The 56227-nt window shown below is 57.8% G+C and carries 52 protein-coding genes, 2 tRNA genes and 1 pseudogene (1 of these 55 running past the window's edge); 19 read left to right on the top strand and 36 right to left on the bottom strand.

The window, feature by feature from the left end; translation table 11 throughout:
• The 3 genes from AB7M25_RS28785 to rffA form a co-directional block, all read left to right on the top strand.
• Nucleotides 1-287, top strand: the 3' portion of a protein-coding gene (locus tag AB7M25_RS28785; RefSeq protein WP_240629032.1) for a GtrA family protein. The gene continues 106 nt to the left of window position 1, outside the view; only the last 287 of its 393 coding nucleotides appear in the window; its start codon lies beyond the left edge, outside the window; its stop codon occupies nucleotides 285-287.
• Between the two features lie 68 nt (nucleotides 288-355).
• Entirely contained in the window at nucleotides 356-1150 is a 795-nt protein-coding gene (locus AB7M25_RS28780; RefSeq protein ID WP_429388002.1) for a class I SAM-dependent methyltransferase, read from the top strand.
• 75 nt (nucleotides 1151-1225) lie between these two features.
• Nucleotides 1226-2371: a dTDP-4-amino-4,6-dideoxygalactose transaminase gene (gene rffA / locus AB7M25_RS28775; protein WP_429388000.1), complete on the top strand. Its 1146-nt coding sequence runs from the start codon at nucleotides 1226-1228 to the stop codon at nucleotides 2369-2371.
• Nucleotides 2372-2980: 609 nt separating this feature from the next.
• On the opposite strand, the gene AB7M25_RS28770 is transcribed toward rffA, so the two are convergent.
• The 7 genes and pseudogenes from AB7M25_RS28770 to AB7M25_RS28740 form a co-directional block, all read right to left on the bottom strand.
• Nucleotides 2981-3793, bottom strand: a complete 813-nt coding sequence (locus AB7M25_RS28770; protein ID WP_454238291.1) for a hypothetical protein — start codon at nucleotides 3791-3793, stop codon at nucleotides 2981-2983.
• A 12-nt stretch (nucleotides 3794-3805) separates the two neighbouring features.
• Complete coding sequence (locus AB7M25_RS28765) at nucleotides 3806-5632, bottom strand: hypothetical protein (protein WP_454238290.1); 1827 nt, start codon at nucleotides 5630-5632, stop codon at nucleotides 3806-3808.
• Nucleotides 5633-6132: 500 nt separating this feature from the next.
• Nucleotides 6133-6408, bottom strand: coding sequence for a hypothetical protein (locus AB7M25_RS28760; RefSeq protein WP_454238289.1), 276 nt, complete (start codon nucleotides 6406-6408; stop codon nucleotides 6133-6135).
• Nucleotides 6405-7386: pseudogene (locus AB7M25_RS28755) on the bottom strand (integrase domain-containing protein). The gene AB7M25_RS28760 and the pseudogene AB7M25_RS28755 overlap by 4 nt, the downstream one beginning before the upstream one ends.
• A gap of 372 nt (nucleotides 7387-7758) precedes the next feature.
• Entirely contained in the window at nucleotides 7759-8514 is a 756-nt protein-coding gene (locus AB7M25_RS28750; protein WP_454238288.1) for a hypothetical protein, read from the bottom strand.
• 924 nt (nucleotides 8515-9438) lie between these two features.
• Entirely contained in the window at nucleotides 9439-10818 is a 1380-nt protein-coding gene (locus AB7M25_RS28745; RefSeq protein WP_454238287.1) for a purine-cytosine permease family protein, read from the bottom strand.
• 661 nt (nucleotides 10819-11479) lie between these two features.
• Nucleotides 11480-12259: an Abi-alpha family protein gene (locus AB7M25_RS28740; RefSeq protein ID WP_454238286.1), complete on the bottom strand. Its 780-nt coding sequence runs from the start codon at nucleotides 12257-12259 to the stop codon at nucleotides 11480-11482.
• A 253-nt stretch (nucleotides 12260-12512) separates the two neighbouring features.
• Between AB7M25_RS28740 and AB7M25_RS28735 the strand changes: the two genes are divergently transcribed.
• The 3 genes from AB7M25_RS28735 to AB7M25_RS28725 all read left to right on the top strand — a co-directional run bounded on the left by AB7M25_RS28735 (nucleotide 12513) and on the right by AB7M25_RS28725 (nucleotide 16667).
• The gene (locus AB7M25_RS28735; protein WP_454238285.1) at nucleotides 12513-14774 is read left to right on the top strand and encodes a KAP family P-loop NTPase fold protein; all 2262 of its coding nucleotides are present in this window, start codon (nucleotides 12513-12515) and stop codon (nucleotides 14772-14774) included.
• Nucleotides 14775-15583: 809 nt separating this feature from the next.
• Entirely contained in the window at nucleotides 15584-16450 is an 867-nt protein-coding gene (locus tag AB7M25_RS28730; protein WP_454238284.1) for an SDH family Clp fold serine proteinase, read from the top strand.
• A 19-nt stretch (nucleotides 16451-16469) separates the two neighbouring features.
• Nucleotides 16470-16667: a hypothetical protein gene (locus AB7M25_RS28725; protein ID WP_407515086.1), complete on the top strand. Its 198-nt coding sequence runs from the start codon at nucleotides 16470-16472 to the stop codon at nucleotides 16665-16667.
• 277 nt (nucleotides 16668-16944) lie between these two features.
• Here AB7M25_RS28725 and AB7M25_RS28720 read toward each other — a convergent pair.
• The 7 genes from AB7M25_RS28720 to AB7M25_RS28690 all read right to left on the bottom strand — a co-directional run bounded on the left by AB7M25_RS28720 (nucleotide 16945) and on the right by AB7M25_RS28690 (nucleotide 22466).
• Nucleotides 16945-17020: transfer RNA gene (locus AB7M25_RS28720), tRNA-Thr, on the bottom strand.
• A gap of 78 nt (nucleotides 17021-17098) precedes the next feature.
• A complete protein-coding gene (locus tag AB7M25_RS28715; protein ID WP_429387998.1) occupies nucleotides 17099-17923 on the bottom strand; it encodes an FkbM family methyltransferase in 825 nt (274 codons plus the stop codon).
• Between the two features lie 342 nt (nucleotides 17924-18265).
• The gene (locus AB7M25_RS28710; protein WP_429561461.1) at nucleotides 18266-19495 is read right to left on the bottom strand and encodes a methyltransferase; all 1230 of its coding nucleotides are present in this window, start codon (nucleotides 19493-19495) and stop codon (nucleotides 18266-18268) included.
• Nucleotides 19476-20165 (bottom strand): ABC transporter permease, encoded by a 690-nt coding sequence (locus AB7M25_RS28705; protein WP_007972788.1) that lies wholly within the window; start codon nucleotides 20163-20165, stop codon nucleotides 19476-19478. The genes AB7M25_RS28710 and AB7M25_RS28705 overlap by 20 nt, the downstream gene beginning before the upstream one ends.
• On the bottom strand, nucleotides 20162-20857 hold the full coding sequence (locus AB7M25_RS28700) for an ABC transporter permease (protein WP_057712425.1): 696 nt from the start codon (nucleotides 20855-20857) through the stop codon (nucleotides 20162-20164). Before AB7M25_RS28700 ends, AB7M25_RS28705 begins: the two co-directional genes overlap by 4 nt.
• 72 nt (nucleotides 20858-20929) lie before the next feature.
• A complete protein-coding gene (locus AB7M25_RS28695) occupies nucleotides 20930-21679 on the bottom strand; it encodes an ABC transporter substrate-binding protein (RefSeq protein WP_102700258.1) in 750 nt (249 codons plus the stop codon).
• 13 nt (nucleotides 21680-21692) lie between these two features.
• A complete protein-coding gene (locus AB7M25_RS28690) occupies nucleotides 21693-22466 on the bottom strand; it encodes an ABC transporter ATP-binding protein (protein WP_007972784.1) in 774 nt (257 codons plus the stop codon).
• A gap of 564 nt (nucleotides 22467-23030) precedes the next feature.
• On the opposite strand from AB7M25_RS28690, the gene gabP reads away from it, so the two are divergent.
• Entirely contained in the window at nucleotides 23031-24422 is a 1392-nt protein-coding gene (gabP, locus tag AB7M25_RS28685; RefSeq protein ID WP_008046522.1) for a GABA permease, read from the top strand.
• Nucleotides 24423-24499: 77 nt separating this feature from the next.
• Here the strand turns inward: gabP and vapC are convergent, their stop codons facing one another.
• The 6 genes from vapC to AB7M25_RS28655 form a co-directional block, all read right to left on the bottom strand.
• On the bottom strand, nucleotides 24500-24907 hold the full coding sequence (gene vapC, locus AB7M25_RS28680; protein WP_429518434.1) for a type II toxin-antitoxin system tRNA(fMet)-specific endonuclease VapC: 408 nt from the start codon (nucleotides 24905-24907) through the stop codon (nucleotides 24500-24502).
• A complete protein-coding gene (gene vapB, locus AB7M25_RS28675; protein WP_116580835.1) occupies nucleotides 24907-25137 on the bottom strand; it encodes a type II toxin-antitoxin system VapB family antitoxin in 231 nt (76 codons plus the stop codon). Before vapB ends, vapC begins: the two co-directional genes overlap by 1 nt.
• Before the next feature lie 171 nt (nucleotides 25138-25308).
• Complete coding sequence (locus AB7M25_RS28670; RefSeq protein WP_428610048.1) at nucleotides 25309-25764, bottom strand: hypothetical protein; 456 nt, start codon at nucleotides 25762-25764, stop codon at nucleotides 25309-25311.
• Between the two features lie 6 nt (nucleotides 25765-25770).
• Entirely contained in the window at nucleotides 25771-26193 is a 423-nt protein-coding gene (locus AB7M25_RS28665; protein ID WP_454238283.1) for a hypothetical protein, read from the bottom strand.
• Between the two features lie 36 nt (nucleotides 26194-26229).
• A complete protein-coding gene (locus AB7M25_RS28660) occupies nucleotides 26230-27204 on the bottom strand; it encodes an alpha/beta hydrolase family protein (protein ID WP_454238282.1) in 975 nt (324 codons plus the stop codon).
• 68 nt (nucleotides 27205-27272) lie between these two features.
• Entirely contained in the window at nucleotides 27273-28331 is a 1059-nt protein-coding gene (locus AB7M25_RS28655; RefSeq protein WP_454238281.1) for a PDDEXK nuclease domain-containing protein, read from the bottom strand.
• Nucleotides 28332-28585: 254 nt separating this feature from the next.
• On the opposite strand from AB7M25_RS28655, the gene AB7M25_RS28650 reads away from it, so the two are divergent.
• Nucleotides 28586-29035 (top strand): hypothetical protein, encoded by a 450-nt coding sequence (locus AB7M25_RS28650; RefSeq protein ID WP_104451164.1) that lies wholly within the window; start codon nucleotides 28586-28588, stop codon nucleotides 29033-29035.
• A gap of 82 nt (nucleotides 29036-29117) precedes the next feature.
• Here AB7M25_RS28650 and AB7M25_RS28645 read toward each other — a convergent pair whose 3' ends face one another.
• From AB7M25_RS28645 to AB7M25_RS28620, 6 genes are all read right to left on the bottom strand, one after another.
• Complete coding sequence (locus AB7M25_RS28645) at nucleotides 29118-30842, bottom strand: beta strand repeat-containing protein (protein WP_454238384.1); 1725 nt, start codon at nucleotides 30840-30842, stop codon at nucleotides 29118-29120.
• Nucleotides 30843-31965: 1123 nt separating this feature from the next.
• Nucleotides 31966-32041 (bottom strand) — tRNA-Phe (locus tag AB7M25_RS28640).
• A 103-nt stretch (nucleotides 32042-32144) separates the two neighbouring features.
• Nucleotides 32145-32417 (bottom strand): oxidative damage protection protein, encoded by a 273-nt coding sequence (locus AB7M25_RS28635; RefSeq protein WP_007972770.1) that lies wholly within the window; start codon nucleotides 32415-32417, stop codon nucleotides 32145-32147.
• Nucleotides 32414-33481, bottom strand: coding sequence for an A/G-specific adenine glycosylase (gene mutY / locus AB7M25_RS28630; protein ID WP_116580828.1), 1068 nt, complete (start codon nucleotides 33479-33481; stop codon nucleotides 32414-32416). Before mutY ends, AB7M25_RS28635 begins: the two co-directional genes overlap by 4 nt.
• The gene (locus tag AB7M25_RS28625; RefSeq protein ID WP_454238280.1) at nucleotides 33478-35709 is read right to left on the bottom strand and encodes an AsmA family protein; all 2232 of its coding nucleotides are present in this window, start codon (nucleotides 35707-35709) and stop codon (nucleotides 33478-33480) included. Before AB7M25_RS28625 ends, mutY begins: the two co-directional genes overlap by 4 nt.
• 77 nt (nucleotides 35710-35786) lie before the next feature.
• A complete protein-coding gene (locus AB7M25_RS28620) occupies nucleotides 35787-36191 on the bottom strand; it encodes an acetyl-CoA sensor PanZ family protein (RefSeq protein ID WP_429387940.1) in 405 nt (134 codons plus the stop codon).
• A 225-nt stretch (nucleotides 36192-36416) separates the two neighbouring features.
• Here AB7M25_RS28620 and AB7M25_RS28615 point away from each other — a divergent pair, with 225 nt between their 5' ends.
• The 7 genes from AB7M25_RS28615 to AB7M25_RS28585 all read left to right on the top strand — a co-directional run bounded on the left by AB7M25_RS28615 (nucleotide 36417) and on the right by AB7M25_RS28585 (nucleotide 42185).
• Nucleotides 36417-38081: an OFA family MFS transporter gene (locus AB7M25_RS28615; protein WP_429387938.1), complete on the top strand. Its 1665-nt coding sequence runs from the start codon at nucleotides 36417-36419 to the stop codon at nucleotides 38079-38081.
• 220 nt (nucleotides 38082-38301) lie between these two features.
• Nucleotides 38302-38895: an imidazoleglycerol-phosphate dehydratase HisB gene (gene hisB, locus AB7M25_RS28610; RefSeq protein ID WP_003186751.1), complete on the top strand. Its 594-nt coding sequence runs from the start codon at nucleotides 38302-38304 to the stop codon at nucleotides 38893-38895.
• Complete coding sequence (hisH, locus tag AB7M25_RS28605) at nucleotides 38895-39533, top strand: imidazole glycerol phosphate synthase subunit HisH (protein ID WP_007972757.1); 639 nt, start codon at nucleotides 38895-38897, stop codon at nucleotides 39531-39533. Before hisB ends, hisH begins: the two co-directional genes overlap by 1 nt.
• Nucleotides 39534-39791, top strand: coding sequence for a DUF2164 domain-containing protein (locus AB7M25_RS28600; RefSeq protein WP_007989200.1), 258 nt, complete (start codon nucleotides 39534-39536; stop codon nucleotides 39789-39791).
• A 42-nt stretch (nucleotides 39792-39833) separates the two neighbouring features.
• Nucleotides 39834-40571 carry a 1-(5-phosphoribosyl)-5-[(5-phosphoribosylamino)methylideneamino]imidazole-4-carboxamide isomerase gene (gene hisA, locus AB7M25_RS28595; RefSeq protein WP_007972753.1) on the top strand — a complete coding sequence of 246 codons (738 nt, stop codon included), beginning with the start codon at nucleotides 39834-39836 and terminating at the stop codon, nucleotides 40569-40571.
• A gap of 9 nt (nucleotides 40572-40580) precedes the next feature.
• On the top strand, nucleotides 40581-41351 hold the full coding sequence (hisF, locus tag AB7M25_RS28590) for an imidazole glycerol phosphate synthase subunit HisF (protein ID WP_007972752.1): 771 nt from the start codon (nucleotides 40581-40583) through the stop codon (nucleotides 41349-41351).
• Between the two features lie 78 nt (nucleotides 41352-41429).
• Nucleotides 41430-42185, top strand: coding sequence for a substrate-binding periplasmic protein (locus AB7M25_RS28585; RefSeq protein ID WP_454238279.1), 756 nt, complete (start codon nucleotides 41430-41432; stop codon nucleotides 42183-42185).
• A gap of 120 nt (nucleotides 42186-42305) precedes the next feature.
• Here AB7M25_RS28585 and AB7M25_RS28580 read toward each other — a convergent pair whose 3' ends face one another.
• The 4 genes from AB7M25_RS28580 to gpmI form a co-directional block, all read right to left on the bottom strand.
• Complete coding sequence (locus tag AB7M25_RS28580; protein WP_454238278.1) at nucleotides 42306-43082, bottom strand: divergent polysaccharide deacetylase family protein; 777 nt, start codon at nucleotides 43080-43082, stop codon at nucleotides 42306-42308.
• A gap of 2 nt (nucleotides 43083-43084) precedes the next feature.
• The gene (locus AB7M25_RS28575) at nucleotides 43085-44401 is read right to left on the bottom strand and encodes a S41 family peptidase (protein WP_007972748.1); all 1317 of its coding nucleotides are present in this window, start codon (nucleotides 44399-44401) and stop codon (nucleotides 43085-43087) included.
• A gap of 31 nt (nucleotides 44402-44432) precedes the next feature.
• Nucleotides 44433-45728, bottom strand: a complete 1296-nt coding sequence (locus AB7M25_RS28570) for a murein hydrolase activator EnvC family protein (RefSeq protein ID WP_429518444.1) — start codon at nucleotides 45726-45728, stop codon at nucleotides 44433-44435.
• Between the two features lie 252 nt (nucleotides 45729-45980).
• Nucleotides 45981-47510 (bottom strand): 2,3-bisphosphoglycerate-independent phosphoglycerate mutase, encoded by a 1530-nt coding sequence (gene gpmI, locus AB7M25_RS28565; RefSeq protein WP_429387929.1) that lies wholly within the window; start codon nucleotides 47508-47510, stop codon nucleotides 45981-45983.
• Nucleotides 47511-47663: 153 nt separating this feature from the next.
• On the opposite strand from gpmI, the gene AB7M25_RS28560 reads away from it, so the two are divergent.
• Genes AB7M25_RS28560 through secB form a run of 3 tightly spaced genes read left to right on the top strand, consistent with a single transcriptional unit; the run spans nucleotide 47664 to nucleotide 48875 of the window.
• Nucleotides 47664-48077 carry a rhodanese-like domain-containing protein gene (locus AB7M25_RS28560; RefSeq protein ID WP_007972742.1) on the top strand — a complete coding sequence of 138 codons (414 nt, stop codon included), beginning with the start codon at nucleotides 47664-47666 and terminating at the stop codon, nucleotides 48075-48077.
• 1 nt (nucleotide 48078) lies between these two features.
• Nucleotides 48079-48333 (top strand): glutaredoxin 3, encoded by a 255-nt coding sequence (gene grxC / locus AB7M25_RS28555; RefSeq protein ID WP_007972741.1) that lies wholly within the window; start codon nucleotides 48079-48081, stop codon nucleotides 48331-48333.
• Between the two features lie 56 nt (nucleotides 48334-48389).
• Nucleotides 48390-48875, top strand: coding sequence for a protein-export chaperone SecB (secB, locus tag AB7M25_RS28550; RefSeq protein WP_015093084.1), 486 nt, complete (start codon nucleotides 48390-48392; stop codon nucleotides 48873-48875).
• 132 nt (nucleotides 48876-49007) lie between these two features.
• On the opposite strand, the gene AB7M25_RS28545 is transcribed toward secB, so the two are convergent.
• Nucleotides 49008-49463, bottom strand: coding sequence for a tRNA (cytidine(34)-2'-O)-methyltransferase (locus tag AB7M25_RS28545; RefSeq protein WP_429387927.1), 456 nt, complete (start codon nucleotides 49461-49463; stop codon nucleotides 49008-49010).
• Here AB7M25_RS28545 and AB7M25_RS28540 point away from each other — a divergent pair.
• Nucleotides 49462-49902 carry a hypothetical protein gene (locus tag AB7M25_RS28540; protein WP_429518446.1) on the top strand — a complete coding sequence of 147 codons (441 nt, stop codon included), beginning with the start codon at nucleotides 49462-49464 and terminating at the stop codon, nucleotides 49900-49902. The genes AB7M25_RS28545 and AB7M25_RS28540 overlap by 2 nt on opposite strands.
• Nucleotides 49903-50449: 547 nt before the next feature.
• On the opposite strand, the gene ntrC is transcribed toward AB7M25_RS28540, so the two are convergent.
• The 5 genes from ntrC to glnA form a co-directional block, all read right to left on the bottom strand.
• A complete protein-coding gene (ntrC, locus tag AB7M25_RS28535) occupies nucleotides 50450-51886 on the bottom strand; it encodes a nitrogen regulation protein NR(I) (protein WP_116264156.1) in 1437 nt (478 codons plus the stop codon).
• Complete coding sequence (glnL, locus tag AB7M25_RS28530; RefSeq protein ID WP_429387924.1) at nucleotides 51883-52968, bottom strand: nitrogen regulation protein NR(II); 1086 nt, start codon at nucleotides 52966-52968, stop codon at nucleotides 51883-51885. Before glnL ends, ntrC begins: the two co-directional genes overlap by 4 nt.
• 230 nt (nucleotides 52969-53198) lie before the next feature.
• A complete protein-coding gene (locus AB7M25_RS28525; protein ID WP_429561690.1) occupies nucleotides 53199-53819 on the bottom strand; it encodes a DUF4124 domain-containing protein in 621 nt (206 codons plus the stop codon).
• The gene (locus AB7M25_RS28520) at nucleotides 53816-54331 is read right to left on the bottom strand and encodes a DUF4124 domain-containing protein (protein ID WP_429387922.1); all 516 of its coding nucleotides are present in this window, start codon (nucleotides 54329-54331) and stop codon (nucleotides 53816-53818) included. Before AB7M25_RS28520 ends, AB7M25_RS28525 begins: the two co-directional genes overlap by 4 nt.
• A gap of 296 nt (nucleotides 54332-54627) precedes the next feature.
• Nucleotides 54628-56034, bottom strand: coding sequence for a glutamate--ammonia ligase (glnA, locus tag AB7M25_RS28515; RefSeq protein ID WP_007970634.1), 1407 nt, complete (start codon nucleotides 56032-56034; stop codon nucleotides 54628-54630).
• Nucleotides 56035-56227: the final 193 nt, after the last annotated feature.

Below are 56227 nucleotides of genomic sequence, written 5' to 3'. Positions count from 1 at the left end.
CCATGAGCTTCCTGTACGTGCTTGGCATCTGCATCAGCTTCCTGGGCAACCGCAACTGGGCGTTCGAACATCGCGGCAACGTCGTGGGGACGGCCTGGCGCTTCGGCCTGGCGCACGCAGCCGGCTATGTGCTCAACCTGGCCTTGCTGACGGTGTTCGTCGACAAGCTGGGATATCCTCATCAGTGGGTCCAGGCCGCTGCCATTTTCGTTGTAGGAGGTTTCTTGTTCGTCCTCTTCAAGCTATTCGTCTTTCGTCATAACCAACCGGATGGGAATCAGGCGTGAGGATCTGTTCTGAATGCGAGACGCCGTACGCCTCGGAGCAATGGACATGCGTCCAGTGTGGACATCAGGTGGCTCGAAAGAACGGTTTTGCCGCGTTTGCGCCAGAGCTCGAGGACAAGCAGGAGGGCTTCAAGGCCGACTTCTACGAGACCTACGCGCATCTTGAAAGCGACCATTTCTGGTTCCGGGCGCGTGGCAGGTTGATTACATGGGCGCTGACGAAATATGCGCCGCGCATGCGTTCATTTCTGGAAATCGGGTGCGGTACCGGCTTCATTCTGAGTCGGGTCGCCGTGGCGTTTCCGAAGGCCAGGTTGCTTGGCAGCGAGATGTTCTCGACCGGGCTGAAGTTTGCCTCCTCTCGCTTGCCTGGTGCCGAGTTCGTGCAGATGGATGCACGCGATATCCCTTACATCGACGAGTTCGAAGCGATTGGCGCGTTCGATGTCATCGAGCACATCGAGGCGGATACCGTGGTGCTCCAGCAGATGTACCGTGCCCTGAAGCCCGGGGGAATCATGCTCTTGACCGTGCCCCAGCATCAGTGGCTGTGGAGCCAGGTGGATGAATATTCCTGCCACGTGCGGCGCTACGATGCCGCCGACCTGCATCGCAAGGTGGAGGAGGCGGGGTTTTCCGTCGTGCGCAGCACATCGTTCGTCTCGTTACTGCTGCCGGCAATGATGATTTCACGCGGTGCCAAGAAGCAACAGCGGGGCGATACGAGCGAGACCGCCGAATTAGCGGTACCCAAGGCGCTCAATGTGCTGTTTGGTTTCGTGATGTGGCTGGAGTGTTTGCTCATCAAGGTGGGAGTGAGTTTTCCGGTCGGTGCTTCCAGGCTGCTTGTCGTCCGGAAATAGAGTGGATGCCCCCCACTTTGCATAACGACGTGATGTCTAGTTCGACCCGACTAAAATCTGCGTGCGAAGGCCCAAATGGTGGAAGACAAAAAGATCCAGTTCAATCGCCCCTACATGACGGGGAAAGAACTCTATTACATCGCTGAAGCCAAGTTCGGCAATATCCTCGCCGGCGATGGCCCGTTCACCAAGCGGTGCCATGAGTGGTTGACCGAACGTACCGGTTCGAGCAAGGCCTTGCTGACCCACTCGTGCACGGCGGCGCTGGAAATGTCCGCGTTGTTGTTGGACATCGAGCCGGGCGACGAGATCATCATGCCCTCGTTCACGTTCGTATCCACGGCCAATGCCTTCGTTTTGCGCGGCGGCGTTCCCGTGTTCGTCGATATCCGTCCGGATACCCTGAACCTGGATGAGACGCTGATCGAGGCGGCCATCACGCCGCGCACCAAGGCAATCGTGCCGGTTCATTATGCGGGCGTGAGTTGCGAGATGGATACGATCATGGAGATCGCCCGGCGTCACAACCTGAAGGTGGTCGAGGATGCGGCGCAGGGGGTCATGGCCGCTTACAAGGGCCGGCCTCTGGGCAGTATCGGGGACTTCGGCGCCTTCAGCTTCCATGAGACCAAGAACGTCATTTCGGGCGAGGGCGGCGCATTGCTCGTCAATGATCCTGCATATGTGTTGCGCGCAGAAATCATCCGCGAAAAAGGCACTGACCGTAGCCGTTTCTTCCGCGGCGAAGTCGACAAATACACTTGGCAGGAAGTCGGGTCGTCATTCCTTCCAGGGGACGTGACTGCCGCGTTTCTCTGGGCGCAGTTGGAAGAGGCCGAACACATCACGCAGTCGCGGCTTGCCATCTGGCAGCGGTATCACGAATTGCTGGCGCCGCTGGAAACCAGCGGGGCACTGCGCCGCCCTATCGTGCCTGCTGACTGTCAGCACAACGCGCACATGTACTACGTGCTGCTGCCCGCAAACGTGCCGCGACAACCGGTGCTCGATGGCCTCAAGCGAGAGGGAATCAATTCGGTCTTCCATTACGTGCCCCTGCACTCCTCGCCGGCTGGCCAGCGTTACGGCCGTGTCCATGGCGCCATGGACAACACGGTGAGCCTCTCGGAACGCTTGCTGCGACTGCCGCTGTGGGTAGGTATGTCGGACGAGCAGCAGGAACGTGTGGTGGACGTCTTGCGGGACGAACTGTGTCGCTGATTCGACTAGCACTCTTGCCGGAACTCGGCACGATCCCGAGCTCGAGCCCGAGTTTTATCGCAGCAGCTTTCGGCTCGGCGCGTTCTCTGTAGCCCAGGAAGGCCAGGTACTCCGCCAGTGTGCGTGGTCTGAAGCGAGTTTCGGCTTCGTTGCGCTGCGTGGGGAGTCCTTTCGGCGTACAACCCGCGCGGGAGCCCACCCGGCTGTGCAGCGAGGTGCCAGTCAAAAAGGCTGCCGCCAGTTCCCATCAACTGAGAAGTTGTGACCCATTCGGGTATGAAACCCCAGAAACGAAAAAGGCCCACCATTAAGGTGAGCCTAAGTCGTTGTTCTATATGGTGCGGCACCAGGAGTCGAATTAATAGGTAAAAAGCTGATTTTAATCAGATATTTTACATTAGAAGAACGGCGCTACCTCTAAAAGTATCCTGCCAATAGATCGAGAGTTTTTTCCAGCGGATGCAATACAGTTTCACCGCATGGATAGCCGGCCGGGTCGTCTTTTTCAACGCAGCCGACGTAAAACGGTAAAATTTGCATTTTTTTTTTGAGACTAGAATCGAATGGGAAAATAAAAGGGCTGCTCGATATGGCGAGCAGCCCTATTAATCAATGTGGAGGGATCACGTTAGAATTTTCGGGCACAGAGATCCAGTCTGAGACTGTTTCTCCAGAGCCAGCAGATAGCCCCCCAGGAGATAGTTTTCGGAGTACGCCAGCAATATACAAATCTTGAGATGAAGATATTTCTAAAGTGTTATTGTCGGTCAATTTGGCTGACACTCCGAGAGTCCCAGTTGCAGCCTTCGCATCAATCGCCGCTTTTGCTGCGATAGCATTCTCTCCCTGGTAGCTTAATACCGCCTTGAGTCCCTTAACTTTCCATGCACGGCCTACAATAAATCGGTTATTTTTCTCGACTCCACTCATGATTGATCCATCTTCTGGGAGCTTTTTAAATTCTGAATTGAACCGATCCCAGTAGGCGTCTTCCTGTACGATACTTTGCACGCTGACCTTAGCGCTTTCTGCATTTTTAAAGGCACCTTGAATTTCGCCCGAGACTGGATACACAACCGGCTTGGCCGTAACTCCAACATCAAACGCTAAGCCAGACTGTACACTGCCTGAGCATGCTATCTCCACATTAGAGAATACGATGTCCTTACGTGTAGTGATGTCAGAGAGTTGTGATGTTGGGTAGTAATCTTTGGTGTCCAAATCATACGACCAAATTGTGCCGACGCCATTCCCATTTGCCGCGCCAAAATAAAGCGGTTTCGAGTTTTGTAAATCGCTAGCACCACATGACTTCAGTACGTATTCCCAGGTTTTCCCACCCTCAGGCACCTGTTTATGACAAGACGCCCCCATTAAGCATAGAGGCATAACGAGTGTTACTAGTGGCAGTCTGATATTCATAGATGAAGTCTCCTATTGTGGTGCAAATAATTTTGACACTTGAACTGGTGCTGCATATGGGTCGCCATCAACTCTATTCCGGCTTTTAAGAAGCCGCAGACTTATAGTTTTCTGCCAATTTAAATTTTTAGCTCTTAATGCTGTGTCTGATGCTGCCGCCAACCAAGCTAATCTAGGTGTTGAAAAACTTGTCCCCCCACCTACTCCTGGGCAAGGCTGGGACAGACCACTTTCTAGGTCTCCGGGGAACGAACCAATATTGGTCAAAACATCCTCGGTCCATAAATCTTTATACAGTGCTGACTTGCAGGTTAGGCCTCCTCCCTTGGAGTCACTATTCATGACCGCAAATACACGCCATCCAACGGTAGCCTCGCTAGCAAAAAGTCGGCGGGCCACCACAAAATCCCGACCGTCGTTGCCCGCTGCTGCAAAAACCATATAGCTGTCAGATGATGGGAGTGCGGGTGTTGCTACAAACTTCGTGAAGTTCCAAGAAAGACTAAGCCAAAAACGAGCGTCTACCTTACTTTCTCCATATTCGGGATCAATACGCGTGTAGGTATCCAAAATACGAATCAGCCCGCTTATGAGTGGTTCATAAATGCGTACGACATCGTCGCCGGCCTCCCATGGATTCTTAAGTGCTGGTATCTGGTTTAACGCTTTATCCGCAAACTCCTTTGCGGAGAGAATTTGATATGGCGATGGTGATTTGACAAATAAATCCCCGCCAAGCGCTAGAATAATTTGGTCTAGCTCGATTATTTCTCGGAAAAGGTCTCGAGCTACGTTCTGTCCAGGTTTCAAAGGAAGAAATACAAGTTTTATGCGCTCATTTTTGTCTAAGTCAGTAAATTCACGGAGAGATCTATTTATCATGCAAGCGTGTGAGTGGCTGGGTGGAGTAAACTTGGGTGATGTTTCATTTTTCTCTGTTATAGATATAGCTTTATCTGGCAGCCTAATCCCCCTGCTTACCTTGTCGAATATCTCACGCATAATTTGCAATGAGCGCTTTTCGTACTCTAAGGTTGGCCAGCCTGTATCTAAGACCAAGACATACCTCTCTGTGTTATCGGCTGGCGCCATCAAGGCCTTTGAAATTGTGTTGCGGTCCTCCTGTGATAAAACTGTTGCTGATGATTCCGTGCAGGCGCCTGAGTCATCGGACAGTTGTATGCCTGACTCAATCCCGAAAGGCAGACGAGCTCCATTTTTTTCAGCTTCTTCTATTATTGCTGTCGCCTCGTTGGCGGGGTATAGCTCAACTCTTGTGTAAACTAGAGAGTCTGTAATTGGATGTGCAATGTTCACTATTTTTGAGTAGGGCGATTTAAGTGATCCTGATGTTTGTATCTCTACAGTTCTAGAACTATTGCCAACTATGATTGCTGGCTCATGTGAATGGTCACCGATCTTGCTTGTGAGAGTTGGTAAGTCAGGAACTATAATTTTTCCCGCGCGGAGGTGGGTTGGGCTTTCCGCGCCATTTAAATCTAAAACTCGGTTTTCAATGAGTTGATAGGCTTCTTTAGAGTCTGAAGAGCCAAATCCATATATGTTTTTTATTAGCTCTGAGGGCGAACTTCCAGAGGGGAGTTCCACTCTTGCCAACGGGGCGGCATTCAATGTTCTCTCTAGACGATTTATGTCTCCATAAGACCGTGATTGCTCAATTTGTACAATTGCCATCAAATTATCAAGCGATTCTGCATTCACGCTGGAGCAGTAAAGAGAATATAGAGTAAGAAGCAGATAGCTCACTACTGATATTGAACGCGTTCGCTGTGTGTTTTTTGCTCTGTTAAACTCAAAGAAAAACGACGCTGTTGTCATGTTCCCTCCGACAGACCAATTATTCCAAAAATAGATTTTTAAAATTCGCCCTTTGGTGTTCAGCTAAACCCACTATCAATGAAGGTGGGAGATTAATGGTGTCTCGGCCTGAGGGAGTATTTACAGAGTAGACGACTTTCTTGAATGCAACATCCAATTGAGAGTTGTCTCTAAAAGTAGGAGCTTTTGCTTATCAGGCTGCTTTACGGCTTGGCCAAGGTGTAGGCGATGCTGCGGAGGTGCGTTGCCAACGCAGAGTGTTCGCCTTGCTCGAAAGCGGTTGATAGGTCTGCTTTTGGCCGATTCTGTTGAAAAAGTCGGCCATGGTTTCCGAAGCAGAAAAGAATGCGCCTGAGATTGAAATCTTCACTTTCGGCAGAGGTTAGCCGGACTCAGATTTCACGTAGCAGCGTGCTGAAAAGGCGCTTTCACCGGTCAATCTTCTGGCCGTTTCAGAAAACCGACTTTTTCAACAGAATCGGCCGTTTTCTGACCTTCGTTTAGCTGTTGAACTGCCAGGGTTTTCCTAAGCGATGAGTGAGTAATTGCACGGTCAGCAAATAGTAATAGTGCGTCGATTCAGTGTGCTGGTTTAGGTGGTGATTCAAAAACCACGCAAGGTGTTTTCTCTGCCAAGTCCATGGATTGTCGCGTTGCCAGCGCTCAGCGATTGCTATTTGGATAGCCTTCGCCTGACGCAGGTGGCGTTGGCGCGTGGTATGCGACCCGCTCAGGACGCTCGCCAGAAACAGATTCATATCGAATGCCGTGCTCATGCTTGACCACCAATGTATGCGGCCACCACGACGATACGGCCGTGCCCCAGCTCATAACTGATTTGTACTCGGGCATCCTGATCTAGGCGTCGGTCGAGTTGATAGCAATGGCCACCGTTGATGGGGGGCGGGATGGTGAGTGATTTGCTCATAGCGTTCGCAAGCATAGGCTGCCCGCAATTCGTGGAAGCCTTTGAGGTCCTGCTTATGGAGGATGTCCCGTGCGGGGCCGACGATTCCCTGCAAGAAATCGAGGTAGCGTTCGTTCGGTGCAAGCAGGTTACGGCTACCATCGGGCGAGACCTGTTCGGCAAACCTTAGTGCGTCACGAATATGATCATCTACCGTAATCCAACGAGGTGCTGACGCGCCTGAACGGCCACCTTTGGTGCCGTCCTGGATGTTGATCTTGCCGAATTGCTTGGCTTCACGTTTTAGGCGGGGAAGGTCGGCCAAAATGGCCTCGTGCAAGCGCATGCCAGTGGCTCGCGCCAACTGCACGATGGCCGCGGCGCGCGGCTGCTGGTGTTCGCAAAGCACGTCGACGATCCGCTTCACGTGTTCGCGATCTTGGCCTTGCGGCACCGAGCAACGAACACCGGTGCGCCGCATTCCCAGCACCATACTCGGACCCGGTACTTTCACATACTGATCGCTGCGAAGCGCGGCCAGAGTCCGGTTCACACTCGACAACCGGTTTTGCGCGGTGGCGATGGCGAGCTCACCTTGTTCAACTTGCTGGCGCAGATATCCGGCGTAGTCCAGCAACGTCTGCCGATCAATTTGTCGCGCATCGTTAAACCCCGGTCCATCTCCAGACCGGCACCAGCGCACAAACGCCTGCCAGCGATCACTGTGCGCCTTGACCGTGCCGTAATGTCCACCGCCAAACAGGTCTTTCAATGCCTGCGGTCCTGCATAGCTCAGTTGCCGACCATAGCCAAAATTGCGCCCATCTCGCCGACCCACTAATCCCATGATCGAACTCCTCTTCAAGCCAAACCTTTGAAACCTTTCCCCACGTCATCCCGCCAAGAATGTTGAGTGTTATCAGGGATCAAGGCCCCTGCGACCTGTGAGGGTTGTCCACTAACGCGGGACTGGCGGCTCTTTACGACCGGGAGCTTGGGTATCTCATGATCTGGCTTCCTGAACACTTGCGAAGAAGTGGACGGGCGGAGGCTGCACTGGCTGACGAGACCAGCGCCGCGAGATCCTGAGCCGCCCGCCGCGCACTCATTCAATGAGGTGACCAAACAGAGCGTTTTTCATTGGTGTCGTTAGACAGGGGTTCAATTCGGTTATGGGGCAGGTGGACAACCGAAACGATTTTATCTCCGGCTAGGTAAATTACCGGCCATTAGCACAATCCTGCTCCCATTCTTCGAGCATGTCGTTCATCACAGGGGCTTCTTCACCTTGGCTCCTACGGAACTCTGCGACCTTGACCTCGACGCATTTATCGGAGTCTGTGCTGTTAGCAACTGGTACTGGTTGAGCTAGTCTCGGAGGTCGGTTCCCGTTGATAGCCGCTGACGACAGTTGGGCTAAAAAGGATGTAACGGTAGGGGTCTTACTGAACTCGACATACATCTGATCGCCATTATCTGTAGGCTGCGCTGTATATTCGATGTCCTGAGCATATTCACGCTCTCCGATTTTAATACCAGCTTTAGCTCCATATGCATCGAAATCTCCATTCGGAGAATACGTCCAAACCCCCATGAGCAGCAAGTTCATTGAGCTATCGAGGTTGTTGTGGTCCATTCCTTTTGTGGCGCGTGAGAGGGCGTCTTTCGAGACATCGAAAGCTAGTTTCCCGGCACAATAACTTTTGTTGATCGCAGCATCGACCTTGGTGGTACGCGTGCTTGTCAATTTGGGTTTGAACTCAGACAGAATGGCTTGAATTTCCGTTTCGTCTACCTTCGGACCGCCTACCATAGGTCTAGCGTTGTCGAGGAGTACTTGTCGAATCTGGCTCTTAACATCATCGCCGATAATGTTCGCTACCGTTTCATTGTCGCAGTTAGGCGGTTTGGGACCGCACCCCGCTACGAATGCAAGTGTTGCTGCAATTGCACCGAATTTAAGTGGGTATCGCATAGATGCTCCTTGGCATGATTGATAAAGCTCCCCCTGTTATGTCGGTTCATGTGCATTTTTCTGAAGTGCATTTTTTCCGTAGGCCGCAATAGTCAGTTGAAATCGATTCTTATCTACAAGCAAGCGCCGTCGGAGTGAAGCGTCTAGGGATTAAAGGCATATTTGAAAATCGCTGGTCGATTGTAGTTTTCGCGGAGGATTGCAATCGGCTTGGCGCGGACGATTTAAGCCTGTCACGACAGGCAGAAAACCCTCGATGGCGAAAACAGCCATTAGACGAGGAGTTGAAATCGGCCCATCCGGTTAGATGAACGCGTCTTCGGGCCTGTCCGCAGGTAGACAGGTGTTAGATTTAAAAATTCGCAAAACAGCCTGCTGGCCACGAATGGTTGGGCTTACAAGGTGGCTCCGCAATTTGTTAAAGCCGAGGTTTGAAACCTTGAAAAAACCCATTGCAGAGCAAGACAGGAGCAAGATACCTGACAAGACCGAAAACGCCGCAGGCAGCATCGTATCGGGCCTGGAGGCCAGAACCTAAATTAATCCTATAAGAGGATTTAAAGCGACGAAGCGAGCGAACCCGAGGCAGGCTCGGGCCTCAACGGGGGGCATTTTATCGGCAAACCTAGCCTCTGTTAGGCGCCACCAAAACAACATTGTGACTGACAGCAATCGGCCGATTCCGTTGAAATAGTCGGTCTGCCCAAATGCCTGATCATTGACTGGTGAAAACGCCTTTTTTGCACGCTACTACGGAAAATCCGAGTCCGAAAGCCTCTGCCAAATATAGAGATTTCAATCTCGGCCCCGTACTTTCTGCTGCGCGAACCATGGCCGACTTTTTCAACAAAATCGGCCAAAAGCAGACCATGGACAAGCTGTCAGCGACTTCATAATCTCCGTATAGCCCACGTCGCTAAGGAATCAGTCAGGAACAGTAGATTGGAATTTACGTTGCTTGATTGAGGGCTGGCTGTTCACCATGCAGTACATTACCCCTGCGAGCACCAAGCCCACGGCCCAACTAATGTCCGCCCCTAGCCAGTTCGCTACAAAGCCGGTGTAGAACGAAAGCTTCATGAACGGGATCGTGCCGATGATCGAGACGGCATACACCGCTAGCGTTCGTCGATTGAAGCGCCCGTACCGACCTTTGGGGTCGTATAGCTCGCCCACCTCATAGTGACCGCGACACACCCAGTAGTAGTCAGCCAGGTTGATCGCACTCCAGGGGATCAGCAGATAGAGCTGTCCAATCAAAATGTCTGCAAAGAAGGTGTCAAAACGATACTGGGTGGCGATGGCGACCAGGGTTGCGGCTACGGTCAGCACTGCCATCACCAACGCTTTTGCAGAAGCTGTGACGTATCGCAGCCCACCAAAGGCTCCGAAGATCGTCACCGAAGACATGTAGGCGCTGTACAGGCAGAGCACGTTGTACTGGATCACCCCGAGCGCAATCACGCCCAACGCCAATGGTGCCCAGCGGCCGAACAGCATGGCAATTTCGGTTGCAGGGTCATGCCCAAGCGCTGCAGGGATCGCAACGGCCACTAGAGCGCCCAAAGCCATCATGGCGAAAGAGCCTAGCGCGCAGCCGCAGTAAGTTGTCCAGAACGTGGCGCGTGTACTGACATGGGCCGGAAGGTAACGCGAGTAATCCGCCACGTAAGGGCCGTAACCTAATGTCCAGGACGCCGCCTGCGCGACGACCAGGTTAAAGGCCGTCAGCGAAAAGCCCTCGCCTTTTGCCGTTGTCGATATCGCGTCGCTGGGGTGCAGCAGGATCAAAGCCAGCGCGCTGGCAAATACCAGAGTTGACATCAGGCTCATCCACGCCCCTAGACGGTGGATCAACTCATAGCCTACGAAACCAATAATGAAGGTCAGAATGCCCACCCCCACGATGGCCTGGTCATCGCTGATGGGCACCAGTGCCTTCAAGGCATCGCGCATCAGGACGCCACTGGCGGCCAGGAATAGCACCGCCGCCGTGACCATCACCAGTAAGGGAATCGCAGCGCCATAGACACCGAATTGTGCGCGGCTCTGAATCATCTGTGGGACGCCCAAATGAGGGCCCTGGGCGGAGTGTGCGGCCATGAAGATGGTGCCGACGAGATTGCCGATCAGTAGGCCGAGCAATGTCCAGGCGAAGCTTAATCCTGAGGCGATACCCAACGTGCCGACCATCAGAGCAGTCACTTGGAAGTTGGAGCTGAACCAGATAGTGAACAACCGTCTGGGTGTGCCATAGCGCTCAGCGTGAGGGACAAACTCGATACTTCGCTTTTCAAGCTTCACGACCACCTCCTGATTCATTCCCCCGATTATCAGTTGGTGATTGAGGGCTCGTCGGCCTAACCACGAACACCTCGTAACTACTAACGACCCACGCGAGCAACGGTACGTCTACCCCTGGACTACCCCCTGCTTTCGTAGACGGATTTAATGGCAGCTTCTGGCTGTAGATGATGCACAACAAAGTCAGCCTCGAAAGCCATCCGCCCTCACAAAACATGTCGGACCATTCAAAAATAAATGGGTCCTCCCGAAGGGGTGGGCCTAGGGGGTAATTCAGGCCCCGCGTCTTCGGTATATATGACCTTTTTTCGGTGGTTGGTTGTTGTTTCGTCGATCACCGCAAGCCCCGCACCCTATGGGTTTGCGGTCCTGTTAATCGCAACGACTCAGACCAGCCAGGTCGATGGGTGAACGGCCTAGGTTGCTGTATCGCCGATTGGCTGCCCTCAATGGCGAAAACAGCCATTGACGGGATTGTCAGACTGACCGGTTACGGTTTGGATCGTTAGATACGGGGTCAATTTGGTCACGGCTCAAGTAGACGGGTGTTAGATCCGGAGATTCTGGTAACCCTCTGGAACCCTTGTAAAACAAGGGCTGCAAGAGCTTTCAGAAAACAACCATAGGTGAGGATTTAAAAGCGCCTATCTTTGAATGCCAGTCAGTCATATGCGCTGCCGAAGCTTAAGTCTTCCATGCATGCGGCGCGAAATAGTTTGCCGAACTTCGACAACCTGATCACGAAGCTTTCGATTTGCATTCCACGACGTGACACGCCAGCCGAGATATAGATTTGGTCTTCGTTTGTGTACTCAACAATGCCCAGCGTGACGAGATGCTCAAGGTACGTCAGGAAGAGGTCGGGAGACGCTAGCTTCTCTGGCTTGGCAACATATGGTTCGACACGTGTTTCGATAGGTTGATCATAAACCGCATTCGCGTATAGCGTTCGGCGCTCATCCTCAAGAGGGGAGTAATGGCCCCCACTTTGTTCACCGCAGCGTATGTAGATTTTTCCTTCATTACCGGAAAGCTGTTCAAGAAGCAGCGCTTCATCAGGTGCCATTTGGGCAATCACATTGATGAAGCCTGGGTGTGCGTAAGAAACACGCTCTCGATCCATGCTGCAGCTCAGCAAATTGATGTATAGCTCTGACAGAACGCCGTCTTCATGGAACTTGAGTTGCTCGAATATCGGTAGGGCCAAGGATCGTACGGGCGGGATCAAATTCTCTTCTGATACTTTGCGTAGAGACTTTGCAAGGTGCGCCCTGAGATTGTCCTGCAGGGTAGCGGTGTACTGAATGGGGGCAAGTCCCAGCCGGAGGGTCTTCATGACATCAGTCAGAATGCCTCCGAGTTCTTTGGCAGCATCGCTGCAAACGTCATCGTAAACTTTGCCTGCCAAGGGTAGGAGCTTGGCAATCAGTTCTTCATCCATGGTGCATTCCCAACGATTTCGGGGCTCAACGATTAGACGTTAATCTGACAGATCTCCGCACTTCGTGGGTACTGATTTCTCAGCGGCATCGCTGTACCTGTGTAACACACCTTGCTGGCCGCCTTTTTCAGGGCGAGGAAGACCATGCCACGCAAATGCGCCACTGCATCGTAGAAACGTCCGACTGCATGAGCAGCGCGGATCGATATCATCATCGCATTCGCCACGAGGTCTATGGCGTAAGGAAAACAACATGGAAGATTTACGGTTTGCCGATGATCGGCCAATTGCCAAGCACGAACAAGATATCCTCGGCCGATCGGGGTTTGCCAAGAACCTGGCTGAAGCAATGGCCAGCTGGAAAGATCAGGAAAGTCTGGTAATTGCGCTGACGGGCGCCTGGGGCAGTGGCAAGAGTTCGATCAAGAACCTGGTCATTGAAGACTTCAAGAACATCCCCGAACATGAAGTCATCGAGTTCAATCCATGGGAGTGGGCTGGCCAAGAGAAACTCAGCGCGACTTTTTTCGACGAGGTCTCCCTAGCCATTCAACGAAAAGACAAGACCAAAGCGGGCAAGCGGCTGGCCAAAGCCCTGCGCCGGTATGGACGACGTATTAACACCGGCGCGGCGGTGATCGATGGCATGACCAAATACCTGCCGCTACTACTCGGATCCGCGCTGGCCGCGAACTATCTCAGTAGTTGGGTCGACAATCCCATGATGCAGACGGTACTGCATTTCGTCAGCGGCATCACGGCGGTAGCGGCGGTCCCGGCATTGCTCAAAAAAGTTGCCAAATTTCTGCAGGATCTGGCCGACAGCGCGGACAAGACGGCAAAGGATGAGGAGCTCACCCTGAGCGAGATTCGCAGTGAAATATCCTCGCTGTTGGCCAAGCGAAATCATCCGTTACTGATCGTTATGGATGACATTGATCGTCTGGCATCGGATCAAATGAAGGCCTTGTTCCAACTGGTCAAGGGCAATATGCAATTCCCCAACGTGGTGTTCCTATTGCTGTTTCAACGTGATGTCGTTGAGGAGGGGCTCGAGCGCGCCGGCTTCAACGGGGCAGAGTATCTGGAGAAAATCATCCAGGTGCCGTTCAGCGTTCCCGTTCTTCCAGCCTCAAGCTTGGAAACGGTGCTGTTTCAACGCCTGGACGCGATCTTGGCCGCCGAGTCGCAATTGGCTGCAAACTTCGACTCAAACTACTGGGCTGGCGTCTATCGCCGAGGCATGAAACCGTTTTTCCAGAACCTGCGGGATGTTTACCGCTACACGTCCACGCTCTCCTTCCACTGCCGATTGCTGCGTGGGGGGGACGTGGCGGAGATCAACGCCGTAGATTTGTTTAGCTTGGAGTGCTTGCGGGTCTTTGCTCCGTCCAGCTACGAAGCAATAGCGCAGAATAAAGAGTTGCTGACTGGCAGCCGAATGGCCATGTCCCAAACGCAAAGCGAAAAGGAGCGAATTGCAGGACTGATTCAGCGAATAGTGGAGCGTGCACCGCAGGAGTATCGATCGGGTGTAGAGGAGACGGTCAAATTTCTGTTCCCAACTCTGGACTGGGTATTCAAAAACACCACGTACTGTGGCTCTACTCGGATGCGATGGGTGCGCGACTCTCGGGTGTGCTGTAGCGACTTTTTTGACCGTTACTTTGAGTTAGGGCTCCCGGCCGAGGAGGTCTCCAACTCATTGTTGCATTTTCTGCTTCAGCGGCTGACCGATACGCAGCAATTTTGCGACGCGTTGCGTGGTTGCGACGAAACACGACAGAAGGCGATTTTGGAGCGTCTGGAGTCCCGGATTGAGGAGTTTCCGCTTGACCAGTCTGAAGGTGTTGTCGAGACCCTGCTGAAGGCTGGCGAAACCGTGAGCGGAGGTGAGTCATCCATGACGTCCCTGTCCGCGCATACTCAGACGTTCCGCTTGTTGTTGTTCTTTCTTCGGCGCCACGATGAACCAACCGTGCGTAGCGATCTATTGTTACGAGCCTTCGAAAAAGTCCAAGGTTTCGCCGTGCTCGAACGTCTTTTGATGACAGAGTCCGCCGCCCGCAGAAAATCAGATCTCACCGATCTGGATGAGTTGGGCTTCGAGGCACTTAAACATGCATTTGTTAAGGCGCTATTGGCGGATGGGGACCAGGATCCTGACGCATTTCTCGCGCATTGGAACTTCGTTTCCTACGTGTATCGGTTGAACCAGTTTTCGGATGGCGCGGGGAAAAAGTGGACCAACCAGCATGTCTCGACAAAGGAGCGGTTTCTTCTGCTCGCTCGCTCGGTCGTAAACAAGGGGACCAGCTATGGCGGTGATGTTACGTCCAACTTCTACTTTGTGCGTATCGCAACGCTTGATGATTTGTTTGGGATCGAACCATGTAAAGCATGGCTTGCCCAAATCGATCGCGCAACACTAACCGGAAATGAAAAACAAGCCATTGAGCTTATCGACGACGCAATGGGAAGACACGAGCGGGGAGAAAAATCGGATTATGACTGAGGTGACCATGAGCTTATTGCCGACCAATATAATCGGCCGCTTTTGCCATTTTTTTGGTCTAGAATGCATTTCTCTCTCAAGGCATCAGCACACATTGCGGGATGGATACCTATCCAGAAAAACGCCGGGGACCCTGGCAGTTTTGGTAGGGGACGGGTGCGAAGACTCGCGCAAATTCGTTAGCGGCACCCCGCCAAAGTTAGTTAACTGGTTAACTCGGCTGGTTAACTAAGCTGAAAGCCTTACGGGCCGTGGCTTGTAGCCCGGTTAACTAACCATTTGAGCTGGTTAACTCGGCCATCCTTAAATTCGCCTGAGAGGCAAGCGGGCTGTGGCTTTCAGGGCAGTTAACTAAGGAGTTAACCGACTAAATTACTCGGTTAACTGGTTAACCGCTCGAACTGGCCGGTTAAATCGGCTTAGAGGCAAGCGGGCTGGGCCCTTCAGGGCGGTTAACTAGGAGTTAACCGACTAAATTACTCAGTTAACTCTTGGTTAACTGGTTAACTCGGTTGGTTAACTCAAGTGGCTGCTCCGTCGATCTGGCAGTCTCTGTTCCCCCCCCAAAAACACTGGGGTACAAGTTCCCCCGCTCAACCCCCCGGAAACATTGGCTGTTCCCACTGTTCCCCCGTTCCCCCGTTTTTTGAAATCAGTCACACATTGGATGATTGGCAATCTTGTTAGGGAGAGGATGACTCCTCTGATCCCGGCGATCTGGCTCAAAATGGCGCGCACCTAAATCTCCAGCTAAGGTGGTTTTAGAATAAAAAACCAAACGTTGGAAAAAGTGGTTTTGGGGATCGAATATGCCAAGTCTTGATAATCACATTCTCTTAGCTCTAAGCCATTATCGAGGCCTAATTGCGGAGCATTTTGGGTGCTCCTTGCTCGCATATTCAGGTCCTATTCACCCTGCTGTTCAAAGTGCATATGTAAATGCAATTGAAGAATTGGTACGACATCGTGACAACACGAAGCATCCGAACCGGATATGCATCGTCATAGCTACGCCTGGAGGCGTTGTAGAAGCAGTTGAAAAAATGGTTGAAGTAACTCGCCATTACTTTAGCGAGGTATTTTTTATGGTGCCTACCGCGGCCATGTCTGCCGGTACAATTTTTTGCATGTCCGGAGACAAAATCTTCATGGACTACACCTCCTCCCTGGGCCCCATCGACCCTCAGGTCCCTTTGGCAGATGGGCAGCTAGTGCCGGCTCTTGGATACATCGATAAAGTTAATCAACTGATCGAAAAGTCCGCCGCTGGAAGCCTCACAGATGCTGAGTTCATGATGCTTCAGCGTCTGGACTTAGCTACCCTTCGCCGCTATGAACAAGCGCGGGACCTTTCTGTGAGCCTGCTCAAACAATGGCTAGTAAAGTACAAATTCAAAGACTGGACCGTCCACAGCTGTACTAACCCTGGTACGGCAGTTTCCGAAGCAGAGAAAGAGGCTCGTGCCGAACAGATCGCTAAAGATCTCAGCGATAACAATCGCTGGCATTCACACGGCAGAATGATCGGAATCAATACCTTAACCGATGGTCTGAAGCTGAAGATTGAGGACTATACGGATGACGAACAGCTCAGGCAGAATCTGCGCGTTTATTCAGAACTGATCACAGAGCATGCAGAGCGCCAACAATCTGCTTTTATGCTTCACTACACATAACAAGTGAGGGAGGGAAGCCATGACGACGCTTACAAACCGTACAGTTGAGGCGATTGCGCGTGAGTCAGCGAGCCGAGCGGGAGAAAGGGCTCAACGCCTTACCGCGATCAACGATCGTTATGATCGGCTGGTGAAATCCGGAGCCGTGCAACCTGAGCGCTACAAAATTGCGCCAATTGATCCATCCTCAATGACTCCTCCGCAAAGCACATTGTGATTTCCAAGCTGGTCTCAAAGCCTCGCAAATCGCGAGGCTTTTTTGTGCTTGGCATAATTGTTTGGTAGCAGGTTTCTATTTGGCGATATTCAGATGCAGCCGCTGGCAGCATTGCACGCGTAAGTTATTGATGGCTTAAGCAAATCCACAGCGCTAGGTTGGTGATGCAGTCAGAGCTTAAAGCACGAAACGGGGAACGAACGGGGAAAATTGAAGCAGGCTAGAGCCAGAAACGAAAAAGGCCCACCGTAAGGTGAGCCTAAGTCGTTGATCTATATGGTGCCGGCACCAGGAATCGAACCCGGGACCTACTGATTACAAGTCAGTTGCTCTACCATCTGAGCTATACCGGCGTGTCAGGGCGACGATTATAGCGATTGGATAGGTTCTGTAAACCCCTGAATTCTGACTATTTTTACGCGGGCTTCGGGTCAGGCGCGTAGCAGGGTTTTCTTGAGTTTCTGAATGGCTTTCCAGGTTCGACTGTTTTGCATTGCGCGCAGCTGTGCTTCGGCCTGTTCGGCGCGGTGCAGGGCGGCGGCGAGCTGGTTTTCGGTGTCGCTGACGGGGTGGCTGAAGTTGTGGCCTTTGCAGAACTGGAACTCGTCCAGGTTGCACGGCGGGATGTCGAAGGCGGGTTTGAGGTTCAGGTGTTCTTCGGCGAGGTAGTAGGTGTTGATGCCGTCGAAGAGGATGGACTGGTAGCCGGCGTCGGTGACGAGGGTTTCCCAGGTCTGGTCGCGCTCCCACGGGGTTTCGATGAGGATGACCCACGGCCGCCACTGGGTGAAGTCCATGCCGCGCAGGACGGTTTCTTCGTGGCCTTCGACATCGATTTTCAGGAAGTGGATCGCGCGGCCTTGGGCGTGTTCTTCGCAAATGGACGTCAGGGTGCGCGATTGGACGGTTTGGCTGCGCACGTCCATGCCGGCGTCTTTGTGCATCTGCGCCATGGCCGGGTCGACGGTCGAGAGGCCGGTGTCGGCGATGCCGTAGAAGGTCAGGCTGTCGGCGCTTTCGCCGGCCACGCATTGCAGATTGGTGTCCTTGGGGCGTTGCTGGCACAGGGCTTCGTAGTAGTTGGGCATCGGTTCGACGTTGATGCCGGTCCAGCCGTTGTCGTAGAACGCCTTGGTGACCGAGTCATGGGTCGGGTCGTTTGCCCCGACGTCGATGTAGAAGCCGTTTTCGACGGTTTTGAGGGCGCGCCACAGGCGTATGTCTTCGAAATTTTGTGCGTAGGAAATGAAGGTCACTGGCGCATCCTGTCGGAGGAATGTTCTTGTTCGTGGCCGCGCTGCCGGCGCCCTTGCGTGTGTGTATATCAAGAGAAATGAAAGGGTGCAATTTCCCCTGTCTGCGGTCCGGGATTAGGCGTTTATGTCGTTTTGGTTAAATGCTTATGCACAATGGCATTGGCAGCGCACCGGGTTTAGGCCGAATTTGTGGATCCGTTCTCATTTGTCCGCAAATACCTGTTTTTTCGATTTTTTATGTGGGTGTACAAAAAATGAACAGAAGGTTTCAGCCCTAAAACCGGCGTGGATATTGGATCCACGATTATTTCATCAACAGAGTTATCCACAGGTTGGGTGTGATTAAGCGCGTTCGGCCAGGAGCAGGAAATTACGCGGCGTGAGCGGTGTTTCGCAGAAGGTACCGACGCGGACGCTGTAGCCCTGTTCGGCGAGGAAAACTGCCCGGTCAAGAACCAGCCAAAGCTCCAGCGGACGTCGGAAAAGTCCGCGTAGCAGCTCAAGGTTGCGTACCTCGGCCAGTCGCTGCCAACCGGCGGCTTCGAGGACTGGCCAATTTTGCGGGCCGACTGTGGATAACTCTTTGAGTGCGGCCAGGTGATGGCAGTAATCGGCGAAGGGTTTGTCCAGCCAGGCGCTGGGCAGTGAAGGGGTCGGCAGATACTGGTCCATGCCGCGCAGTTGCCGTTGCAGCAAGTCGAAACCCAGGCGCCGGGCCATGGAGGTGTCACGTTGACGGCGCACGCGGGCGCCAGCGGTGACGGTTTCGCTCATGGGCAACGCCAGGTCGTCGAGGGAAAGCTGTAGGCCGGAGCCTTGGGCGGCCGAGGAAATCGGCGAGTAGTGGGCAAGACTGATCCGGTTGTAGCAGCACGGCGCGATGGCGAGCTGTTTGCAGCCTGTGGCGCTGGCAAGTTGAATCAGCCGCACATGCAAATCACCGCAGGCGTGAAGCGCGACGGGCGTGTGGTGCGCACTCAGTAAGGCAGCGGCGTCTGTCGCGAGCACATCCTGTTCAATATGCATTGCATGCAGGTGATGACGCTGGCTGAGTGCCTGGCCGCTGGTTACCAGTGCCGGGTCGTATTCCAGGCAAGTCAGTTGTTGCCCCGGTTGCAGCAGGCGGCGCCCCAGGTGTCCCTTGCCCGAGCACCAGTCCAGCCAATGCTTCGGTGTTTCGCAGAACTGCAATCGACTGGCGAAGGCTTCGATCTGCTGCCATTTGCGTCCCGGTACATCGACGTTCAGTCGATGGCCGGCCGCTTCGAGTGCGTATGCAGGCAATTCATCCACGGCACTCAAGGCAACGGACATCGATGCCAAGGAAGCAAAGGGTTCCGGCGCATTCAGGAGGGCAGGTTGATTGTGGGCGTTTTCCGCGTCTTTCAACGACCGCTCGCGTAGCCATTCGGCCAGAGCTGGGTAGGACGCTTCCCAGGGAAGCTGCAGATGAGTGAATGGCCGAGGTTTCCACAGTGCCTGATGCTCTGTCAGAAAAGCATCCAGCGCGGTGAAGCGGGCGAGCAAGGCCTCGCCCGTCAACACGCCATCCTCAACGCCCTTGGCAGGCATCGACGCGCAACCAGCGCTCCAACAGCTTGAAGCCGCGCACCAGCACGTAAGCCATCACCAGGTAGAACATGCCCGCGGCGAAGAAGATCTCCACCGGCAGGTAGGTCCGGGCAATGATGGTGCGGGCCATGCCGGTCAGTTCCAGCAAGGTCACGGTGCTGGCCAGGGCGCTGGCCTTGAGCATCAGGATCACTTCGTTGCTGTAGGCCGGCAGGCCGATGCGCGCCGCGCGCGGCAGCATGATGAAGAACAGCGCTTTTGGCCTGGACATGCCCAGTGCCCGTGCCGCTTCGATCTCGCCCGGTGGAATCGCCTGAATGGCGCCGCGCAGGATTTCCGCAATGTAGGCCGCCGTGTGCAGGGTCATGGTCGCTGTGGCGCACCAGAAGGGATCGCGCAGATAGGGCCACATCGAGCTGTTACGGATTACGTCGAACTGCGCCAGGCCGTAGTAGACCAAGAACAGTTGAACCAGCAGCGGCGTGCCCCGGAAAAAGAAGATGTAGCCGTAGGGAAAGGCCCGCACCCACCACAGACGCGACGAGCGGGCGATGCCCAGCGGAATGGCCAGCAGTAAACCGGCGATCACGGCGATGGCCACCAGTTCCAGGGTCAGGGTCGCGCCCTGGGCCAGTTTCGGCAGCCACTTGATGATGACTTCCCAGTTCATTGGGTGCTCCTCGCGAAGCCGCGGGCGGCGCGTTTTTCCAGGAAGTGCATGCCGGTCATCGCCAGCACCGTCAGGCTCAGGTACATGAACGCGGCGACCATATAGAAGGTGAACGGCTGTTTGGACACGGTCACGCCGATTTGCGCGTGACGCATGATTTCTTCCAGGCCGATCACCGACACCAGCGCAGTGTCTTTCATCAGGATCATGAACAGGTTGCCCAGGCCGGGCAGGGCGATGCGCCACATCTGCGGCATGATCAGTTTGGTGAAGATGCGCCATTTCGACAGGCCCAGGGCCACGCCGGCTTCACGATGGCCCTTGGGGATGGCGAGGATCGCGCCGCGAAATACTTCCGTGGCGTAGGCGCCGAAGCACAGGCCCAGGGCGATCACGCCGGCGGCGAAGGCGTTGAGTTCAAGGTCGGGGTTGCCGAAGAACTCGCCCAGGGCGCGCATCAGGTTGACCGTGCCGAAGTAGATCAACAGCACCCAGAGCAATTCCGGGATGCCGCGAACCAGGGTCGAATAAGTGCCGCCAAGCCATTGCAGCGGCTTGTACGGGGAAGTCTTGGCCAAGGCGCCGAGCAGACCGAGCACCAGCCCCAGGCACAGGGCCGAGAGTGCCAGTTTCACAGTCATCAGCGCGCCAGCGGCGAGCGCCGGGCCGAATCCGTAGAGGTCGATAATCATGGATTTCTTTTCAAATCGCGGCAGGCAAGGCCGAGAACCGGCGCCATCAGGCGCCGGTCAGGCAGGTCAGAATCAATAGATGCTGAACGGGAAGTACTTGTCGTTGATTTTCTTGTAGGTGCCGTCAGCGACGATTTCTTTCAGCGCGGTGTTCAGCTTCGCGCGGATCGGATCGTTTTTACGCACGGCAATACCGATCTTGTCGCTTTCTTCCACCGGGTCGCCCTTGAACTCGTAGCTACGGCCAGCGTCGCTTTTCAGCCATTCGTAGTTGACGTACTTGTCGGCCAGGATGCCGTCCAGACGGCCGGAAGTCAGGTCGAGGTAAGCGTTTTCCTGGGTGTCGTAGAGCTTGATGGTGATGTCGTCACCATAGTTGTCTTCCAGGAAGGTGCCGGCCAGGGTCGCGCGCTGGGCGCCGATGATCTTGCCTTTGACCGAGGCCTTGTCGGTTTTGAAGTCGACGTCTTTCTTGGCGATGAACTGCAGCTTGTTGGAGTAGTACGGGTCGGTGAAGTCCACCGCTTGCTTGCGCTCGTCGGTGATCGACATCGAGGAGATCAGGAAGTCGAACTTCTTGGCGTTCAGGGCCGGGATGATGCCGTCCCAGTCGGAGGTCACGACGGTGCACTCGACTTTCATCTTGGCGCACAGGGCGTCGCCGATCTCTTTGTCGAAGCCGACGACATTGCCACTGGCATCTTTATTGTTGAACGGCGGGTAAGCCGCTTCGATGCCCATCTTCAGGGTTTCGGCCATGGCACCGGCGCTGAACGCCAGGGTGACGGCGGCTGCCAGGAAGACCTTTTTGTAGTTCTGCATGTGGGTAGCTCCGTTAGCGGTTGCTGGACATGAATTGTTTGCAGCGCGCCGAAAGCGGGTTTTCAAACACCTGCTGTGGCGATCCTTGCTCTTCTACCAGGCCCTGGTGGAGGAACACCACTTCGCTGGAGACCTGACGGGCGAAGCCCATTTCGTGGGTCACGAGCAGCATGGTGCGGCCTTCTTCGGCCAGCGCGCGGATGACATTAAGTACTTCCTGGACCATTTCCGGGTCAAGCGCGGAGGTGGGCTCGTCGAACAGGATGACCTTGGGCTGCATGGCCAGGGTGCGGGCGATGGCCGCGCGTTGTTGCTGGCCGCCGGACAATTGCGCCGGGTAGGCGTGGCGCTTGTCGGCGATGCCGACCTTGGCCAGCAGGGCTTCGGCGACTTCGATGGCTTCGGCCTTGCTCTGGCCGAGCACGCGGCGCGGGGCTTCGATGATGTTGTCGAGCACGCTCATGTGCGGCCACAGGTTAAAGTTTTGAAACACAAAACCGATTTCGCTGCGCAGGCGATTGATCTGCTTGCCGTCGGCGGCCACCAGTTCGCCGTTCTTCGCAGCCTTGAGCTTGAGTTCTTCGCCGGCGACCAGGATCTGGCCCTGGTGCGGGTTTTCCAGCAGGTTGATGCAGCGCAGGAACGTGGACTTGCCGGAGCCGGAGGAACCCAGGATCGAGATCACATCGCCGTCGCGGGCGGTCAGCGAGATGCCTTTGAGCACCTCCAGCGAACCGTAGCGTTTGTGCAAGTTGCGGATTTCAAGCGCGGGCGTGGCCTCAGCCATGTGCGTTCCTCATATATGTTGCGCTCCTGCTGTTGGTGGCCTTCCTGGCGAGGCGGCCAACCTAGCATAGCGTTTCAATGGCAGCCAACAGCGCTACGGACGGTAAACGGCTGGCGTGTGGCAGGTTGTCGCATCGGCGCAGCAGACTGTCGCCCCATCAACAACCGAACAGCCGTTTGAACCTTGCCTGTCGACAAAAAGCGCGGTGGCTGTCGCAAAAAAAGGCGCGATGTTGCCAGCTTTGACGGGGTGTTGGAAGCGCTATCCGGCCAAATGCAGCGGTTGTGCACTTTTAATGTGCGCAGAGCCATTTTCAAGTGTGTTTCCGGTGCGCGGATTTGCCCCGCAATGTGGGTCGCAGGGTAACGTTCTGGCAAAGTGCCATTAAATTCAATGGGTTGCGATGACCGTCCGGTCGAAGTGAGATCACCGGGCTAGAGGGATTTGAAACATTTTGGCGCAATTATTGCGTGCAGAATCCAGAACGCCCCGTTGGCTTCTTTTTACGAGAAGGATCGCTGAACGGGATGCACGCATTCGCTTTTCCTTACAAAGGTAGTTTCAATGAGCAGTACCCAAAGCTCTAACGGCCTCGAACAGGGGCTCAAACCGCGTCATGTGACCATGCTGTCGATTGCCGGGGTTATCGGCGCCGGCTTGTTCGTCGGCTCGGGTCACGCCATCGCCGCTGCAGGTCCGGCTGTTCTGTTGGCTTACGCCGCCGCCGGCATGTTGGTGGTGCTGGTGATGCGCATGCTCGGCGAAATGGCCGTTGCCTCGCCGGACACCGGTTCGTTCTCGACTTACGCCGACCGCGCGATTGGTCACTGGGCCGGCTTCACCATCGGCTGGTTGTACTGGTGGTTCTGGGTTCTGGTGATCCCGTTGGAAGCCAACGCTGCCGCGACCATCCTGCATGCCTGGTTCCCAGGCGTGGACATCTGGGCCTTCGCCCTGGTCATCACGATGCTGTTGACCGTGACCAACCTGTTCAGCGTGAAGAACTACGGTGAATTCGAGTTCTGGTTTGCCCTGATCAAAGTGTTGGCCATCATTGGTTTCATCATTCTCGGCGTAGCGGCGATCTTCGGCTTCCTGCCGAACAGTCAGGTCAGCGGCGTTTCGCACTTGTTCGACACTCAGGGCTTCCTGCCAAACGGCATGGGCGCGGTACTGGGCGCGATCCTGACCACCATGTTCTCCTTCATGGGCACCGAGATCGTGACCATCGCGGCCGCGGAATCGAAGAACCCTGGCAAGCAAATCTCCAAGGCTACCAACTCGGTGATCTGGCGGATCGGCTTGTTCTACCTCGTGTCGATCTTCATCGTTGTGGCCCTGGTGCCTTGGAACGACCCTGTACTGGCAAGCCTGGGCTCCTACCAGACCGTGCTTGAGCGCATGGGCATCCCGAATGCCAAGATCATCGTCGACATCGTGGTACTGGTTGCTGTGACCAGCTGCCTGAACTCGGCGCTCTACACCTCGTCGCGGATGTTGTTCTCCCTGGGCAAGCGCGGTGATGCACCGGCCATGTCCACGCGCACCAACAAAAGTGGCACGCCTTACTGGGCGGTGATGTTGTCCACCGGCGCTGCGTTCCTGGCAACATTCGCCAACTACGTGGCCCCGGCTGCCGTGTTCGAATTCCTGCTGGCCAGCTCCGGCGCCATCGCGTTGCTGGTGTACCTGGTGATCGCGATTTCGCAACTGCGCATGCGCAAGCAGCGTATGGCCCGCGGTGAGAAAATCGTCTTCAGCATGTGGCTGTTCCCGGGCCTGACCTACGCGGTGATCGTCTTCATCGTTGCGGCCCTGACCATCATGCTGTTCCAGGATGCCCATCGTGTGGAAATCCTCGCGACCGGCTTGCTCAGTGCCCTGGTAGTAGCGGCCGGCTTGCTGGTGGCTCGCCGTCGCAAACTGGAAAAGCGTGGCGCGGTAGTGCTGAACTGATCCATATCGCGTAATGCAAAACGGCCGCTGTCAGTGATGACAAGCGGCCGTTTTTGTTCCTGTCGATTGCTCTGTGTTCATTCGACATGAACCCAGTCTTCTACACGTAACCCCGGAACGCGCTCGAACTCCCGCAGATTGTTGGTGACCACAATAAGTCCGCGTGAGCGTGCGTGCCCGGCAATCATTTGGTCGTACGGGCCTATGGGGGTGCCGGCCTTTGCCAGTTCGGATCGGATCATTCCGGTGTGCGCTGCTGCTTCGTTGTCGAAGGGCAGGACTTCAAGTCGGGCAGCGAAGCCCTCGATGACCGCCAGGTTTTTTTCGGGGGCTGCTGACTTTTCCGCTCCGTAGATCAGTTCCATCAGCGTTATCGCACTGATGCACAGTTGGCCGTGATGACGGTTGAACGCCTCCCGTACCGCCTGTGGTTTGTTCTTGATGGTGAAGATGCAGATGTTGGTATCGAGCATGTACTTGATCATCAGAACGACTCACGCTCCTGCTCGGCAGGTTGCTCGCGATCGGTCATGAAGTCTGCAGTGACGCTTTCGCCATCGAACCAACTGTCCCAGGTTTCACCCGCGGGCGTGATGATGCGGCTTCTGCCGACGGCGACGACGTCGACCCGTTTCACGTCGCTTGGCATGGCCACGGCTTTTGGCAGGCGAACAGCCTGGCTTCGATTGCTCATGAAAAGGGTTGTCTGTTCCATTTGGACCTCCTGCGCCTTTGCTGGCGCTTTGAGTCCAAAGGATAGGTTTTGTGTTGGATATGTCAATGGGATATACGTGGTGCCTGACGGAAGGAAAGTGCCCAATTCAGAGCAAAAAAAACGGCCGCTATCAGCGATGACGAGCGGCCGTTTTTGTTTGAGTCGTAACCCTTACTCGGCTTTTTCTTCCGGCGTTTCCTGCGACTCGCGGTAGGCGTCCAGCGCAGTGCCGAAGTCAGCAATGAATTGTGGCTCGCTCAGCCATGCCTGGGCGGCGTCGCGGTCCATGCCGTCGGCCCACATGCGGTAGTCGATCAGCATGTCGGCGGCCAGGTGGGTGGCGGCCATGCCTTCGTCGTCGGCGTTTTCCATGTCCAGCAGTTCTGGGTGGTCGACGATGATAAAGGCGAGGTTCGTCAGCAGGATCGAGAGCATTTCGCTGCGGCTGACGGCTTCGGCGTCGCGCATTTTGCTGAACATCGCCAGGGTGTATTCCGGGATCGGCTCGGCGAGGTGGCCGAGTTCATCATCGTCCAGAGCAGCGGGTTTCCTGCCGTGGATATTGATCTGCTTGGCTTTGGCTTTTGCACGCTTGGCGCGTTTCTGTTGCTTGTTCAGGGAGGCCATGGGAACTCAGTTCGGTTTCTGTTGGGTTTGCGCGGCAATGGCGTCGGACGCCGCCACATAGTCGGCCTGGAAGGCCGGAGATTCGATCCACGCCAGGGCGCCGGCTTCGTCTGTTTCGGCCGACCATTGGCGATATTCGATCAGCGCGGCGAGGATGAAGTCCATCGCGCCTTCTTCGCCTTCCTGCTCGTACACCAGTTCCAGCAACGGGTCTTCGAGGAAGGCCGTGCACATGGCTTGCTGGCTGATCTTTTCGGCGTCGATCATTTTCTTGAACAGTTCGGTCAGGTCCACCGATTCGAAGTCGATGCGATCGTCGTTCGGGTCCAGCTCGACCGGCGCGGCGGCCCGCTGGGTGCGGTTCTGCTTGGCCTTGGCCTTGGCCTTGGCGCGGGAGGCGCGTTTGTGCTGCTTGTTGGCGGAGGCCATGGGCGTCGTTCCGTATTCGTTGAAAGGGCAATTGACTTAGCTGCGCGGTACTCGCCGCCCGGGGGTGTCGGGGGCCAGTTCGCCGTTTTGCAGCCAGGCCAATGCAATGGGCCATAGTGTGGCTTGGTATGGGCTGCGAAAAAAGGCGAAATGTCCGACTTCTTCTTCGCCGATGTCTTCAGGGTGGATACGCAGGTGAGCGTTTGTACTGCCGGTGAAGTAGCTGAGCAGGCGTTCGATGGCCGGGACCGTGCCGTAAGGATCATCGCTGATGCTGATGGCCAGGGTTTGTGCGGTGACATCGGCAAAGGGCAGTTGCCCGCTTGTTGTGCTGATCGCGCGGCCGCTGGAGCGTTTTTCGTAGCGGGCAGTGGACAGGCTCCAGTCACGGACCACGCCGGCGGGTGTGTCCTCGAGCCATCCGAGGCGTTTGCCCGGAAAGTAGCCGTAGATCATCGTCAGCAGTGGCATCAGCACATGCCACTTGCCAAACATCCGCCAGCGATGGGCGGGCGCATAGTCGCGCCAGTAGGCGAATTGGGCTCCGACTGTTACCAGACGCCGGATCAGGTGCCCGGACGCCCCCAGGCCCGCTGCGCAGCCGCCAAAGCTGTGGCCGACCACATCGATAGGCTGCCCGGGGAACTCACGCTGTGCGCGCTTGAGCATCGCCTCGAAATCCAGCGCTCCCCAATCGGTCCATGAAGCCTTCAGGCCTTTGAGCGATGCCGGCCGCGACTCGCCGATGCCGCGGTAGTCATAGGTGATGACATCGAAGCCATGATCGAACAGATAGTCGGCGAAGCGCGAGTAATGACGACAACGAACCGAGGTGGCGGCGTTGATGATCACGATCGGACGAGCGGCATCCCGAGAGGGGTGTCGCCAGGTGAAGCCACCGAGGACGAAGCCGTCTGCAGCGGTTTCCTTGAATGGTTCGCCGGACGCGGCGCATTGCAATGGCAACTCGATTTGAGTTGGAGCGAGTGAAGGCGTGTCCTGCAAATTCATCGGCGTCGGACCTTTGCGGGTAGCTGCCAACGATAGTCTTGATGCCGTTGATGAACAATCCATTGGCCTCAACGCAGTGATTGATCGAGTAGTCGTTCTTCAAGAGCCGCCCGTTCCCGATCCAGTTCGTTACGGAGTTCCTCTTCGCTCGGCAGGACGAGCTTGTACTTGCTGGCGAACAGTTGTTCGTTTCCTTCAAGCACCGAGTAACGCACCACGGATTCATCCTTTTGCGCGCAGAGAATGATGCCGACAGTGGGGCCGTCTTCCGCGCCGCGTTTCAGGTCGTCGTACATGCGCACGTACATGTCCATCTGCCCCACATCCTGATGGGTCAGTTCACCGCACTTGATATCGAAGATGACGAAGCACTTGAGCAAGTAGTTGTAGAACACCAGGTCGATGTAGAAGTCTTTGCTGTCGGTACTGATGCGTTGCTGGCGGGCAATGAACGCGAAGCCCTTACCCAGCTCCAGCAAGAAGCCTTGCAGTTGTTCGATCAACGCCTGTTCGATCTCGCTTTCCTGAAGCTTGCCGGCATTGGGCAAACCCAGAAACTCCAGGACCACCGGATCACGGATGAAATCCCGAGGGCTGGCCTTCATGTTTTGAATGTTGGTGGCGGCCTCCTGCTTCACACTGCCGCGATCGCGGCTCGCCAGCAGGCGTTCGTAGTACAGCGTATTGATCTGGCGTTCCAGGGCGCGACTTGACCAGTTTTGGGTGGCTGATTCGTTCATGTACCAGAGACGGGCGCTGTCGTTGTCGACCCGAAGCAGGCGGCGATAGTGGGTCCAGCTCAATTCGTGACGCAGTGCGTCACGAATTGGAAAGGCCTGATAAAACTGGCGCATTTTTCGCAGATTGGTTTCGTCAAAGCCTTTCCCGAATTCTGAAGTAAGCCTGTTTGCCAGGGTCGACAGTAATTCTTTGCCATACCTCACCCGCCGAGCGCCTTCCTGCTCGAACTCGACGATATGTCGCCCGATTTGCCAACAGGTTTGCACCTGAACGGTATCGACCGCCCGAAGCACCTTCTGGCGTGCCTGATGGATCGATTTGCCAAGGTTTCCAAGTAGTGAAGCCAGATAGGGATCGTGAGTGTCGTTGGGTGTGAGGGCCGTCATGAGGTCTTCCGCAGCAGATTGGACAGGGAAAGAGCATGACCAGTGAGCCCCCTTCGAAGCTGCCGGGAGTGACTGAAAAACAGGCAGGAAAAACCGGATTCGCTGGCAGGACGTATCGGAGGGCGGGCGAGGGATGAGGCGAAAATGGCGTAGTACGTTTCGTACTCAGGCCAAATCGATCTAAAACCCCTCCCTCCAGCAGGAAATCCAAAGAGTGTAACGATTGGGTTCTGCAGAACCCGGGAGTCGTCATCATGAAATATCTCCATTCACTCCTGTTGCCACTCACCGCCGTCGGCGTGCTGATGTTTCCATCGATGTCACCCGCCGCCAGCCTTGATCCAGTCGACAGCACTGGCGTACAGGTGCAGAGCCAGGAGCAAAACGGCATCGCCTACCTGTCCGGCGGTATCGGCGAGGATGAATCCAGGGCCATCCAGCAGACCACCGGCTATAACCTGCACATGACGTTCTCTGTCGGGACGGGAAATGAATACATTCCTGACGTGAGCGTGGTCATTCAGAAAGCCCCGGGGCAAACCGTGCTGACGCTCAATAACGCCGGTCCGCTGGTTTATGTGAAGCTGCCTGCCGGTAAATACACGGTCATTGCGACGCGCAACGGCGAAACCCGGCAGGACGTTGCCGATGTTGGCAGTGGTGCAGCCCGTAACCTGGTTTTTCACTGGAATGATGCGAGTTAACGAGACGCTCTAGGCCCTGAGCCCTGCGACTCAGGGTTTTCGGTATTGGGTGCCGGAGTTATGCCGGCACAACCACCCTCTTTCAGGCAATCAGATCGGCAGTTTGCAGGTTGCTTACCCCCAGCAACTGAATTTCGAACTCCGCGGCGGTGTCGGCGTCGGTGCTGCCGTAGAGAATGCCGCCGGCGAACCGTACCTGCCCCGTGGCATTGCTGCTGAACGCGCTGGAACCGATGAAGTTGAACGCATCGTTGGCCGCCGTCGCCAGGTTGGCGTCCAGGGTCGACAGGTCGATCCTGTCGCCTTCGCTGGTCTTGAAGTCGCCGATGACATCGCGCAGGGCGGCGCCCAGGCCCATTTCACTCAGGGCATTGAAGTCGAACTTGTCGGCCCCGGCACCGCCATAAAGCTTGTCCAGGCCCGTGCCGCCGATCAACAGGTCGTTGCCGGCTCCACCGGTGAGCGTGTCGTTGCCGGCACCGCCGATGAGGGTGTTGGCAAGCGCATTGCCGGTCAGCGTGTCGTGATAGGCGCTGCCCGTGAGGTTTTCGAAGTTCAACAGGGTGTCTGAACCGGAACCACCGGTGGCTTGTGCAGTGGTCAGCCCCAGGTTGGCCGTGACCGCCGCCGTGGCGTACGCATAGGACACGGTATCGATGCCGGCGCCACCATTGAGGACGTTGTTGCCGGTCCCGGCGTCGATGATGTTGTTGAGGCTGTTCCCGGTGCCATTGGCATTGCCGGTCGCCAGCAGGCGCAGGTTCTCGACATTGTCAGTCAGGGTGTAGGCGCCCAGGAAGCTATAGACGCTATCGGTGCCGCCGGTGCTGGCTGTGGCATTGGTTTCGCTGACGATATCGCCGGCGTTGTCGACGTAGTAGAGGTCGGAGCCATCGCCGCCGATCAGGCGGTCGGCACCGGCGGCGCCGTTGAGGCTGTCGTTGCCCAGGCCGCCGTTGAGGACGTTGGCGGCTGCGTTACCGGTCAGCGTGTCGTGAAAGTTGCTGCCCGTGAGGTTTTCGAAGTTCAGCAGGGTGTCTGAACCGGAACCACCGGTGGCTTGTGCAGTGGTCAGCCCCAGGTTGGCCGTGACCGCCGCCGTGGCGTAGGCATAGGACATGGTATCGATGCCGGCGCCACCATCGAGGACGTTGTTGCCAGCCCCGGCGTCGATGACGTTGTTGAGGCTGTTACCGGTACCGTTGGCAGCGCCGGTCGCCAGCAGGCGCAGGTTCTCGATGTTGTCCCCCAGGGTGTAGGCGCCGAGGAAGCTATAGACGCTATCGGTGCCGCCGGTGCTGGCCGTGGCATTGGTTTCGCTGACGATATCGCCGGCGTTGTCGACGTAGTAGAGGTCGGAGCCGTCGCCGCCGATCAGGCGGTCGGCACCGGCTGCGCCATTGAGTGAGTCATTGCCTGCTCCGCCGTTCAGATGGTCGTTGGCACGGCCACCTGTAAGCGTGTCGTTGCCCGCGCCGCCGTCGATGATCACGCTGCCGGCGTCTGTCCAGATCAGGGTGTTGGCCAGGGTATCGCCTGTCAGGCTGGACACCTTGTTGCCGTTCGCGTCAAAACGCTGGGTATAAACGTCAACTTGCCCGCTCGCCTTCGAGGACTCCCAGGCAACCACGTAGCCGCCATCGGCCAATGCAGTCACCTGGGAGAACAATTGATTGTCGGTGGTCGTGGTGTTGATGCGGGTTTCTGTGCCCACCTTGACGCCGCTGGCATTGAAGAGTTGGCTGAAGATGCCATTTGCATCACCGATGCCTTGGCCTGCCCAGGTCACCAGATAACCGCCATTCATCATGGCGGTGACGTTAGGTTCTTCCTGATTGCCTGTAGTGGTGGTGTTCACCAGGGTTTCTGCACCCACTTTTACGCCGGCGGCATTGAAAAGCTGCGCGTAGATGTCGCCCGGGGCATCTGTTTCGTCGTTGCCATCACCGTCGTCGGGCGCCGATTGCCAGGTGACGACGTAGTTGCCGCTACTCAAAACCTTCACGACCGGGTCTGTCTGATCGTCGGCAACACTGGTATTGATGCGAACTTCTGCGCCCGATTTGCTGCCGTCGGCCTTGAACCGCTGACCGAAGATGCCGGCTGTATCGTCTTTTCCGTTGCCCTCCCAAACCACCATCATGCCGCCATCGGCAAGGCCGGTGACGGTAGGGCCATCCTGGTCGTACTGAGTGGTGGTAGAGACGCGTGTTTCCACCCCGACCTTTGCCCCGCTGGCGTTATAGCGCTGCAGGTAACCGCCCCAGCCACTGCCGTCCTGACCGTACGAAGACCACGACACCACAAAACCGCCGTCGCTGAGCGCGGTGATCTCTGCACTGTCCTGCATGCCGATTCTGGTTGTGTTGACGATGAACTCACTTCCAACCTTGACGCCATTGGCGTTGTAGATCTGGGCGGCGATGTCCGACATATCGTCGAAGGTATCCGATTGCCAGGCGACCACGTAGCCACCGTTGGCCAATGCGGTAATGGTGGGGTCTTCCTGTGCGCTGTTGGTAACGTTGTTGACGAGCGCTGGCCCGCCGACCTTCACGCCACTGGCGTTATAGCGCTGGGTGTAGATGTAATCGGTAAAGCTTGTTCCCTGATCGCTCCACGCCACGATGTAACCGCCATCTTTCAGGGCCGTGAGGGAGGGCTCGGAATGATAGCCAGTTGTAGGGTTGACGCGGATTTCGCCCAGGGTCGCCATTGCAAATTCCTTTTACGCAAAGAAAACGGAAGTGGCTGGCAGTTTACAGCGCAAAACGATGGCGTCAAATTGCCATCATTCGTCGGAAGTATCGGGTGGGGGGAGTTACAGCAGGGTGGAGAGTGGCTTGCTCTGGAGGTGCTCCAGCGGCCATTAAATCGCAGGCAATAAAAAACCCCAAGGAATCATCTTCGCTTGGGGTTTTTCGGTATTTTGGTGCCCAGAGACGGAATCGAACCGCCGACACGGGGATTTTCAATCCCCTGCTCTACCGACTGAGCTATCTGGGCAACGGGGCGCATTAAACGGGTTTTTCAGGGGGTCGTCAAGCAAGTTTTCAAAAAAATTTTAATTATTACCGTCGCTTACGTTCCGACCCCCGATAAATCGGGGTTATTCCGATGGCGGTACGTAGCCTTCGGCCTTGGCGTAATCCTCGCCGGAGAAGTACTTGTCCATTTCGCCCTGCAGATATTTGCGATCTTCGGCGTTCATCATGTTCAGGCGTTTTTCATTGATCAGCAGGGTCTGGTGTTTTTGCCAGTCGGCCCAGGCCTTGGCCGAGACGTGGTCAAAAATGTCCTGGCCTTTGGCGCCCGGGAAGGGAGCGCGCTCCAGGCCTGGCAATTCTTCTTTGTACTTGCGGCACATGATGGTGCGGGTCATGACGACTCTCCTGCGTTCAATACGGCGGCCGCGCGTTCGAGCAAGGTTTTGACCGGGGCGGCAAGGCCCAGGCGCGGCGGGGTGGCGAGGTTATACCAGAGCCAGTCGGCCTCGGCCACGTGGTGGCCGGTCTCCTGGACCTGAACCAGCCAGGGTTCGATGGATAACTGAAAATGGCTGAAGGTGTGCACCAGGCTCGGCAATGCCTGTTGGGTGCCCAGTTCCAGCGAGTGCTGCGCGGCCAGATGTGACAGGTCGTCGAGGTCGTCGAGTTCCGGCAGGCTCCACAAGCCGCCCCAGAGGCCCGTAGAGGGGCGACGGTAAAGCAGGATGGCGCCTTCGGCGTTGGCCAGCATCGGCATCAGCGTACGCTTCTGTGGGATGGCCTTGCGCGGCTTGGGGATCGGGTAACGGGTTTCCAGGCCGAGCATGTGCGCCTCGCAGCCTTTTTCCAGCGGGCACAGCAGGCAGCTCGGTTTGCTGCGGGTGCAGAGCGTGGCACCGAGGTCCATCATCGCCTGGGTGTAGGCGTTGACCCGGTCGTGCGGCGTAAAGCGCTCAGCGTTGGCCCAGAGCTGTTTGGCGACCTTTGGCTCGCCCGGGTAGCCCTCTTGCGCGGTAAAGCGCGCCAGGACGCGCTTGACGTTGCCGTCGAGGATCGGCGCGCGCAGGCCCATGCTGATGCTGGCAATGGCGCCGGCGGTGGACAGACCGATCCCCGGCAGATCCGTGAGTTTTTCCACGTCCCGGGGGAATTCGCCGCCGTACTGCTCGACGACGATCTTCGCGGTCTTCTGCAAATTGCGCGCGCGGGTGTAGTAACCCAGGCCGGTCCACAGGTGCAGCACTTCGTCTTCAGGTGCCGCGGCCAGGGCTTCGACCGTTGGCAACGAGGCCATGAAGCGGTCGAAGTAGTTCAGCACGGTGCTGACCTGGGTCTGCTGCAGCATGATTTCCGAGACCCATACCCGATACGGGTTGATGTCCTGCTGCCAGGGCAAATCGTGACGGCCGTGGCGGTCGAACCAGTCCAGCACCGCCGTTGAAAACTGCTCGGCTCTCATCGCTTGAACAGCCCCTTGAGCGCGTCCTTGAGTTGCGGGTTGACCTTGTCGCCCAGTTTCTCGTCGATCTTTTCGCTGATTCGCTCGCCGGCCAGTTTGGCCGCGACCTGGCTCATGCGTTCGTTATCCACACGGCAGGCCTTGGCACCCAGCTCGAGCGGGCCGCGGCAGCGCAGTGGCCACTCGATGCCGACAAACTTGTCGCCGACCTTGCAGGCCGGGTCCGGCATGGCGCTGGTATCGCCTTCGACGATGATGCCGACGCGGTAGTCCATGCCGAGCACGCGCAGATCGATGTCACCGTCACCGTTGACGGCCATGCCCGGGATGCGCACTTTCAGGTCCGGGTTGCTGGCGACACCGTTACGCAAGGTCAGGTTGCCCTTGAGCTCCTGGAACGGAGTGTCCTTGCCGCGCGGTTCGCCGCTGAGGGTTTTGCGGTTGAGCGTAGCGATGCCTTTGCACAGCTGTTGCTCAAGGTTGGCGTTGAGCAGCACGCCATTGTTGATGACGAAACTGGCGTTGCCGTTGAGGGTTTCGATCAGCGCCTTCTGGCTGTTGCCGTTGCCGGTCAGGTTGCTGTTGAGCGTGACCAGGCCCTTGACCGGTGGATTCTTGCCCTGGCTTTCGAGGATTTTTTCCGCCGGTACCCGGCTGATCTTCGTCTGCAGGTTCAGCGCCGGCACAGGCTGGCGCACATCGAGCGTGCCGGTGGTTTCGAAGTTGCCCTCGTACAGGTCGCCGCGCAGGTTGGCCAGCGTCAGCAGGCCGCCCTGGCCGGTGGCCTTGAGCGCAGCGTTATGGATCGGCAGTTTTTGCAGGGTCAACTGGCCGAAGGTCAGGTCGGCGTCCACATCGAGCTTGCTCAAGCGTTCCACTGGCAACAGGCGCTCGCTGCTCCACGCGTCCTTGGTCGGCGCGGGCGGCAATGGAGTGCTGCCGGCGCCGGCCAAGGCATCGGCTTCGGTGCTGGCGACTTCGGCCTGACGCACTTGTGTCGCGCTATTGGCCTCGGCGGATTTCGGCGGCAGGTAACGGTCGACGTTGAAGGTGTCGGCCTTGAGCACGGCGCGCAGCGATTGCTTGGCGAAGTCTTCGACGGCGATGCGGCCGCTGAAGGTGCTGTCGTCGACTTTCAGGTTGAGGTTGTCGAGCGCCAGGCTGGTCGGTGTCGCGGCCAATCGGCTGACCAGCTCGACTTTGCTCAGGCTGCCTTCGGCCATGGCCGGGAGTTTCTGGCCGATGCTGTCGACGAATTTCGCCAGGTCGAACTGGGCAATCGAGATGCCGCCGCTGACCTGTGGGGTCTTGTCCAGATCGTTGACCTTCAGTTCACCCAGTGCCCGCAACTGGTTGGCAGAGACCTTGATGCCGGTCCACTCGGCCACGTTGGCGGCCTTGTCCAGCACCAACTGGCCCTGGGCGGAGAACGTCATGGACTTGCCTTGCAAGGGGTCGCCGGTCACTTCACCCGACAGCCTCATGTCTTCGAACTGATAGCGCTGCAGCGCACGTGCGATGCGCAACTCGCCGTTGAGTTCGGTGCGCACCCGCAGTGCCGGCTGGTTGGCTGACAGGAAAGCCGTGAGCTTGAGCGGGATGTTGACGGAGTCGTGGACCGCGCCGGTGCTCAACTGAATGCTTTCGGCACTGAAGCTTTTGCCGGTGCGTTCGTCGGTGTATTCGACCCGTGCGTTGTTCACGGTCAGGCTGTCGATGTCCAGGCGGATCGGCTGAGGCGGTTTTTCCGCTGCGGCGCCGGTTTCGGGCGCCGGTTCGGTCGCGGCTGGCGGGGTGCCGGTCGTGTCGGTGCCGGCCGTTGCAGGCAGCTTGCCGATGTCCTCCCAGTTGCCATGGCCCTCCTTGTCGCGGGTCAGGCGCAGGTTCAGGCCTTCGACGCGTACGTCGCTCATCTGCACTTCGCGGCGCAGCAGCGGCAGTACGCGCACCGACAGGCCGAGCATCTGCAAGTCGGCGTACGGTTCAGTCGGTTTGACCATGGTCGCGACACTGGCGTCGTGCAGCTCCAGGCCCAGCCACGGGAACAGGCTCCAGCCGATATCGCCATTGAGCGTCAGCTCGATGTGGGCCTTGTCGCGGGCAATCTGGCGAATCTCGTCTTTGTAGTCGTTGGGATCGAAGAGGTGGGTCAGGGCAAAGCCCAGCGCCACAATGATCAGCAACAGCCCGAGAAGTACCAGACCCAGGATTTTGCCGAACGCTTTCATGGGCGAGTCCTTTAATTAGTCGAATTCAAAATTTAGCCGGGGAGTATAGCGCCCCGGAACGGACGACCGGTCAGCGATCACTCCGGCAATGCATCCAGCGGCAGTTTCAGCTTGGCGGCCAGCGCCTGCGCTTCCAGATGCCCGGCAGGCGCCAGCAGGCGTAGCGTCATACCCGATTGCGCGGCCATTTTTTGCGCTTCGGCCACCAGTCGCTCGGCAACACCACGGCGACGGGTAATTTTTCGCACACATATTTGTGACAAATGCCAGGCGTCTGGGTGCCTTTGCAAGCGGGCCGCGCCCAGCAGGCGATCATTGAAGCGTCCGGCGATCAGTGTGCCGTCGCGCAAGCAGTCCTCGATCAACTGCGCCTCGTCGGAAAACGGGGCGAACAACCAGTCTGGAGCGTCGCGGTAGATCTTCTGCAGATCCTGCCGATCCTGGGACGTGGCTTGGTTCAGCGGCTCGACAATGATCGGCATGGTGATTCCTGTGGGGTCATGAAGCGATGGAGGTCAGACGACGTACAAAAGGTGATGTCAGTTTGGTTTTTCTGTCACTGGCAGATGGTAACCTTTGCCCGTTCGCCCGTCCTTCTGCGACCTGTTGTCGCACAACAAGGCGCTCCAGCAAAAAACGGTCATGTCTGCGTGCATAAAGGCCGGGAGCGTGGCTGGCGAACCCTACTAACAATTGGGGGAAATACAATGACCACGAGCACCACGGCGGACGGCTTCAGCGCCGACCAGCCCGCGTTCCTGTCCAAGGAGCGGATCATCGCCAAGCCCGGTTTCAACCGTTGGCTGGTACCGCCGGCCGCGCTGGCCATCCACTTGTGCATCGGCATGGCCTACGGCTTTTCGGTGTTCTGGTTGCCGCTGTCCAAGGCGCTGGGCATCACGGCGCCAGTGGCCTGCGCACCGGACACGGGTTTTATCGCACAGGTCTTTTCGTCCCAGTGTGACTGGCCGATCTCGATGCTCGGCTGGATCTACACCCTGTTTTTCATCTTCCTGGGTTGCTCGGCCGCCATCTGGGGTGGCTGGCTGGAACATGCCGGGCCACGCAAGGCAGGGGTTGTATCGGCGCTGTGCTGGTGCGGCGGTCTGCTGATTTCGGCGCTGGGCGTGTATACCCACCAGATCTGGCTGATGTGGATCGGCTCCGGGGTCATTGGTGGTATCGGCCTGGGCCTGGGTTACATTTCGCCGGTCTCGACCCTGATCAAGTGGTTCCCGGACAAGCGCGGCATGGCCACCGGCATGGCGATCATGGGCTTCGGCGGTGGTGCGATGGTCGGTGCTCCGCTGGCGGCAGCGCTGATGGGGCATTTCGCTTCGCCAACCAGCGTCGGCGTGTGGCAGAGCTTCCTGGTCATGGCCGCGATCTACTTCGTGTTCATGATCGGTGGCGCATTGTCCTACCGCGTCCCGCCAACCGGCTGGAAGCCTGAAGGCTGGACCGCCCCGGCGAAAAAAGCCTCGAACGCGATGATTACGCATCGTCATGTTCACGTGAATGTGGCCTGGAAGACGCCGCAGTTCCGTCTGGTGTGGCTGGTGCTGTGCCTGAACGTATCGGCCGGTATCGGCATCCTCGGCATGGCGTCGCCGCTGTTGCAGGAAGTGTTCGGTGGCAAGTTGCTGGGCAATGACCTGGCGTTCGGCCAACTCGACGCTTCGCAACTGGCTTCGATCGCCGCCATCGCGGCCGGTTTCACCGGTTTGCTGAGCCTGTTCAACATCGGCGGGCGTTTCTTCTGGGCTTCGTTCTCGGATTACCTGGGTCGCAAAAACACTTACTTCGTGTTCTTCGCCTTGGGTTTTGCCCTGTACGGACTGATTCCGAACCTCGGTCATCTGGGCAGCATCGCGCTGTTCGTGGCGGCGTTCTGCGTCATCCTGTCGATGTACGGTGGTGGTTTCGCGACTGTGCCTGCGTATCTGGCGGACCTGTTCGGTACGCAAATGGTCGGTGCGATTCACGGTCGTCTGCTGACGGCGTGGGCGGCTGCTGGCGTGCTGGGCCCAGTGCTGGTGAACTACCTGCGTGAATACCAGCTGAGCATCGGCGTCGAGCGTGCAGCAGCGTACGACATCACGCTGTACATCCTCGCCGGCCTGCTGGTGCTGGGTTTCCTGTGCAACCTGCTGGTGCGTCCGGTGGCGGACAAGTACTTCATGACCGACGCCGAACTGGCCGCCGAACAGGCGCTGGGCCATGACAAAGGCGCTGACAGCAGCACCGTGCTGGAGTGGAAAGCCGCGCCGGGCACCAAGCCGCTGGCGGTGGCGGCGTGGCTGGTGGTGGGCATTCCGTTGGCGTGGGGTGTGTGGGTGACCTTGCAGAAGACGGCGGTACTCTTTCACTAATGCCAACCCCCCTGTAGGAGCCGGCTTGCCGGCGATCAGTGCAACGCGGTATGCCCGGCACACCGCATCGCTGGCAAGCCAGCTCCTACATGTCATTACAGGTATAGCTTCGAGGTTGATGAATTCACTCCGTCAGCCATATCACCTCGCGTGTTTCTGTTTGGCGCCCGCACGCCTATAATGGCTGCCTTTTTCGCCCAATGATTTTGCGGAGCTGGTGATGGCCGAACGTAAGGCGTCTGTCGAGCGCGACACTCTGGAAACCCAGATCAAAGCCTCGATCAACCTCGATGGCACCGGAAAGGCCCGATTCGATATCGGTGTACCTTTTCTTGAGCACATGCTGGACCAGATCGCCCGTCACGGGCTGATCGACCTGGATATTGTCAGCAAGGGCGACCTGCATATCGATGACCACCACACTGTGGAAGACGTCGGTATCACCCTCGGCCAGGCCTTCACCAAAGCCATCGGCGACAAGAAAGGCATCCGTCGCTACGGGCACGCCTATGTGCCGCTCGATGAAGCGCTGTCGCGCGTGGTGATCGATTTCTCCGGCCGTCCAGGCCTGCAGATGCATGTTCCCTACACCCGTGCAACCGTCGGTGGCTTCGACGTTGACCTGTTCCAGGAATTCTTCCAGGGCTTCGTCAACCACGCCAACGTCACCTTGCACATCGACAATCTGCGTGGGCACAACACCCACCACCAGATCGAAACCGTGTTCAAGGCTTTCGGTCGCGCCCTGCGCATGGCCGTCGAGCTCGATGACCGCATGGCCGGGCAAATGCCTTCGACCAAGGGCGTCCTGTAATGCAGACAGTCGCGGTTATCGATTACGGCATGGGCAACCTGCACTCGGTGGCCAAGGCCCTCGAGCATGTCGGTGCCGGCAAGGTGCTGATCACCAGCGATGCCAACGTGATTCGCGAAGCCGACCGGGTGGTTTTCCCCGGCGTCGGCGCGATTCGCGATTGCATGGCGGAGATCCGTCGCCTCGGTTTCGATTCGCTGGTGCGTGAAGTCAGCCAGGACCGTCCGTTCCTCGGCATCTGTGTCGGCATGCAAGCCTTGCTCGACACCAGCGAAGAGAACGACGGCGTCGACTGCATCGGCCTGTTCCCGGGCGCGGTGAAGTTCTTCGGCAAGGATCTGGTCGAGGACGGCGAGCACCTGAAAGTCCCGCACATGGGCTGGAACGAAGTGAAGCAGAAGGTCAGTCACCCGCTGTGGCATGACATTCCGGACCTGGCGCGTTTTTACTTCGTGCACAGCTACTACATCGCCGCCGCCAACGCGCGGCAGGTGGTGGGTGGCGGTCACTACGGTGTCGATTTCGCCGCGGCGCTGGCCGAAGGCTCGCGTTTCGCCGTGCAGTTCCACCCGGAGAAAAGCCATACCCATGGCCTGCAGTTGCTGCAGAACTTCGCTGCGTGGGACGGTCGCTGGTAAATGGCCGTCAAGAAGAAACCGCCGATTCTGACCCTCACTCCCGAGCAGGAGAGCGAGGCCAATCGCAAGATCAAGCGTTTCATGGAAGACCGCTTCGAACTCGACCTCGGCTCGTTCGAGGCGGCGGAGATTCTTGAGCTGTTTACCCGTGAAATTGCTCCGCACTATTACAACAGGGCGATTTTCGATGTGCAGGCGCACCTCAAAGAGAGGTTCGAAAGCATCGAAAGCGACCTGTGGGCGCTCGAGAAAAACTGATTTCCGAGCCAAGCTGAACATTCAAATTTGAAGGTTTGCCAGATGCTGATTATTCCCGCTATCGATCTTAAAGACGGTGCCTGTGTTCGTCTGCGCCAGGGCCGCATGGAAGATTCCACAGTGTTCTCCGATGACCCGGTGAGCATGGCTGCCAAGTGGGTGGAGGGCGGTTGCCGCCGTCTGCATCTGGTCGACCTGAACGGCGCGTTCGAAGGCCAGCCGGTCAACGGCGAAGTGGTCACCGCCATCGCCAAGCGTTATCCGAACCTGCCGATCCAGATCGGCGGCGGGATCCGCTCCCTGGAAACCATCGAGCACTACGTGAAAGCGGGCGTCAGCTACGTGATCATCGGCACCAAGGCCGTGAAAGATCCGGCCTTCGTTGCCGAAGCCTGCCGCGCGTTCCCGGGCAAGGTGATCGTCGGCCTGGACGCGAAGGATGGCTTCGTCGCCACCGACGGCTGGGCTGAAATCAGCACCATTCAGGTCATCGACCTGGCCAAGCAGTTCGAAGCCGACGGCGTTTCCGCGATCGTTTATACCGACATCGCCAAAGACGGCATGATGCAGGGTTGCAACGTCCCGTTCACCGCGGCTCTGGCTGCTGCAACGAAGATCCCGGTGATCGCTTCCGGTGGTATCCACAACCTGGGCGACATCAAGACCCTGCTCGACGCCAAGGCGCCGGGCATCATCGGCGCCATTACCGGCCGTGCGATTTACGAAGGCACCCTCGATGTCGCCGAAGCGCAAGCTTTCTGCGATTCGTACAAAGGCTGAGGACTGATCATGGCGCTGGCCAAACGCATCATCCCTTGCCTGGACGTGGACAACGGCCGGGTGGTCAAGGGTGTGAAATTCGAAAACATCCGCGACGCCGGTGATCCGGTGGAAATCGCCCGTCGTTATGACGAGCAGGGTGCCGACGAGATTACCTTTCTCGACATCACTGCCAGCGTCGATGGCCGCGACACCACGCTGCACACTGTCGAGCGCATGGCCAGCCAGGTGTTCATCCCGCTGACCGTGGGCGGTGGCGTACGCACCGTGCAGGACATCCGCAACCTGCTCAATGCCGGCGCGGACAAGGTTTCGATCAACACCGCAGCGGTGTTCAACCCTGAGTTCGTCGGCGAAGCCGCGCAGCATTTCGGTTCGCAATGCATCGTGGTCGCGATCGACGCGAAGAAGGTTTCGGGACCTGGCGAAACCCCGCGCTGGGAAATCTTCACCCATGGTGGGCGCAAGCCAACCGGCCTCGACGCCGTTGAGTGGGCAAAGAAAATGGAAGGCCTGGGTGCCGGCGAGATCCTGCTGACCAGCATGGACCAGGACGGCATGAAAAACGGTTTCGACCTGGGCGTCACCCGCGCCATCAGCGATGCGCTGGGCATTCCGGTGATCGCTTCCGGTGGCGTCGGCAACCTGCAACATCTGGCCGACGGCATTATCGAAGGTCACGCCAGCGCGGTTCTGGCGGCGAGTATTTTCCACTTCGGCGAATACACCGTGCAGGAAGCCAAGGCTTATATGGCCCATCGCGGAATTGTGATGCGCTGAATAAACCAATGCAGGCCAGTGGACATCATGGCGTGCCCAAGGCACTCTTGGGTACGCCATGGATTTCGGTAGCCAGACATGCTTAAACGCTTTCTTCTCGTCCTTGCCAGCGCTTCTCTGTTGTTCATCAGCGGAGCACACGCAAAAGACAGTCCCGATACCGAAATGGTGTTGCTGACTGAAAACTTCCCGCCCTACAACATGGCGAAGAATGGCAAGAACTTCGCTCAGGACGAGAACATCGATGGCATCGCCACCGATATCGTCCGCGAGATATTCAAGCGCGCCAACATTGCCTACAGCCTGACACTGCGTTTCCCTTGGGAGCGAATCTACAAACTCACCCTGGAAAAACCCGGCTATGGCGTGTTCGTCATGGCACGGCTGCCCGATCGCGAGAAGCTGTTCAAATGGGTCGGCCCGATCGGCCCGGACGACTGGATCATGTTGGCCAGGGCTGACAGCAAGATCACCCTCGAAACCTTGAATGATGCGCGCAAGTACAAGATCGGCGCCTATAAGGGCGACGCGATTGCCGAGACGCTGGCCAAGCAGGGGCTTAACCCGATTGTTGTGTTGCGCGATCAGGACAACGCGAAAAAACTGGTCAACGGCCAGATCGACCTATGGGCCACCGGTGACCCGGCCGGGCGCTATCTGGCGCGTCAGGAAGGAGTCAACGGGTTGAAAACCGTACTGCGTTTCAACAGTGCAGAACTGTACCTGGCACTGAACAAGGACGTGCCGGACGAGACGGTGGCCAAGCTCCAGGCGGCGCTGGACCAGATGCGCAAGGAAGGCAAGGTCGACGAGATCATGGCGCGGTACCTCTAACACCAACCGCACCGTACATCCCTGTAGGAGCCGGCTTGCCGGCGATGGCGCCCCAGAGGCAGTCGCAAGGTTTGAAGGCCTCATCGCCGGCAAGCCGGCTCCTACAATGATTTGGGTGAGTTAGCGGTAAACGCCATCCTTGCCATGCGCCGCCGTGGCCCGGTTACCGCGCACACTGATCATCTGCCGGATATCAATCCACTCAATTCCCTGAGCCTTCAGCTTCGGCAACTCCCGCTCCAGCACCGCGAGTGTCTGTGGATACGGATGCCCGATCATCACCGCCGAACCCTGCTTGTGCGCGAGGCTGATCGCTGTCTGCAACTGGCTGAAGATCGCTGCTTCGGTTCGTTCATCGTCGAGAAACACATCCCGTGAAACGCTGGCCAGACTGATCTTCTGCGCTTCGGCCGCGGCCACGGTCTGGGCGCTGGTGCGGCTGTCGACGAAGAATTTGTGCCGTTGTTGCAAGTCTGCCATCAGCCAAGCCATGGCCGCGGGTTGTGCGGTCATGCGGCTGCCCATGTGATTGTTGATGCCGCTGGTGTACGGGACCCTTTTGAACGCAGCGTTCAGGCGCTTTTCCAGCTCTTCGACAGGCAATTCGGGATGCCAGGCGAACGGTCCCGTGGCCGGGTCCATGGGCATGTGCAGAATGACGATTTTTCCGGCGCGATGGGCTTCGCGGGCGAATTCGGTGGCGTGAGGCGTGTCGGGCATGATCGCCGTGGTCACCGGGCCGGGCAGGGCCAACACGCGGCGATCCCGGGGCAGGTTCTGCCCCAGGTCATCGATGATCAGGGTCAGGTAGGCTTTTTGCGGGGTGGTCGAGGCGGGCGTTGCGTGAACAACACCCGCCAGACAGCAAAGCAGACCGAGAACGTACCGCAGGCGCATCCTCAACGGCCGGACGTGATGCTCAGCCCTTTGAGCAGGCTCAGGGCCTGGGCCAGTTGGTAGTCATCGTCCTGTGGCATCGGCTTGGCCTTGCTGGAACCGGTCGGTTTGTCCGCACCGCCGTTGCCGTTGCCCAGGTGACCCTGCAAGTCGGCTTCCTTGAAGTAGTCGTTGTCCTGCTCGCTGGTGATCTTGGCCTTGCGCACTTCGATGTCCGGGACGATGCCCTGGGCCTGGATGGAGCGGCCGTTCGGCGTGTAATACAGCGCCGTGGTGATCTTCAATGCACGATCATTGTTCAGTGGCAGCACGGTTTGCACCGAGCCCTTGCCGAAACTGGTGGTGCCCATCACCACGGCGCGTTTCTGGTCCTGCAGGGCGCCGGCGACAATTTCCGATGCCGAGGCGCTGCCGCCGTTGATCAGCACGACCATTGGCACGGCTTCGCTTTCGTCCTTGCCGGTGGCAGAGAAACGCAGCTCGGAGTTGGCGATGCGGCCCTTGGTGTAGACGATCAGGCCCTTGGTGATGAAGTGGTCGACCACTTCCACCGCCGCCTGCAACACGCCACCCGGGTTGTTGCGCAGGTCGAGGATGATGCCCTTGAGCTTCTTGCCGTTCTCCTTGCGCAGCTTGGCCAGGGCCTTGGAAACCTCTTCACCGGTCTTGACCTGGAACTGGGTGATGCGGATGTAGCCGTAGCCCGATTCCAGCAGCTGGCTCTTCACGCTCTTGACCTGGATGACAGCGCGGGACAGGGTCACGTCAAACGGCGTGCCGCCGTCGCGCACCAGGGTCAGGGTGATTTTCTGGCCGATCTTGCCGCGCATCTTGTCGACGGCTTCGGTCATGCTCTGGCCGCGGGTGGGCTGGCCGTTGATCTTGACGATGAAGTCGCCGGCCTGAATGCCGGCCTTGGAAGCCGGGGTGTCGTCAATCGGCGACACCACCTTGATGAAGCCGTCTTCGGCGCCGACTTCAATGCCCAGACCGCCGAATTCACCGCTGGTGCTTTCCTGCAACTCGGCGAAATCTTCAGGGCCGAGGTAAGCCGAATGCGGGTCGAGGTTGCTGAGCATGCCCTTGATGGCGTTCTCCAGCAGGGTCTTGTCGTCCACCGGTTCGACATAAGCGGCCTTGATCCGGTCCATCACCTCGGCAAAGGTGCGCAACTCATCCAGCGGCAGTGGCGCCTTGGTGGTCGCAGCAGTGCCTGCAGGCGCAACCGCCGGGGCCGGTTGAGCGGCAAACGCCAGAGGCGCGCCGATCACCAGGGCGATCGTCAGGGCCAGCGAGGTAAGGCGGGACAAATGCAGCATGTCTAACAAACTCCTGAATTAGGTAGCGCGCTTATCCTTGCGCGCGGCACCATTGCGCCGGATCACTCGGGTGACCCTGCTGACGAATAGCAAAATACAGCGCTGGCGTGTCCTGCCCGCCACTGTTGCCGACCGTGGAGATGGACTCGCCGGCTTTAACAACATCACCCGCAGACTTGAGCAGCGTCTGGTTGTGACCATAAAGACTCAAAAAACCGTTACCGTGGTCGAGGATCACCAGCAACCCGGCGCCTCGCAGCCAGTCGGCAAACACCACGCGACCACCATGCACCGCATGCACGGTGCTGCCGGCAGACGCGCCGATCATCACGCCATCCCACTTGGTCCGGGCATCGTCGCCACGGCTTTCACCGTAGCGCGCCAGCAGTCGACCATCGACAGGCCAGGGAAGTTTGCCGCGGGTTGACGCAAACGGGCCACCAAAGGTCTCGCCGGAACTGGAAACCAGTGCGCCGGGAGTCGACTTGACTGGTTTGCGTGGGGCGTCGTCGCTGGCATCTGCCTGCGCCTGGGCCTCACGTAAACGCTTTTTTTCGGCTTCCTGCTGGGCAATCAGCGCTTTTTGTCGCGCTTCTTCTGCCTCACGGGCCTGGCGGGCCAGGGTTTCTTCAATGGTTTTAAGGACTTTAGACAGGTCTGCCTGATCCTGCTCGCGCGCCGCCAGTTTCTGATCGCGAGCCTTTACGTCGTCATTGAGCTTGGCCAGGACTTGCTGGCGCTCCTTGCGGACTTTCTCGAGCTCGTCACGCTGGGTGTCGAGGCTGCTTTGCTGCACCAGCAGTTGCGCCTGCTGCATGGCGATGTCTTTCTCGACATTCGACAGTTGGCGCAGGGTTTCGTTGAAATTCTTCAACTGCTCCAGGCGAGCCTGGCTCAGGTAGTCGTAATAGGTGAGGGTACGGGCGAATCTTTCCGGATTCTGCTGGTTGAGCAGCAGCTTGAGGTATTCCTGGCGACCGTTCTGGTAGGCCGCCCGGGCCTGAATGGCGATCAGTCGTTGCTGTTCAATGCGCGCGCTCTGGAGTTTTTTTTTCTCCGCATCGAGTCGCTGCAGCTCGGCTTCGCTTTTCTTCAGCTCTTTTTGCAGGGCGTCGACCTGCTTCTCGAGCTTGCCCATTTCGGTTTCGGTGCCCTTGAGCTCTTTCTGCACGCCGGATTTTTCTTCCTGCAGCTTGCCCAGCAGTTTCTTCAGCTCGGCAATGTCCTGACGCGTGGCGTCCAACTGTTGTTGGGTGTCTGCGCGCTCGTCAGCAAAGGCCGGTTGGAGCAGGCAAGTCAGAGCTAGGGCTATCAGGACGCGAAGCATAGGGGCGGGCGGCACCAGGGAAAGGGACGGCCTAGTATGCCCGCCATGGGCGGCAAAAAAAATGCCCAATTGGGACTGTGTGATAACTGGAGAGAGATGTGGGGGGATTTAGTCTTCAAAACCACCACAAACCATTGTGGGAGCTGGCTTGCCAGCGATTGCGGCCTGAGTTTCAACATAGAAGTTGGCTGTCAGATTGCTATCGCTGGCAAGCCAGCTCCCACAGGATTTTCAGTGTTTTGGAGGGTCGGATTAGACCAGAATCGAACTCCCGGTCATTTCTGCCGGTTGCTCAAGGCCCAGCAACTTCAGCATGGTCGGCGCCACGTCCGCCAGCACGCCGCCTTCGCGGACCTTCAGGTCGCGCTTGCCGACATAGATGAACGGCACCGGCTCGCTGGTGTGCGCAGTGTGCGCCTGGCCGGTGGTTTCATCGGACATTTGCTCGACGTTGCCATGGTCGGCGGTGATCAAGGCTTCGCCGCCGACTTTTTCCAGGGCATCGACGATGCGGCCCACGCACAGGTCAAGGCATTCAACAGCCTTGACCGCCGCTTCGAACACGCCGCTGTGGCCGACCATGTCGCCGTTGGCGTAGTTGACCACGATCACGTCGTAACGCTGGTTTTCGATGGCGTCGACGATGCGGTCGGTGACTTCCGGTGCGCTCATTTCCGGCTGCAAGTCATAGGTGGCGACTTTTGGCGACGGAATCAGGATGCGTTCTTCGCCCGGGAACGGTTCTTCGCGCCCGCCGGAGAAGAAGAAGGTCACGTGGGCGTATTTTTCGGTTTCGGCGATGCGCAGCTGGGTCTTGCCGTTTTTCGCCAGGTAGTCGCCCAGCACGTTTTCCAGGCTGCCGGCGGCGAAGGCCGACGGGGCAGGAATGCTGGCGGCGTATTGGGTCAGCATGACGAAACCGGCGAGTTTCGGCTGGCGGGCACGCTCGAATTCACTGAAGTTGTCTTCGACGAACACGCGAGTCAGCTCGCGAGCGCGGTCGGCGCGGAAGTTCATGAACACCACGGCATCGCCGTCTTCGACTTTTACCGGCTCACCGATGGAGGTGGCTTTGACGAATTCGTCGCTCTCGCCGCGCTCGTAGGCTGCCTGCAGGCCTTCCTGGGCGGTGGCGGCGTTGAATTCGCCCTGGCCATCGACAATCAGGTTGTAGGCCTGGGAGACACGGTCCCAACGGTTGTCGCGGTCCATGGCGTAGTAACGGCCGATCAGGCTGGCGATCCGGCCTTTGCCCAGGGCCTCGAAAGCTGCGTCGAGCAGTTCGATTGAGGATTGCGCGCTTTTCGGCGGCGTGTCGCGACCGTCGAGGAAGGCGTGCAGGTAGATGTCTTGAGCGCCGCGCTTGAAGGCCAGTTCGGCCATGGCGACCAGATGGTCCTGGTGGCTGTGCACGCCACCATCGGACAGCAGGCCCATGAAATGCACGGCTTTGCCGGCGGCGACGGCTTTGTCCACGGCGGCGCAGATGGTCGGGTTCTCGAAGAACTCGCCGTCGCGGATCGATTTGGTGACGCGAGTGAAGTCCTGATACACCACGCGACCGGCGCCGAGGTTCATGTGGCCGACTTCGGAGTTGCCCATCTGGCCGTCCGGCAGGCCGACGTCCATGCCGCTGCCCGAGATCAGGCCGTTTGGCACAGTGGCCCACAAGCGATCCAGTACAGGCTTTTTCGCCGCGAAAACGGCGTTGGATTCGGGGTTGTCGCTGTGACCGAAGCCGTCGAGAATCATCAGGACCAAAGGTTTAGGCGTGGTAGTCATGGAATCCACTCGTGGCTGAGGTAAAAGGGGTAATGGAAAAAGGGAGTCGCAGTTTAAAGCGAAGTTCCGGCCGCGTCACCGCCGGACGGGGTTTGGCCCACCATAGTGGCTGTGTATACTGGCCGACATTTTAACGCCCTGGAACCTCCTTCGATGGTTGCTCACCTGATTGAATTCGCCACTAACCACTACATTCTCGTCGGTATCTTCGTCGTACTGCTGGCGTTGCTGATTGCCTATCAAATGCAGGGCGGCGGCCGTAGCCTGAGCACTGGCGAACTGACGGGCCTGGTCAACAAGGACGCAGGGGTGGTGATCGACATTCGTCCAACCAAGGATTTCGCCGCCGGTCACATTGTCGGGGCGCTGAACATTCCCCAGGACAAACTGATCGCCCGCGTTGGCGAGCTGGAAAAGCACAAGGCCAAGACCATCATCCTGGTCGATGCCATGGGCCAGACCGCTGGCACTCACGCCCGCGAATTGATGAAATCCGGCTTCACCGCCGCCAAGCTGTCCGGCGGTATTTCCAGCTGGAAAGCCGACAATCTGCCGCTGGTGAAGTGATATGAGCAACGTCGTCGTCTATTCCAGCGATTACTGCCCTTACTGCTCGCGAGCCAAGTACCTGCTCGAGAACAAAGGCGTGGCCTTCGAAGAGATCAAGGTCGATGGCAAGCCGCAGGTGCGCGCTGCGATGGCCCAGAAGGCCGGACGTACGTCCGTGCCGCAAATCTGGATCGGCAGCACCCACGTGGGCGGTTGTGATGATTTGTTCGCCCTGGAACGTGCCGGCAAGCTCGACGCGCTGCTCAGGGCCTGACGGCAATACCCCAAACAAGCAAACCTAAAAGAACCCTGGATCAAGAAGGATCTGCGATGACTGACCAACAGAACACTGCTGCGAACGAAGAAGAAACTGCACCGCAATTCTCCTTGCAGCGCATTTATGTGCGTGACCTGTCCTTCGAAGCTCCGAAAAGCCCGGCGATCTTCCGCCAGCAGTGGGAGCCGAGCGTCGCCCTGGATCTGAACACCCGTCAAAAGGCACTGGAATCCGACTTCCACGAAGTTGTGCTGACCCTGTCGGTTACCGTGAAAAACGGTGACGAAGTGGCATTCATCGCTGAAGTGCAGCAGGCCGGTATCTTCCTGATCAAGAACCTGGACGATGCTTCGATGAGCCACACCCTGGGTGCGTTCTGCCCGAACATCCTGTTCCCGTACGCTCGCGAAACCCTGGACAGCCTGGTGACCCGCGGTTCGTTCCCGGCACTGATGCTGGCTCCGGTGAACTTCGATGCGCTGTACGCACAAGAGCTGCAACGCATGCAGGCTGCCGGCGAGACGCCGACCGTTCAGTAAGCATTTCTGAGCGTCGAAGCAAGTCCAATGTGGGAGCGGGCTTGCTCGCGAAAGCGGTGTAACAGTCAACAATGATGTTGAATGTTATGGCCCCTTCGCGAGCAAGCCCGCTCCCACATTTGTTATGTGGCGTTATTTGAAACCATTCTGGCGCCAGGCTTCGTAAACCGCGACGGCCACGGTATTCGACAGGTTCAGGCTACGGCAGCCTTCGCGCATCGGCAGGCGCAGGCGTTGCTCGGGGGGCAGGGCGTCCAGGACCTCGGCGGGCAAACCCCGGCTTTCCGGGCCGAACAGGAACGCATCGCCAGGGGCGAAGCTGGCATCGTGGAATGGCCGCGAGCCCTTGGTGGTGAAGGCGAACAGCCGTGGATGACCGAGGCTTTCCAGGCAGCTGGCGAGGTCGGGGTGACGTTGCAGGGTGGCATACTCGTGGTAGTCGAGGCCGGCGCGGCGCAGGCGCTTGTCGTCCATCTCGAAGCCCAGCGGCTCGATCAAATGCAGGTGGCAGCCACTGTTGGCGCACAGCCTGATAACGTTGCCGGTATTCGGCGGAATTTCTGGTTGGAAAAGGATGACGTGAAACATGCACGGCTCCGAAGGTAAAGATGACGCGCATTCTACGCCGCAAGCAGGCGTGCGTTCGAAACTATTCCTGCAGGTGATGGGTTCGCTGGCGATCATCGGGCTGATGATCGGGCTGATGATCGGTCGCCTGACCACGCCAGACCCGAGTCAGTTGCAGCAGGTTGAGGTGACGGGTGACGGGCTGGTGGTGTGGTTCAACAACGAACCCAAGGTTCATGGCGAAATCGTCGACGGCAGTGTCGCGCTGCTGTTTGGCGCCGAGGGCAAGGCGCAGAAAGGCCAGCTCAAGCTTGGCGGCAAGGATGTGAACTGGCGGGTACGTTCAAGCGATGGAGGGTTGCTGCTGACGCTAGTGGCGGCCCGGCCGCTGCAGGGCGAGTGGACCGGTAGCGAGGTCGATGACCGCTGGCGGCTGGAGATCCATCTCCGGGAGCAATAAAAGAGGGAATCCCCGGCCTGCCTGTACCAAGGTTCCCGAAACGGGAGGCTCGTCGCGAGTGCGGTGTGAGCCTGGTGTAAAGAAGGAACCCCTGACCTGCCTGTATCAAGGGCCCCAAAACGGCTGGGCTCGTCGCGGCTGCGGTGTGAGCCCGGTGTAAAGAGGGGAATCCCCGGCCTGCCTGTACCAAGGTCCCCGAAACCGGGTCGGTGATCTGAATCACTTGAAAGGGTTGTTGCAGGGGGCGTGCCAGTTTTCACAAAGAGAAACAAAAAAGCCGGTTTGAAACGCTGAAAGCCCCGAGATTCGGGGCTTTCGTGTTTTTTCGAAAGGGATTCGATTGCGAAAGCAGATGGGGATTCGAAGCTGTTTTTGTGCGCGATTGCGGTTCACGGTGCATTCAGGCGGTGCACGCAGCTTTGAATGTGGGAGCGGGCTTGCTCGCGAAGAGGTCATAACATTCAACATCATTGTTGACTGTTACACCGCTTTCGCGAGCAAGCCCGCTCCCACAGGATCGTGTGTTCAGTGAGTAATCAGTGATTACTCAGGCTTCGTCGCCCTCATCATCATCCCCACCATCCACCTTCATCCCCAATTCCTTGATCTTGCGCGTCAGGGTGTTACGCCCCCAACCCAGCAAAACCGCGGCATCGCGGCGGCGACCGGCGGTGTGTTTGAGGGCGGTCTCGATCATGATCCGCTCGAAGGCCGGCACGGCGCTGTCGAGCAGGCTCGATTGACCACGGGCCAGCGCCTGGTCGGCCCATTGGCGCAGGGCTTGCTCCCAATTGGTGACCGGTGCCGAATCCTGCGGCAGGCTCAGCAGCTCCGGCGGCAGGTCGCCGATGTGCACTTCGCGACCCGAAGCCATCACCGTGATCCAGCGGCAGGTGTTCTCCAGTTGGCGCACGTTGCCCGGCCACGGCAGGTTCTTCAGGTATTCCTCGGTTTCGCTTTTCAGCAGCTTGGGCTCGACTGCCAGCTCCTGGGCGGCGCGGCTGAGGAAGTGCTTGGCCAGGGTCGGGATGTCTTCGCGACGATCCGACAGGCGCGGGATATGGATGCGGATTACGTTGAGGCGGTGGAACAAGTCCTCGCGGAATTTCCCGGCATGCACCAGTGTTTCCAGGTTCTGGTGAGTCGCGGCGATGATGCGCACATCGACCTTCACCGGCACATGACCGCCGACGCGGTAAAACTCGCCATCGGCCAGCACCCGCAGCAAGCGGGTCTGGGTGTCGGCGGGCATGTCGCCGATTTCATCGAGGAACAGCGTGCCGCCGTCCGCCTGTTCAAAACGCCCGCGACGCAGGTTGGCCGCGCCAGTGAACGCGCCTTTCTCGTGGCCGAACAGTTCGGATTCCATCAGGTCCTTGGGGATCGCCGCCATGTTCAACGCGATGAACGGCGAGGCGGCGCGCGGGCTGTGACGGTGCAGGGCGTGGGCCACCAGCTCTTTACCGGTACCGGATTCGCCATTGATCAGCACGGTGATGTTGGAGTGGCTCAGTCGACCAATGGCGCGAAACACCTCCTGCATCGCCGGCGCCTCGCCGATGATTTCCGGAGTGCGGGTCAGTGCCGGGGCGACTTCCAGGCCTTGCTGCTCCTGGGCGTGCTGGTTGGCGCGCTTGACCAGGGACACCGCTTCGTCGACATCGAACGGCTTGGGCAGGTATTCGAAGGCGCCGCCCTGATAGGACGCGACAGCGCTGTCCAGATCGGAATGAGCGGTCATGATGATGACCGGCAGTCGTGGATGCTGCTCGCGAATCCGCGCCAGAAGGTCCAGGCCGCTGGCGCCGGGCATGCGGATGTCGGAAATGATCACGTCCGGTTGCTGGCGCGCCAGGCGGCTCATCACGCCATCGGCGCTGTCGAAGCTTTGCGTGGTCATGCCTTCCTGTTGCAAGGCTTTTTCCAGGACCCAACGGATAGAACGGTCGTCATCGACGATCCACACGGTTTCACTACGGCTCATGTCGATGTGGCTCCTTGTTCCAGTGGCAGAAAGATCGAGAAGGTGGTGTGGCCGGGGTGGCTGTCACATTCGATCAGGCCCTGGTGCTGGCTGATGATGTTCTGGGTAATGGCCAGGCCGAGCCCGGTACCGTCCGGGCGACCGCTGACCATGGGAAAGAAGATGGTTTCCTGAAGTTCCGCAGGGATGCCGGGACCGTTGTCGATGATCTCGATCTTGGTCACCAGGCGATGGCGCACATGGCCGATGGTGAACTGGCGCATGGTGCGGCTGCGCAGGCTGATTCGGCCCAGGCGCAGCTCGTTCTGGCCGCTGATGGCCTGCATCGCGTTGCGCACAATGTTCAGTACGGCCTGAATCATCTGTTCGCGGTCGATCAATACGTCGGGAATGCTTGGGTCGTAGTCGCGCACCAGGGTGATGCAACCCTGGCTTTCGGCTTCCACCAGTTGGCAGACACGCTCCAGCACTTCGTGGACATTGCACAGGGCCAGTGACGGCAGCTTGTTGGAGCCGAGCATGCGATCCACCAGGTTACGCAGGCGGTCGGCTTCTTCGATGATGACGTTGGTGTAGTCGCGCAGGCTTTCTTCAGGCAGTTCCCGGGCCAGCAATTGTGCTGCGCCACGAATCCCGCCCAAGGGGTTCTTGATTTCATGGGCGAGCCCGCGCACCAGCATCTTGCTGGTCTCCTGCTTGGAAAGCTGTGCTTCTTCCTTGGTGATCCGCAGCAAGCGGTCGCGAGGGTGGACTTCAAGCAGCAGCATCGTGTCGCCATTGCTCAGAATCGGCGTTACCGCGTAGTCGACGGTCAGGGTCTGGCCGGTCAGGGCGGTCAGCATGGCTTCGCGCTTGGTGAACGGGTGGGCCTGTTCGACAGCCTGGCGCAAGGAGTTCAGCGCTTCGGTCGATTCGGTAAACAGTTCACTGATGAACTGCCCATGGCTGCGCTGGCCGCTGATGGCCAGCAGCATTTCCGCCGCCGGGTTCATGTACTCGAGGCGCAGTTCAGCATCGAGCAGAATGGTGGCGGTGGTGAGGTTGTCGAGTAGCAAACGGTGGAGTGCGTCGCTAATGGTCATCGGGACCTCTTTTGGGGCGGAGCATGCGCAAGAAACAAGCGTTGATACGGGGAAAATGCAAAAACCAAACCAAGGCTCCTAAAAGAAGCGCCAAAGCCCTGAAACGGGCGTTTGACGCTCGCTTGCGTGGCGTTCTACCGGCTTTCACGGGTAATTTCGAACCAAAATGGGTTGGAATGTGAGTACGGTGCAAGCGGTTGCACCAATATAGTGCGCAAACCTGAACGAGGTTAAAAAAGTCGCAGGAAAGGATTTTTTTCTTCGGCGGGTTTGTCGCCCGGCGGGCATTCCGGCCGCTGGCCGTAGTCATCGAGGGTGCAGGGTTTGATCTTGCGCTTCTGGGCGAGAGACGTGCGCTGCATATGGAAGGGTTGGCTGGCGGTGCGTTCGATGATGCGTCCCTGCTCATCGAGGATTTCCACGGACAGGGTATGGCTGCCGCGATTGATGTTGCTCAACGGGAACACCGGACTCGGGCCGGGTTCGGCGGTGGGCTGGCCGTCGAGCAGCAACCGGTAGCGGTGACCGGGTTGCAGGGCGGGTTCGTTGGTGGCACTGACGATGATTTCACCGGCGTTGCTGCGGATGGTCGCATCGGGTTCCGGAACCAGGATGCGCAACAGGTCATAGTGGAACGGCGCTTGTACTTCGGGACTGTCTTCTGCACTCGGCGGCGCTGCACGTGTGGGGTTGGCCGCCATTCGATTGCTATTTACCTGCGGTACACGCGTGGCGTTGCCGGGTTTGGGTTGGTCGGTGAAAACCCGAATGCCTTGGTGGTCAACGTAAGTGAAGACCTGCGCTGACGTGGGCAGCGCAATGAAGCAGGCGATCAGTAGCCAGACCTTCAAGGCGTGTGCACTCGTTGCACGGTGAAGGTTGTGGTGGGGCTCTGCTGCACAACGTTTTCGCCATCGATCACTTGCACGGCGAGGCGATGCTCACCGCGATCGATGTTCACCAGTTGCAGGATCGGCACGTTGACTGGCTGGCCGTAGGGCTGGCCGTCCAGCAGCAGGCGCAGCAGATGGGGGGCTTGCAGGCGCGGCTTGATCAGTACGTTTATCGTGAAGGTGCCATTGTTGGCGCGCAGAGCTTCGGTTTTGGGCAGGCCGGTCAGGTCCAGCACTTCATAGGGTTCTTGGGGCTGCTCATTCGGGGCGGCTTCAGCAACAGGCGCGGCTTCACCGGGAGGCTGGCGCTCAATGCTGTTGAGGGGTGGCAAGTGGACCGGTTGGGCACTGGTGCCGTCAGGCGGTTGATTGCTGTACGCAGTGGCGCCGTTGGTGTCCGTGTATTTGTAGATCTGCGCCACGGCGGGCAGGGCGATCAGCAGCAGGATGAAGAAAAAACCACGACCCATGGAATCGACCGGAAGCGAAAGCGTTGGGTTGCAGCATAGGTCAGGCGGTATGTTTGAACCAAGCCGCTAAACATTTGGGTATGGTTTGCGAGATATTCCCCGCGCTACAAATCCCGGTGGGAGCGGGCTTGCTCGCGAAGACGTCAGTACATTCAACATCTGCTTATCAGACAGACCGCTTTCGCGAGCAAGCCCGCTCCCACAGGGATGTGCTTCAGCCGTTGAATCGTGGGCAATAAAAAGGCCTCCCGAAGGAGGCCTCTTTTTGTTACGCCGCGTGCCGCAGCGCTACTGGATCAGCAGCTGTAGTACAGCTCGTATTCCAGTGGGTGTACGAAGGTACGTACCTTGATTTCTTCTTCGCTTTTCAGGGCGATGTAAGCGTCGATGAAGTCGTCGCTGAAAACGCCGCCTTTGGTCAGGAACGCACGACCTTTGTCCAGCTCTTCCAGGGCTTCTTTCAGGCTGCCGCAAACTTGTGGAATCTCTTTCGCCTCTTCAGGCGGCAGGTCGTACAGGTTTTTGTCAGCAGCGTCGCCAGGGTGGATCTTGTTCTGGATGCCGTCCAGGCCAGCCATCAACAGTGCGGCGAAGCACAGGTACGGGTTGGCAGCCGGATCCGGGAAGCGTGCTTCGATACGGCGGGCTTTCGGGCTCGACACGTAAGGAATGCGGATCGAAGCGGAACGGTTGCGAGCCGAGTAGGCCAGCATCACTGGCGCTTCGAAGCCTGGAACCAGACGCTTGTAGGAGTTGGTCGCCGGGTTGGTGAAGCCGTTCAGGGCCTTACCGTGCTTGATGATGCCGCCGATGAAGTACAGGGCGGTGTCCGACAGGCCGGCATAGCCTTCGCCTGCGAAAGTGTTCTTGCCATCTTTCCAGATGGACATGTGCACGTGCATACCCGAGCCGTTGTCGCCGTACAGAGGCTTAGGCATGAAGGTCGCGGTGCGGCCGTAGGCATCAGCTACGTTGTGCACGACGTACTTCAGGGTTTGGGTTTCGTCGGCCTTCTTCACCAGGGTGTTGAACTTGACGCCGATTTCGTTCTGGCCGGCAGTTGCCACTTCGTGGTGGTGAACTTCGACGGTCAGGCCCATTTCTTCCAGTGCGTTGCACATGGAGGTACGGATTTCGTGGTCGTGGTCGAACGGTGGAACCGGGAAGTAGCCGCCTTTGACGCCTGGGCGGTGGCCCTTGTTGCCGCCTTCGATGTCCTGGTCGGACATCCAGGAACCTTGTTCGGAGTAGATCTTGAACATGGAACCGGAAATGTCGGACTTGAACTTCACCTGGTCAAAGATGAAGAACTCTGGCTCTGGACCTGCGAATACGGTGTCACCGATACCGGTGGCTTTCAGGTGCTCTTCGGCGCGCTTGGCGATCGCACGTGGGTCGCGGTCGTAGCCCTGCATGCTCGAAGGCTCGATGATGTCGCAGACCAGGATCAGGGTCGGTTCTTCGGTGAACGGATCGAGGACAGCGGTGGAGTCGTCCGGCATCAGGATCATGTCGGAGGCTTCGATGCCTTTCCAGCCAGCGATGGAGGAACCGTCGAACATTTTGCCGACTTCGAAGAAGTCGTCATCCAGCGCATCGCGAGCCGGCATGGTCACGTGGTGCTGAGTGCCTTTGGTGTCCGTGAAGCGCAGATCAATCCATTTGACGTCATGATCTTTGATGAGTTGAACCGACTTCGACATAGTGTCCTCCGGGTGGCTTCGGGCTAGTAGTGGATGCCCTTAAATGTGGGTGATGCCGGCGCGAATACTCTGCCAAGGCAACCTGCCTCACAAGGGAGCAAATTGCATGCCAGTGCCCCAGCATGGGTTTTTTGCCCCAAAAACACGCTTATCAGCCATTAATGCGCTTTAAAGTCGAAAATACCGCCCCGTA

Source organism: Pseudomonas sp. AP3_22 TE3818 (assembly GCF_053628995.1).
The sequence above is the reverse complement of the archived record's forward strand: the minus strand, read 5'-3'. Positions and strand labels throughout refer to the sequence as shown.

Coding starts and splice junctions, on each gene's coding strand:
- rffA (WP_429388000.1), top strand. CDS start 1,226: ATGGTGGAAGACAAAAAGATCCAGTTCAATCGCCCCTACATGACGGGG.
- AB7M25_RS28770 (WP_454238291.1), bottom strand. CDS start 3,793: ATGAATATCAGACTGCCACTAGTAACACTCGTTATGCCTCTATGCTTA.
- AB7M25_RS28765 (WP_454238290.1), bottom strand. CDS start 5,632: ATGACAACAGCGTCGTTTTTCTTTGAGTTTAACAGAGCAAAAAACACA.
- AB7M25_RS28760 (WP_454238289.1), bottom strand. CDS start 6,408: ATGAGCACGGCATTCGATATGAATCTGTTTCTGGCGAGCGTCCTGAGC.
- AB7M25_RS28750 (WP_454238288.1), bottom strand. CDS start 8,514: ATGCGATACCCACTTAAATTCGGTGCAATTGCAGCAACACTTGCATTC.
- AB7M25_RS28740 (WP_454238286.1), bottom strand. CDS start 12,259: ATGGATGAAGAACTGATTGCCAAGCTCCTACCCTTGGCAGGCAAAGTT.
- AB7M25_RS28735 (WP_454238285.1), top strand. CDS start 12,513: ATGGAAGATTTACGGTTTGCCGATGATCGGCCAATTGCCAAGCACGAA.
- AB7M25_RS28730 (WP_454238284.1), top strand. CDS start 15,584: ATGCCAAGTCTTGATAATCACATTCTCTTAGCTCTAAGCCATTATCGA.
- AB7M25_RS28725 (WP_407515086.1), top strand. CDS start 16,470: ATGACGACGCTTACAAACCGTACAGTTGAGGCGATTGCGCGTGAGTCA.
- AB7M25_RS28710 (WP_429561461.1), bottom strand. CDS start 19,495: ATGCCTGCCAAGGGCGTTGAGGATGGCGTGTTGACGGGCGAGGCCTTG.
- AB7M25_RS28705 (WP_007972788.1), bottom strand. CDS start 20,165: ATGAACTGGGAAGTCATCATCAAGTGGCTGCCGAAACTGGCCCAGGGC.
- AB7M25_RS28700 (WP_057712425.1), bottom strand. CDS start 20,857: ATGATTATCGACCTCTACGGATTCGGCCCGGCGCTCGCCGCTGGCGCG.
- AB7M25_RS28695 (WP_102700258.1), bottom strand. CDS start 21,679: ATGCAGAACTACAAAAAGGTCTTCCTGGCAGCCGCCGTCACCCTGGCG.
- AB7M25_RS28690 (WP_007972784.1), bottom strand. CDS start 22,466: ATGGCTGAGGCCACGCCCGCGCTTGAAATCCGCAACTTGCACAAACGC.
- gabP (WP_008046522.1), top strand. CDS start 23,031: ATGAGCAGTACCCAAAGCTCTAACGGCCTCGAACAGGGGCTCAAACCG.
- vapC (WP_429518434.1), bottom strand. CDS start 24,907: ATGATCAAGTACATGCTCGATACCAACATCTGCATCTTCACCATCAAG.
- vapB (WP_116580835.1), bottom strand. CDS start 25,137: ATGGAACAGACAACCCTTTTCATGAGCAATCGAAGCCAGGCTGTTCGC.
- AB7M25_RS28670 (WP_428610048.1), bottom strand. CDS start 25,764: ATGGCCTCCCTGAACAAGCAACAGAAACGCGCCAAGCGTGCAAAAGCC.
- AB7M25_RS28665 (WP_454238283.1), bottom strand. CDS start 26,193: ATGGCCTCCGCCAACAAGCAGCACAAACGCGCCTCCCGCGCCAAGGCC.
- AB7M25_RS28660 (WP_454238282.1), bottom strand. CDS start 27,204: ATGAATTTGCAGGACACGCCTTCACTCGCTCCAACTCAAATCGAGTTG.
- AB7M25_RS28655 (WP_454238281.1), bottom strand. CDS start 28,331: ATGACGGCCCTCACACCCAACGACACTCACGATCCCTATCTGGCTTCA.
- AB7M25_RS28650 (WP_104451164.1), top strand. CDS start 28,586: ATGAAATATCTCCATTCACTCCTGTTGCCACTCACCGCCGTCGGCGTG.
- AB7M25_RS28645 (WP_454238384.1), bottom strand. CDS start 30,842: ATGAATGGCGGTTATCTGGTGACCTGGGCAGGCCAAGGCATCGGTGAT.
- AB7M25_RS28635 (WP_007972770.1), bottom strand. CDS start 32,417: ATGACCCGCACCATCATGTGCCGCAAGTACAAAGAAGAATTGCCAGGC.
- mutY (WP_116580828.1), bottom strand. CDS start 33,481: ATGAGAGCCGAGCAGTTTTCAACGGCGGTGCTGGACTGGTTCGACCGC.
- AB7M25_RS28625 (WP_454238280.1), bottom strand. CDS start 35,709: ATGAAAGCGTTCGGCAAAATCCTGGGTCTGGTACTTCTCGGGCTGTTG.
- AB7M25_RS28620 (WP_429387940.1), bottom strand. CDS start 36,191: ATGCCGATCATTGTCGAGCCGCTGAACCAAGCCACGTCCCAGGATCGG.
- AB7M25_RS28615 (WP_429387938.1), top strand. CDS start 36,417: ATGACCACGAGCACCACGGCGGACGGCTTCAGCGCCGACCAGCCCGCG.
- hisB (WP_003186751.1), top strand. CDS start 38,302: ATGGCCGAACGTAAGGCGTCTGTCGAGCGCGACACTCTGGAAACCCAG.
- hisH (WP_007972757.1), top strand. CDS start 38,895: ATGCAGACAGTCGCGGTTATCGATTACGGCATGGGCAACCTGCACTCG.
- AB7M25_RS28600 (WP_007989200.1), top strand. CDS start 39,534: ATGGCCGTCAAGAAGAAACCGCCGATTCTGACCCTCACTCCCGAGCAG.
- hisA (WP_007972753.1), top strand. CDS start 39,834: ATGCTGATTATTCCCGCTATCGATCTTAAAGACGGTGCCTGTGTTCGT.
- hisF (WP_007972752.1), top strand. CDS start 40,581: ATGGCGCTGGCCAAACGCATCATCCCTTGCCTGGACGTGGACAACGGC.
- AB7M25_RS28585 (WP_454238279.1), top strand. CDS start 41,430: ATGCTTAAACGCTTTCTTCTCGTCCTTGCCAGCGCTTCTCTGTTGTTC.
- AB7M25_RS28580 (WP_454238278.1), bottom strand. CDS start 43,082: ATGCGCCTGCGGTACGTTCTCGGTCTGCTTTGCTGTCTGGCGGGTGTT.
- AB7M25_RS28575 (WP_007972748.1), bottom strand. CDS start 44,401: ATGCTGCATTTGTCCCGCCTTACCTCGCTGGCCCTGACGATCGCCCTG.
- AB7M25_RS28570 (WP_429518444.1), bottom strand. CDS start 45,728: ATGCTTCGCGTCCTGATAGCCCTAGCTCTGACTTGCCTGCTCCAACCG.
- gpmI (WP_429387929.1), bottom strand. CDS start 47,510: ATGACTACCACGCCTAAACCTTTGGTCCTGATGATTCTCGACGGCTTC.
- AB7M25_RS28560 (WP_007972742.1), top strand. CDS start 47,664: ATGGTTGCTCACCTGATTGAATTCGCCACTAACCACTACATTCTCGTC.
- grxC (WP_007972741.1), top strand. CDS start 48,079: ATGAGCAACGTCGTCGTCTATTCCAGCGATTACTGCCCTTACTGCTCG.
- secB (WP_015093084.1), top strand. CDS start 48,390: ATGACTGACCAACAGAACACTGCTGCGAACGAAGAAGAAACTGCACCG.
- AB7M25_RS28540 (WP_429518446.1), top strand. CDS start 49,462: ATGCACGGCTCCGAAGGTAAAGATGACGCGCATTCTACGCCGCAAGCA.
- AB7M25_RS28545 (WP_429387927.1), bottom strand. CDS start 49,463: ATGTTTCACGTCATCCTTTTCCAACCAGAAATTCCGCCGAATACCGGC.
- ntrC (WP_116264156.1), bottom strand. CDS start 51,886: ATGAGCCGTAGTGAAACCGTGTGGATCGTCGATGACGACCGTTCTATC.
- glnL (WP_429387924.1), bottom strand. CDS start 52,968: ATGACCATTAGCGACGCACTCCACCGTTTGCTACTCGACAACCTCACC.
- AB7M25_RS28520 (WP_429387922.1), bottom strand. CDS start 54,331: ATGGGTCGTGGTTTTTTCTTCATCCTGCTGCTGATCGCCCTGCCCGCC.
- glnA (WP_007970634.1), bottom strand. CDS start 56,034: ATGTCGAAGTCGGTTCAACTCATCAAAGATCATGACGTCAAATGGATT.